Here is a 45,570-nt window from a genome sequence, read left to right as displayed (position 1 = left end):
GTCGTGGCGAAGCGGGTGGCCATGACCGAGATGCCCCAACTGGTGGCGGCGCTGCACAGCTTCGTGGGCCTGGCCGCGGTGTTCGTGGCCTGGAACGCCGACCTCGAGCGTCGCCGGGTGATGGCCGTCCAGGCCGTGCACGGGGCCACCGAGGAGTTCTCGGCCTTCGCCGCCATGGTGGCCACCAAGGCCCCCGACGAGCTCACCTTCCTGCAGCTCGAGGTGGTGTTCGCCATCTTCATCGGCGCGGTGACCTTCACCGGTTCGGTGATCGCCTTCGGCAAGCTGGCCGGCAAGGTGGATGGCAAGGCCACGCAGCTGCCCGGGGGACACAAGCTCAATGCCGGGGCCGCTGTGCTCTGCCTGGTGCTGGCCATCGCCTACCTCAACGGGGCAGGCTTCTGGACCCTGCTGGCGTTGGCGGCGCTGTCGTTCTTCATCGGTTACCACTTGATCATGGGCATCGGCGGTGCCGATATGCCGGTGGTGGTGTCGATGCTCAACAGCTACTCGGGCTGGGCGGCGGCGGCCATCGGCTTCACGCTCTCCAACGACCTGCTGATCGTCACCGGTGCCCTGGTGGGCTCCTCGGGTGCCATCCTCTCCTACATCATGTGCAAGGCGATGAACCGCAACTTCGTCAGCGTGATCCTGGGGGGCTTCGGTGGCGCCACGGGGCCGGCGGCGGAGATCGAGGGCGAGCAGGTGGCCATCGATGCCGCCGGCGTGGCCGCGACCCTCAACAACGCGGACAGCGTGATCATCGTGCCGGGCTACGGCATGGCGGTGGCCCAGGCCCAGAACGCGGTCAGCGAGCTGGTGCGCAAGCTGCGCGCCGCGGGGAAGGAGGTGCGCTTCGCCATTCACCCGGTGGCCGGGCGCCTGCCGGGTCACATGAACGTGCTGCTGGCCGAGGCGCGGGTGCCCTACGACATCGTCATGGAGATGGAGGAGATCAACGACGACTTCCCCAAGACCGACGTGGCGATCGTCATCGGCTCCAACGACATCGTGAACCCCGCGGCCCAGGACGACCCCAACAGCCCCATCGCCGGCATGCCGGTGCTCGAGGTGTGGAAGTCCCGGGTGGTGTTCGTGTGCAAGCGTGGCCAGGGCACCGGCTACTCGGGCATCGAGAACCCGCTGTTCTACAAGGAGAACACGCGCATGCTCTACGGTGATGCCCGGGAGAGCATCGACTCGCTGCTGTCGCTGCTCGACTGAGTCGAGTCGTCACGACCAGACGCCCGGACCGGTGACGGTCCGGGCGTTTTTTTTCCGCTACAATCGAGCTTTCACTCAGCTTTGCGGGAGCCACCATGGCAGAGGAACGCATGAGGGTGGCGGTGCTGGGCGGCGGCAGCTTCGGTACCGCCCTGGCCAGCATCGCCGCCGACAACGGGGCCGAGGTACGCCAGTGGCTGCGCGACCCCGAGCTCGCCGCCCAGATCAACCGCGACCATCGCAACGGCCGCTACCTGCCCGACTACGCCATCAACCCGGCGGTGGTTGCCGCAAGCGACATGGCCGAGGTGCTGCCGGGGGCCGGCCTGGTGCTGGTGGCGATTCCCTCCCAGGCCTTCCGCGAGGTGGTGCGCCAGGCGCGCCCCCACCTGAATCCGGAGCAGATTCTGGTCAGCACCACCAAGGGCATCCAGGAGGAGGGCTTCAAGCTGATGAGCCAGATCCTCGAGGAGGAGACCGGCTTTCCCCATATCGGCGTGATCTCCGGCCCCAACCTGGCCACCGAGATCGCCCAGAAGCAGCTCACCGCCACGGTGATCGCCAGCGCCGACCCCGAGACCCGCACCCGGGTGCAGGCGGCGCTGGGCTGCGACTACTTCCGGGTCTACGCCAGCAACGACCGCCACGGCGTCGAGCTGGGCGGGGCGCTGAAGAACATCTACGCCATCGCCGCCGGCATGGCCGCGGCGCTGGGCATGGGCGAGAACACCCGCAGCATGCTGATGACCCGGGCGCTGGCCGAGATGAGCCGCTTCGCCGTGGACCAGGGAGCCAACCCCCTCACCTTCCTGGGGCTGGCCGGGGTGGGCGACCTGATCGTTACCTGCTCCTCCAACCTGTCGCGCAACTATCGGGTCGGCTACGCCCTGGGCGAGGGCCAGAGCCTGGAGGAGGCGGTGGCGGCCCTGGGACAGGTGGCGGAGGGGGTCAACACCGTGCGGCTGGTGCGCGACAAGTGCCGTGAGGATGGCGTCTACATGCCGCTGGCCGAGGGGCTCTACCAGGTGCTGTTCAGGGGCGTGCCGGCCAAGGAGATGGCGCGGATGCTGATGCTCGGCGAGCAGAGCAGCGACGTGGAGTTCATCCTCTCCCGGGAAGACGTGGTGAACGCCCACCGCGAGCGCCGGGGCAGCCATGAGTGAGCGGCTGCTGATCATGCGCCACGGCGAGGCGGGCCCCGGTCGACCGGATGCCGAGCGCACCCTGACTCCCCGGGGCGAGGCGGAGGGGCGGCGCCTGGCCGCCTGGCTGGACGGGCGCGACGACCTCGACGGCCTGCGCCTGCTGGCCAGCCCCTACCGGCGGGCCCGGCAGACGGCGCAGCTGGTCGGCGAGGCCCTGGGCGTGGCGGTGGAGACGCTCGCGATCATCACCCCGGATGACCCGCCCGAGGCGGTGGCCGACTGGCTGCTGGCGCAGCCGGCGGGTCGGCCGCTGCTGCTGGTCAGCCATATGCCGCTGGTCGGCGCGCTCACCGGCCTGCTGGTGGAGGGGCGCGCCGATCGCGGCCCGGGCTTTCCCACCGCGGCGCTGGCCGAGCTCGAGGCCGAGGTGTGGGCGGCGGGCTGCGCCCGGCTGGCGCGGTTCATCGCCCCGGCCCATCTCTAGATCAGCCCCGCCACCTTCAGGGCGAAGGCCCCCAGGGTCACGGTCAGGCTGGCCATCAGGGTGGTCAGGGCGATGGAAGTTAGAGAGCGCCGAGAGGGCCATCCTCCGCTCAGATCAGCCCCGCCACCTTCAGGGCGAAGGCGCCCAGGGTCACGGTCAGGCTGGCCATCAGGGTGGTCAGGGCGATGATGTTGGCCGTCAGGGCCGCGTTGCCGCCCATGGCCTTGGCCATCACGAAGGCCGCGGCCGCCGTGGGGCTGGCGAAGAACAGGAAGAGCACCCCCAGCTCGCGTCCCTCGAAGCCGGCCAGCCAGGCCGCACCGGTGGCCAGCGCCGGCACCGTGACCATCTTCAGCAGGCTGGCGCTGGTGGCCAGGTGGCCGGATTCGCGGATGGCGCCCAGCGACAGGGTGGCGCCGATGCAGATCAGCGCCAGGGGCAGGGTGAGCGAGGCGAAATACTCGCCGGAGGTCATCAGCCAGCCGGGCAGCTCCAGCTCCAGGGTCGCCACCGGGACGGCGGCCACCACCGCGAGGATCAGCGGATTGCGCACGATATGGGTGAGGATGCTGCGCCAGTCCGCGCGCCGGCCCTCCTGATAGGCGGCCAGGGCCACCACCGAGAAGGCGTTGTAGGTGAGGATCACCACCCCCAGCAGCAGCCCACCCATCGACAGGCCATAGTCGCCGTACATGCCGGCGGCCAGCGCCAGCCCCACGATGCCGCAGTTGCCCCGGAAGGCGCCCTGGATATAGACCCCGCGCTCCCGGTAGGGCACCCGCAGCCGGGCCCAGCCCCAGCAGAACAGGAAACTGCCCAGGGTGGCCAGGGCGAAGAAGGCGAGCAGACGGGGGTTGAGGGTGGCGTCCAGATCCGCCTTGATGATGCTCAGGAAGATCAGCGCCGGCATGGTGCCCCGGAAGACCAGCTGGGAGGCGGTGGCGACGAAGACGCTGTCGATCCAGCCGGCGCGCTTGAGGCCGAGGCCGATAAAGACCATGGCGAAGACCGGCAGGGTGACCTCGAGGGTCTGCAGGAAGAGCGCGGAGAGTGCCATGCGGTCGCGGCCCTAGCCAGAGGCCGACGACCACCGCCAGCAGCACGGTAGCGAAGAAGACGCGGTTGCGGGTTCGGGTGTCTCGGGGGGGCTTGCGGGGCTCGTTCACGGCGGCTCCGGGAGTCGGGTGGGGTTGGCGAACCATGGTAATCCCGTTAGCCTGCTACCGCCAGGCGGCTCCCGCCCGCCCGACCCAACACGGATGCCTCCATGCACCCATCGCCCGACCTGCCGCGCCTGCTCTTCGCCCATGCCAACGGCTTTCCCGGCTCCAGCTATCGCAGCTTCCTCGGCCCCCTGGCCGCGCGCTTCGACCTGCATCCCCTGGACCGGCTGGGCCATCACGCCGATTTTCCGGTGGGCCACAACTGGCTGGCCTTGCGCGACGAGCTGCTTCACTACCTGGAGGGGATCGAGGCGCCGGTGATCGGCGTCGGTCACTCCATGGGCGGGGTGCTGATGGCCATGGCCGCCGAGGCTGCGCCGCACCACTTCCGCGGCGTGGTGATGCTGGACCCACCGCTGATGCTCGGGCTCGACGCCTGGGCCATGAAGGCCGCCAAGTGGCTCGGCTTCGTGGAGCGGGTGACGCCCGCCCGCCACAGCCGCGGCCGGCGCGACCGGTGGCCCGATCGAGAGGCCATGCGGCATTCGCTGCGCCGGCGCCGGCTGTTCCGGCGCTTCACCCCGGAGGCGCTGGAGGACTACGTGGAGGGCGGGACCCGGCTGCTCGACGATGGCCAGGCGGTGCTGCTCTACGACCCCCAGGTGGAGGTGGAGATCTTTCGCCATCTGCCCGATCACCTGGGCGGCCTGCCGCACCGGCTGCGGGTGCCCTTCGCCGTGCTGGCGGGGGAGGACTCCGACCTGCTCACTCCGCGTCGCCGGCGTCGGCTCCAGCGCCACGGCGTGCCGCTAAGCCTGGTCCCGGGCACCCACATGTTTCCCATGGAGTACCCCGACGAGACCCGCCAGATCCTGCTCGAGACCCTCGATGCCCTGCTGGAGAATACCCCATGAGCGAGCCCCGTGACCTGCGCCTGGCCGACGGCCGCCTGGCGGCCCTGAGCTGGGGCGAGGAGACCTCACCGACCTGGCTGGCCCTGCACGGCTGGCTCGACAACGCCGCCAGCTTCTCGCGCCTGGCGCCGCGCCTGGTCGAGCGCCTCGGCATCAGGGTGGTGGCCCTGGACTTCGCCGGTCACGGCCACTCGGAGCACTCCCCCGGCGACTATGCGCTCTGGGACTACTGCCACGACGTCCTGGACGCCGCCGAGGCGCTGGGCCTCGAGCGGCTGAGCCTGCTGGCCCACTCCATGGGCTCCGGGGTGGCCTGCCTGACCGCGGCGGCGCTGCCGGAGCGGCTCGAGCGGCTGGTGCTGATCGACGGCCTCGGGGCGGTGACCACCGAGGCCGACCAGGCCCCCGGCCAGCTGCGTCGGGGCCTGCTGGCCCATCGTCGCGCGGCCTCGCCGGCGCCGCACTATCCTGATAGCGAGACCGCCGTGGCGGCGCGAGTCGCCGGCGGTGCCACGCCCATCGATGCCGACACCGCCGCGCCCCTCGTCGCACGAAACCTGAGGATCCTGGCCGGTGGACGGGTCGGGCTGCGCACCGATGCCCGGCTGGTGAGGCCGTCGCCGGTACGCTTCTGCCCGGCGCAGGCGCTGGCCTGCCTGGGGGCGATCCGTTGCCCGGCGCTGCTGGTGGAGGGCACCACAGGCATCCTGGGGGAGAGCCGGCGGGCGCAGGCGGCGCGCTCGGCGCTACCCGGCCTGGTGCGTCGGGTGCTGCCCGGTGGCCACCACCTGCATCTGGAGGCGGCGCCGGTGGAGCGCGTGGCCGAATCGATCACCGCCTGGGTCGAGGCGGCCAGCCGCAGTGCAGGAGAGGGGAGTGCATGAACGGGTCGGACGAGGTGTCGGATCGCCAGGGCAAGCGGGTCGCGCTGGTGCTGGGCAGCGGCGGGGCCCGCGGCTACGCCCATATCGGAGTCATCGAGGAGCTCGAGGCGCGAGGCTATCGGATCGTGGCCATCGCCGGCTGTTCCATGGGGGCCCTGGTGGGGGGCATCTACGCGGCCGGGCAGCTCAAGGGGTACCGCGACTGGGTGTGCCAGCTTGCCTACTTCGATGTTCTCAGGCTGGTGGACGTCACCTGGAGCCCCATGGGGGCCATGCGCGCCAGCAAGGTGATGGAGAAGCTGGAGTCGCTGGTGGGGGACGTGCGCATCGAGGAGCTGCCGATTCCCGTCACCACCGTGGCCACCGACCTGGTGCGCCAGCGCGAGGTGTGGTTCCAGAGCGGGCCGTTGCTGGAGGCGATCCGCGCCTCCATCGCCGTGCCCGGGGTGATCACCCCGGTGCACCGCGGCGACCAGGTGCTGGTGGATGGCGGCCTGCTCAATCCGCTGCCGATCATCCCCACCGTCTCGGCCCACGCCGACTTCGTGATGGCGGTGAATGTTACCGCCCACAGCCCGCGGCCGGTGACCCTGGAGGAGCTGCTGCCCCCGGAACAGGCCGAAGAGGAGCGTGCCCGGGAACGCGCCCGCGACGCCGGCGGCATCGACTTCGGCGGCTGGGTCGAGGAGGTGCGCAGCGTCGCCAGCCGCTGGTTCGATGGCCTGGGGGCGGGCAGCGGCGGCGCCGATTGGGAAGAGGGCGACGAGGGCGAGGCCGTCACGCGTCGCCGCCAGTGGGGGCGGCTGGACATGGTGCTGGCCTCCTTCGATATCACCCAGGCGGCGCTCGCCAAGTACAAGGTGGCCGGCTACCCGCCGGACGTGCTGATCGAGGTGCCCAAGACGGTGTGCGGGGCCTACGAGTTCCACCGCGCCGAGGCGCTGATCACCCTCGGCCATCACCTGGCGGTGGAGGCCCTGGATCGCTTCGAGGGGCGTGCCCACCCCGGCTGGGGCGGGCGAGGCATCGTGGTGGAGCCGGGCCAGCCGGATGCGGTGCCGCCGAGCCGGCGCGAACCGGAGGCCTGAGCTTTACGAATGCGCTGGCTTTCCCGGTTAGCAGTCACTCACTTTGTCGCTGTTTTGAGCCTTTGTGTGTTCCCACATTGTCCGCTGCGCCAGTTGTCAGGGGCCAATAGGTTGCCTTGTCATGAACTGCCAGTTGTAATAGGGAGAATTAATTGGACGTGTGTATTCGTGAATGCTTGCAAAGTCGATAGAGAGCGGCTATCATGATCTTGCGGGCAATAAAGAAAGCCCATGACGGCATCCTGGGGAGGTCTGCCGAAACATGGGCCTTGAGATTGCTTGCACCTACCCGAGAGGGTGAGGGCGCTAAGCGAGTTCACACCGCCATGATAGCCGCCCATCACCTAATCGGCAATTGAGATTTGTAACCGATGGGTGACACATGCGATTACTAGCAGCTTCCGAGATTCACCTCGTCCTGACCAAGCCGGTCAGCACCCGCGCCACCATCGAGTGGCGCAAGCATCCCGCCTTCCCGCCGCCAGTCGCAACGTATGGCCGCACCCGGCGCCCACTGTATGACCGTCAGTCGGTCTTGCGGTGGGTCGTTGAGTATCGTCCCGAATACGTGGAGGGGCTGGTATGAGCACTTACGATATGTTCGGCGACAACATCCCCTCTAGCGACGATCCGCGCCTCTTCTGCACTGGTAGCGATGCCCCGTCCTGCGACTTCGCATTAGACCGCCATGGAGCAATGTTCGCCATGCTGGCCAGGGGGCACCGCTGGTCAAACGTGATGATGAGTGTTGCCACTGGCGGTCTGTGCCAAGAGTCCAGCGCCCGCATGCAGGTATTCAAGGGATGCGGCTGGCAAATCGCCTGTCGTGACTATCGCCTGCCGCAAAACCACCCTGATGCCGTGTTCTGTGACAAGCCGCGTCGTCAGTACTGGATTGACCGCGACTGGCTCCACCGCTGCATTCAGTTAGATCCCAGCCTAAGGCGTCGAATTGATGCCGCTGTTAGCCACCAGTTCCAGCACAACCGGCAATTACATCGGATGCTAGAGAACCTGGCTGCAAACGACGCTTAAAAAATAGCCCCGGTGAGGGCCGGGGCAAATATTCAAGGCTGGTGAGTCCTATTGTGGCGCATTTAATGCGGGCTTGCCAGCCTACGGAACAGGCTGGATTGTTCATGGCTGAATTACATTATCAAGACGGGTTAATGCCCGATTATGGCGAGGCAAAACGATTTCTTGAATGTCTCGACCCTACGACTAATGAGTTTACCTTTCAGACTTTCGATGACGACGAACACCGCAAGAGTTCCCAGCTAGTAAGGGTGCTTCATGGCACGCTGGATAAGAACTGGGACGCCCTGTGTCGGTTAAACAGTCGGGGGGCTGGGGTATTCGTCACTTTCAACGCAACGGACGCTAGAGGGCGCGATAGTTCCAATATCACGCACGTTCGAGGCGTTGTCTCCGACTTCGATACTCAAGAAGCCGCCAGCATCCGCCTGGCGGGTATCTATGGCGCGATGGGCATCGAGCCGACGATGTTTGTTGAGTCATCGGAAGACAAGCACCATGCGTATTGGCTGGCCGATGGGTTGACCCTGGAAGAGTTCAAGCCGCTGCAAAAGGCGATCATTACTCTACTGGACAGCGACCCAAAGGTTCACGACCTGCCCCGTGTCATGCGCCTGGCTGGCTTCGTCCACCAGAAGGGCGAGCCGTTCGTTTCTCGCATGATCCATGAGGGCGCCCGCACGACTGCCGATGCTATCCGTAGCGCCCTGGCTGGCGTGCCCCTGCAAGCGCCCGCAGCGACGCCACAAGCGCCGCAGGCATCGACCTTGGGCAATCTATCACGCTATGCACAAAAGGCGCTGGAGGGCGCTTGTTCGGCCATCCTGACGGCACCTGACGGCACCCGGAACGATACCTTGAACAAGGAGGCGTTCGGCCTGTTCGGGCTGGTGAAAGGTGGCCACCTTCCCGAGCACGATGCGCGTCTTGCCCTGGAGCGAGCAGCCCGAGGGGCCGGACTGGCAGATGGCGAGGTAGAGGCCACGCTGCGCAGCGCATGGGATAGCGCCCAGGCTCGGGATATTCCCGCGCGGGCGGCGGCTGACGACTTCGCCTCAATGTCATACGCAACGAGTGCAATCCTGCCAGAGTGTGACCCGGCGAATGATGCGCTAGATGCTCTCGACCAGTTCAAGGCCAAGCACCTTTTAGCTGTAGAGCCGCCGCCTCAATATTATGTTGTTGATGGGCTGATTCCTGAGCCTGTCGCCGCTGCTATTGTTGCCCCAGGCTCTACGGGTAAATCATTCTGGCTGATGCAACTAGCCGCTTGTGTGGCCACTGGGGCGCCGTTCTTCGGGCATGAAGTTGCAAAGCCTGGTGGTGTGCTCATGTTGGGTGCAGAAGATTCCCGAGATGAAATGTCCCGCCGGCTGCATGCCATCGTCAAAGAATATGAGTGGGATGGGCAGCGGATTGACCTAGAAACACTGGGGGAGAACTATTACCCCATTTCACGGCTTGGCAGTGATAACCGCCTGACGCTGAAAAGCGAAGGGAACACGGTTTTCAATCATGAGATGATCCGTCAGATTGTCGAGGGTGCCAAACTCATTCCCGACCTTCGCCTTATCATTCTCGATCCGGTAAGCCGTTTCCGTAGTGGTGACGAGAACGCCAGTGAAGACGCGACGCGGTTTGTCGAGGCGCTGGAGACGATCCGCCGTGAAACTGGCGTCACCGTGCTCTGCGCCCACCACAGCCGCAAGGGTAGCCGGGGCGATAGTGCTGACGACATTCGCGGGGCAAGTGCCTTTGTCGATGCGCTGCGCTTCGCTGCCACCCTGGCGGTGCCTGATCCTGATACCGCCAAGGGGCTCGGGATTGATGAAGACGACCGCCGCTCGCATGTGCGTTTCAATGTCGTGAAGAGCAACTATCGCACCGATATCGATACCTATTGGATGCGTCGTGGTATCGGCGGCGTGCTCAAGTGGATGCCTACCCCCGACAAGATGGCAGGCAAGGCCGAGCAGAAAGGGGAGGAGCGATATGCCGAGACACTGCCGAAACTGCGCGACCTCGTGCGGCGCAAGGCGGAAGAGGGTAGCCCCCTGACCCGCCGAGAGCTGCGCAGCTATGCCGGGACGAGCGGCATGTTCGGCATGGGCGACCAGAGTTTGCGCGGCATCATGCAACGTGCCTTGGACGAGGGGGAGATCGTGCTGCGTGATGGCGAGCTGCACCTATGGTAGTTGCTGCCAGTCTCATGAGCCGGCCCATCGTGGCCGGTTTTTTGTGTGTGGGGTGGTGGGGTGGTCCTAAGTTTGCTTGGGGTGGTGGGGTGGTGGGGTAACCACCCCACTTTAGCCACCCCACCCCGCCTAAACCCGCATGGTTGAGCCGTTCGCTGGGATTGGTGGGGTAAATTCAAAATCACCCCACCACCCCGCTGAAACCCGCATGAATACTGGCGGGGTGCGGGGTGGTTTTTTCCTATATAGGGATTGGGGTTTTCACCCCACCCCACTGCCAGGCGGGGGCGCCCTTAGGCGCGGCCCCATCCCTGGAAGCGATAGCGAGACTTCCCGCTCCAAACGGAACCCCCTGAACCGGGGGAGTACCCCCATCACCCCCACCTGGTGGCCAGCGTGCCGGCTGGCAAGGTTTATCCGCTATCAGTGGGGCCGAGAAACCCCCAGGAAAGGCCCCAGAAGCGGCGCAGAAGCCGAGGGGTAGGGGATAGGTGCGGGTGCCCGCTGGCGCGGCGCCTGCTGGCTCAGAATGCGCCCCCTACAAAAAATGCCCCCTGGTGCCGGGATTACACCATTACGTAAAACGTAATTACGGTTATCCATTACGATTCCCGCCGGCAAGCGGCCGTATTTTGCTGCTGCTGGCGCTGAAACCCGCGTCACGGCTGGGATTGAGTGCCGAGCGGCTGGCCAATGTGGCACCGAATACCTGACTAAATCACTCGGGTATTCTTTACACATTTAGGAGTTGGCCTGCGCTGCGATGCAGCAAAAGCAAGATAATCACTACTTATCAACCCTTTTCCGCCGCGTCCACTTATCACTAGGGAATTGCCGTGTCCAATAAATTCTGATAAACTTGATTCAATTCGCGATTAATTGAGGCTATCGACATGGCCGACATGACAACCAACCGCAAGGCAGGCCGCCCCCAGGGCGCCAAGCAGCTGATGCCCACCGCCGCCGACCGGCGCCGGTATATCCAGCTCCTGCGCAAGCGTGCCGACGCTGGTGATGCCCAGGCAATCACCGCGCTGCTGAACCTGGAGAAGTCCGATGGCTGACGACCTGCTGACCCTGCCGGCCACCGCGCCCGCTGGCGATGCCTTCAGGCTGCTGTGGTCGCTTGGCATCGACGTTCCCTTTCCTACTGACAGCACCCAACCCGCAGGCGACTGGCTCCGATCCCTGGAGCTGACGCCGGCCCAATGGAAATTGATCCACCACCGCGCCCAGGAGGCGACCCACCATGAGTAAGACTTTCATCACCGGCCAGCGCATGGCCACCAATAACGACGCCGACCGCGTAGAGCAGGCTTTCGAGAAGCTGACCGAGCGTGTTGTAGAGGCAGTGCTGCCCGCCATCACCGAGGCAGTGGCCGAACAACTGAAGTCCGCCGGTATGGGTAATAAGCCCCAGGGCGATGACTTTTCCGCAAATCACCTGGATATGTACCTCCTGCCCAGCGATGACGACGAGCCCGTGCGTCGCGGCTCCAACGGTCGCCGGATGCCTGCCCCGTCCGATGACTATCAACTGCCCTGCGACTGAGCCATGGCCATGACACCCATCACGCTTGAACAGCGTCAGGAGGCCGAACAGGAGCAGATGGTGGCGATGCTCGCCGGCTACCGTCGCGACCTGCAAGACGAGTTCGCCGCCGCCCTGACGACTGCTGTGGAGGAGCTGCGACAGCGCATCGAGGCCATGGACGCATCCGCCACCGCCGAGAGGGCCGCCAGCATGTGGCCCTATCCCATCAAGATTCATTGAGGTTCACATGACCGATTCACAAGCCGTTGTCACCGCTAACGCACTGCTCGGCGAAGCCGATGCCACCGTGGAGGCACTGCGCGATGCCTTGCAGGCCATCGACGCCGAGATGCGCGAGATGGATAAGCTTCCCCGCATCGACCTGTCTACCGCTCTTTCCGTCACTCAGCACAAGCAGATGGAGGAGGAAAAGCGGGGCCGCGAACTCCAATATGAAATCCTCCGGCGGCTGTCATTCGGCCTGAATGATGGCATCCGTAAGCGTCGAGCAGCAGATGCCATTGCCGGGGCGGATGAAGACCGCGACCAACTCGACCGGCTCATTGAGATGGCCCGCCACGCCCGTCAGGTGGCCAACGAAGCAGTGGCCGAGGCAGTGGCCCATGCACGCACCATCGTGGAGTCACGGCAGGCAGCGGGGCGCCCTGGTAGTCGTCTTGTCGGCGCCACCCCTGAGCAAGCGGATGCCCTGGTTTCGCTGATGCCGAACGAATCACAGCATGACGACGTGGAGCGGGTCCGGATGCATCGCCTGGTGCAGGTGGAGGGCGGACAATGACCAAGCGGATTATGTCCGCCCTGGTAGGTGTGGTGCTGGGCCTTTGGTTTGGCACCTACCTGGTTTTCCCCCTGATTCAATGTATGGAGTTCACCGCATGACCATTTCCGACGCCCACAACCTGCTGACCAGCGAGAACGCCACCGCCGATTCCCTGATGGAAGCCCGCGCCCTGGTGAAGTCGGAACTCCGCGCCCTGGAGGCCGAGCCCAAGGTGGCACCGGGTAGCGGCACCACTCGGGAACAGGTGCTCGCCATCCGTCAGGCCCAGGCCGAGCGGGAGGAGGCTATCGGGACGCTCACCGACCTTCACGACCGCCTGCACAGAGCCGTACAGCAGCGTCTAGCGGCCGATGCGCTGGAAGAGGGCGAACGGCTCCAAGGCGAGATTGCCGAGGCCCTGGTGGTCGCCGAGCAGGCCCGTGCCGAGTACCGGCAGAAGGTAGGCGCCGTCACTGAGCTGGCACACCGCCTGGCCGAGTGTCGCCAGAAGGCCCCGGAGTTGTCGCTGTCACACGATGCACTGCGCCGGCTGGTGGCGATGGAGCCAGTACCGGAACAGCAGAGCATGACGTTCGTTCGCAGCCTGAGGGGCTGAGCATGAGTGCCTGCCTGCCGATATCCGAGGGGTGGGACGACCGCGCCCACCCTGTTAACGATGACGGCCACCAAGGGCGGGCTGAGCTTGCGCGTGCCTGTGGTGAGCTATGGCAGGCGGCAATACGCACCTACCACGCTGACGCCAGCGCATCCTGGCGCGGCAAGCACGTCGCCGATGCGGATGAGGCATTCGAGGATCTACTGGGCGACCGCCGGTTGCTGGCCCGGCTTCTGGAGCCGTTCGGGCTCGACCCGGATGTGGTGGGGGATGCCATGCTCGACATGCTTGAGGCTGGCGACAGGTGGAACGGCAACAGCAGCCGGCCCGAGCCGCCCTACGCGCTATAAATCGGCCAGTCCAACCGCTCCACCAGTTCAGCCAGCAAAGGGAGTCGCTGGCGCTTGTCACCGTCCGCGCCGTATTGGTCTGTCATATTCTGCGCAGAATGCCCCAGAAGCCACGATATGACATGACCCTGCCCGCCCATTAGGCGCAACTCTTCTGCGACCGTATGGCGCAAGCCGTGGAAGTCTGGCCCGATGCCTAGCTTCTGGCGGTGATAGGTAAACCACTTTGATGGGCGAAAGCCGAACCGTCCTTTCCATGCGGTCACGTCGAATAGCCGTTCCTGCCCCGCTCGCGCCACCATGTAGTCCAGCAAGCCGAGTTCTACCAGCCGGCTGTGAATCGGCACCAGTCGCCACGAACCGGCATTCTTGATATGACGCCCGTCGCGCCCGTGAATGTCGATGTAGTCGATGCCCTGGTGGTGGCGTATGTCGTCAGGCGCCAGCGCCGCCATTTCTTCCAGCCGGGCGCCGGTATAGATGCCGAGCAGGGGAAGCCAGTATTGCCAGCCGCCCGCATGCCTGTGCGTCTCCGAGCCGAACCACTGTGCCAGTTCGTCCCGCGTCCACGTCTTGCGTTTGCCGCTGCCGCTGGTGCGTTTGGGCTTTAGTCCCGTTAACGGGTTTGCCGGCAGGTAGCCGAAGTTGACCAGCCAAGCGGCGTACCCGGACAGCAGGCTAATATTCTTTGTCTGAGTCACCACGCTGATACGTGGGTAGTCGCCCGCCTGTATCTCTTCCAGCGTCATAGAGGCGAACCTCCCCAGGCTGCGCCGGGTGGGGTAGTCGGCCAGCCGCTCCACGAAGTCACGCGCCGCCGCCTTGTCGAAGGTGTCCGCTGGTAGATCGCCTACCAGTTCCACGAACACGGATAAGGCATGGCGCGATTCGTGCCGCGACTTCTCCCTGGCCCCGGCGAGCTGGTGGCCGGCGTACTTGTCCCATAGGGCGGTTAGGGTAGGGGTGGCCGGCTGGTGCTGCTGTGGGCGCCGTTGTGGGCGTGCTGGCGCTATCCGATGGCGTAGTTCGTCAAGACTGGCAACCTCATGTATCAGCCGCTCGACTTCCAGCCGTAGGGCTGCCGCCTTGGCTCGTGCCTGGTGCTTGTCTGTGGTGCGTAGGGATAGCCGGAGTTCGTTTCCGAGGTGTCGATAGTCGGAAGGTAGGCGCCATCGGAAGTGATAGGTGCCGGACGGCTTGCGGACAGTGTAGGGAATCGCCATGGTGCCCTCATATGTACCAGTAGGGCTCACAGCGACGATAAGTTGTTGATGCTAGCCGGGCCAGCCGGATGCGGTGCCGCCGAGCCGGCGCGAACCGGAGGCCTGAGTGCGGCTCAGGCCTCGCCGCGGCGACGCAGCAGCACGTAAAGGGCGCCGGTGCCGCCGTCGACCTCCGTGGCCGAACAGAACGCCAGCACCCCGGGCCACTCGCGCAGCCAGGCGTTCACGTGGCTCTTGATCACCGGGTAGTCGCCGGTGCGGCCCCAGGCCTTGCCGTGGACCACCAGCACGCAGCGTTTTCGCTCGGCCCCTGCTTCGCGCAGGAAGGCCTCCAGCTCGGCCCGGGCCTCCTCCAGGGTGTAGCCGTGCAGGTCCAGCCCCGCTTCCCAGGCCAGCTGGCCCCGCCGGAGCCGCTGAAGGGTCCGCCAGGGCAGGTCGGGAAGGGCGAACTCCAGGTGCTCCGAGGGGCGCACGGGCTCCACGCGGCCGTCGGAGGTGCGACCCGCGCCGCTGCCGTCACGTGCCGCCTGGGCCGCCGCACGGCGCTCGACAGCCGCGGGATCCGCGCGGCGCGGGCGGCCGGGGTCGGCGCGGTTGCGCTTGATCGGCCGCACGCCGGCCTCGCGCAGCGCCTGGCGGAAGGCGCTGATCTCGTCGTCGTCCGGGCGGTGGCGGTCTCGGCTCATGGCGGTGGGGCCCATTGGGGTAAGGGCGCCCAGTATAACCAGCGTGGCGTGGCTGTGAACCGCCCCGGCGGTTACAATCGGCCACTCCTCGCCCGATTCGCCCGACAACGACAGGATGCCCCGTGGCCGCCCGCAACGATTCCCTCTCGACCCTGACGCTTACCGATGCCGAGCTGCGCGATGGCCTGATCACCCTGCGCGACTGCCTGCGCTGGGCGGCCAGCGAGTTCCAGCTGGCCGGGCTCTTCTACGGCCACGGCACCGAGTCCGCCTGGGACGAGGCGGTGGCCCTGACCCTCGGGGCCCTGCACCTGCCCTGGAACGTCGACCCGGCGGTGCTCGACGCCCGCCTGCTGCCCGTGGAGCGGGCGCGCATCGTGGCCCTGGTGCGCGAACGCATCACCACCCGCCGCCCGCTGCCCTACCTGCTGGGCGAGGCCTTCTTCGCCGGCTACCCCTTCGACGTGGACGAGCGGGTGCTGATCCCGCGCTCGCCCATCGCCGAGCTGATCGAGCACGGCTTCGCCGCCTGGTTCCCCGAGGAGCCGCCGGCCCGGGTGCTCGACCTCTGCACCGGCTCCGGCTGCATCGGCATCGCCACGGCCCTGCATTTGCCCACCTGCGAGGTGGACCTCGGCGACATCAGCCAGGCCGCCCTGGCGGTGGCCCGCCAGAACATCAACCGCCACGACCTGGGCGCGCGGGTGCGCGCGGTGCACTCCGACCTCTTCGCGGCGCTGCCCGGCAGCTACGACCTGGTCGTCTCCAACCCACCCTACGTGGATGCCCGGGACCTGGCCACCATGCCCGCCGAGTTCCGTCACGAACCGGCGCTGGCCCTGGGGGCCGGCGCCGACGGCCTGGATATCGTACGGCGCATCCTGCGCGAGGCCCGGGGGCATCTCACCGAGCGCGGTGTGCTGATCGTCGAGGTCGGCAACTCCGACCGCCACCTGGAGGCTACCTTCCCAGAGGTACCCTTCCTGTGGCTCGAATTCGAGCGCGGCGGCCAGGGGGTCTTCGCCCTCACCGCCGAGGAACTCGACGCCCATGCGGCGTCCTTCGCCTGATTCCCGACCCCTTCGAGGAGGAGCGCCCATGTCCGGCAACACCTTCGGCAAGCTGTTCACCGTCACCACCTTCGGCGAGAGCCACGGCCCGGCCCTGGGCGCCATCGTCGACGGCTGCCCGCCGGGGCTGCCGCTCTCCGAGGCCGACCTGCAGCGCGACCTGGACCGCCGCCGCCCCGGCACCTCGCGCCATACCACCCAGCGCCGCGAGCCCGACCGGGTGAAGATCCTCTCCGGGGTCTTCGAGGGGGTCACCACCGGCACCGCCATCGGCCTTGTGATCGAGAACACCGACCAGCGCTCCAAGGACTACGGCAACATCAAGGATCAGTTCCGGCCGGCCCATGCCGACTACAGCTACCACCACAAGTACGGCATCCGCGACTACCGCGGCGGCGGTCGCTCCAGCGCCCGGGAGACCGCCATGCGCGTGGCCGCCGGCGCTATCGCCAAGAAATACCTGGCGACTCAGGGGGTGACCATTCGCGGCTATATGAGCCAGCTGGGCCCCCTTGCCATCCAGTTCAAGCAGTGGGAGGCGGTGGACGACAACCCCTTCTTCTGCCCCGACCCGTCGCGGGTGGCGGAGCTGGAGGCCTACATGGACCAGCTACGCCGGGACCAGGACTCGGTGGGGGCGAAGATCACGGTGGTGGCCGAGGGGGTGCCCCCCGGGCTCGGCGAGCCGGTGTTCGATCGCCTGGATGCCGAGCTGGCCCACGGCCTGATGAGCATCAACGCGGTGAAGGGGGTGGAGATCGGTGACGGCTTCGCCTCGGTGGCGCAACGTGGCAGCGAACATCGCGACGAGATGACCCCGGAGGGCTTTCTCTCCAACCACGCCGGCGGGGTACTCGGCGGCATCTCCAGCGGCCAGGCCATCGTCGCCCACCTGGCCCTCAAGCCCACCTCCAGCATTACCACCCCGGGGCGCTCCATCGACGTGCACGGCAACCCGGTGGAGGTGGTCACCAAGGGGCGCCACGACCCCTGCGTGGGCATCCGCGCGACGCCCATCGCCGAGGCGATGATGGCGCTGACCCTGATGGACCACCTGCTTCGCCACCGCGCCCAGAACGCCGAGGTGCGCGTGGCGACCCCGGTGCTGCGCTGAGCGGCAGCGGCGTATTGGCTGCTACACTGCCTCACATCCCCCACGCACAGGGCAATGCCATGAAGATCAACGTCGAGTTCGACCTGACCCCCGAGGAGTTCCGTCAGGCGCTGGGTCTGCCTGATGTGGCAGTCTTCCAGCAGCAGCTGCTGGAGCAGATCCAGAAGCAGATGGAGTCGGGGGTGGAGGGCTATGATCCCATGAGCCTGATGCAGCCCTTCCTGCAGCAGTCCGGCATGGGCCAGGGGCTCACCCAGGGCATCTCCCAGGGGCTGTCCCAGGGGCTGTCCAGCTTCGGCACCTATCAGCAGATGATGCTCGACATGCTGCGCCAGGCCGGCCAGTCGGCGGCCCAGGCCAGGTCGGCCGAGGAGCCCGCGCCCGACGCCGCCGATTCCGGTAGCGCCAAGCGCGCCGGCAGCAGCGCGGCGAAGAAGGGCACCGCCAGCGTGCGCTCCCGGGCGAAGAGCAAGAGTGAATGACCGCGTTTGCGTTTCGCCCCCTTGCATCCTGGGGCGGAGCAGACTAGGCTTTGATGCAGTGCAACATGGTGGGCATCGGGCCCGCCGTGGCAACCCCATTAAGGAGGACGCCCCATGCAAGACAAGATGATCGAATCCTTCAACGAGCAGACTCGCCAGTTCTTCGAGCCGATGCGCAAGCTCAACTCCCTGATGCTGGACAACATGGAGAAGCTGACCCAGTACCAGATGGAGTCCATGAAGCGCTACAGCCAGCTGGGCACCGAGCGTCTGCGTGAGGCCAGCGAGGTCAGCGACGCCGAGGCCATGCAGCAGTTCAGCGCCCGTCAGGCCGATGTGATGAACCAGCTCTCCGAGCAGATGCTCGAGGACGCCAAGGCGCTCTCCGAGATGAGCCTGGAGTTCAAGGCGGAGCTGGAGAAGCTGTTCGCCGAGCAGGCCAAGCTCGTGGAGCAGGTCCAGAAGGGCGAGCCGGCCCCGAAGGGGGAATCGGCCGACAAGGCCGCGCCGGCCAAGGCCCAGTCGTCGAAGGGTGGTAGCGCCAAGAGCTGAGCGCTTGCGTTCCATCGTCCGGCCCCTCGAGGGCCACTGAATCAGGCCGCCGTCCTCCATTGCTGGAGGGCGGCGGGTAGTGCTATTTTGACGTCGGCTCAACGTCGCCGACCGGGAGGGTTCAATGCAGCCAGGGGTTCAAGCACCGTCACAGGCCGAGTTGGAGGAGTGGAACGCCCAGCTCCAGGAGATCGGCGAGGAGTACCGCGCCCTGATGGGCGATCTGCTGGAGCGCCTCGTGCCCAACGTCGCGGCCGACTCCGTGTGTGACGACATGCGCGCGAGTTTCCGCGCCGGCGCCGAATCGCTGATGCGCAATCCTCTCCAGCTGTGGCAGGCCCAGGCTCGACTGATGCAGGATCAGTTCCAGCTCTGGCAGCACGGCCTGCGGGCCCTGGCCGGCGAAGCGGTGGAGCCGCTGGTGACCCCGGCGCGCAGCGATCGCCGCTTCAACGACGAGGCCTGGACCTCCGATCCCTACTACCTGGCGATCATGCAGCAGTACCTGCTGTTCTCGCGCATGGTGGAGGAGCTGATCGAGGACCTCGAGCTCGGCCCCGACCAGAAGCGCAACCTGGCCTTCTATTCCCGCCAGATGGTCAACGCCATGTCGCCCACCAACTTCGTCACCACCAATCCGGAGGTGATGCGCCGGACGCTGGAGACCCGCGGCCAGAACCTGGTCGACGGCCTGGCGCGGCTGCGTCAGGATCTGGCCAACTCCGCCGATGGCCTCAACGTCACCATGACCGACCGCAGCGCCTTCGAGGTCGGCAAGAACATCGCCGTGACCCCCGGTTCGGTGGTCTACGAGAACGAGCTGATCCAGCTGATCCAGTACACGCCGAGCACCGAGGAGGTCTTCAAGACCCCGCTGCTGATCATCCCGCCCTGGATCAACAAGTACTACATCCTCGACCTGCGCCAGGACAACTCCATGGTCAAGTGGCTGGTGGACCAGGGCCACACCGTGTTCCTGATCTCCTGGCGCAACCCGGGGCCGGAGCAGCCCGACCTCACCTGGGCCGACTACATGCAGCTTGGCCCGATCGACGCCATGGGGGCCATCGAGCAGGCCACCGGCGAGAAGTCGGTCAACCTGATCAGCTACTGCGTGGGCGGCACCCTGGCGGCCTCCACGGTGGCCTACCTGACCAGTACCCGCCGCGGTCGCAAGGTGAAGTCGGCCACCTACATGACCACCCTGCAGGACTTCCGCGATCCGGGCGAGATCGGCGTCTTCCTCAGCGAGCCGGTGCTTCAGGGCATCGAGGCCAAGATGGAGCGCGACGGCTACCTGGACGGCCGGGTGATGGCCTTCAGCTTCAACCTGCTGCGCGAGAACGACCTCTTCTGGTCCTTCTATATCAACAACTACCTGAAGGGCGATATGCCGGCGCCCTTCGACCTGCTCTACTGGAACACCGACGGCACCAACCTGTCGGCGGGCACCCACGGCTGGTACCTGCGCCACCTCTACCTGGAGAACCGCCTGGTGGAGCCGGGCGGCATCGAGCTGGACGGCGTCAAGATCGACCTGCGCAAGGTTTCCACCCCGAGCTACTTCCTCTCCACCCGGGAGGATCACATCGCCAAGTGGAACAGCACCTACTACGGCGCGCTGCTGCCCAAGGGCCCGGTCAAGTTCGTGCTGGGGGGCTCCGGCCATATCGCCGGGGTGGTCAATCCGCCGTCCCGCAACAAGTACGGCTACTGGACCAACGACGAGCTGCCCGAGACCCACGAGGCGTGGCTCGAGGGTGCCGAGCAGCACGAGGGCTCCTGGTGGCCCCACTGGCAGGCGTGGATGACCGACAACGGCTATGCCGACGCCGAGAAGAAGGTGCCCGCGCGCCAGCCGGGCGACGGCGAGCTGGAGATCCTCGAGCCGGCCCCGGGTCGCTACGTCAAGATGACCATTCCCGAGGTGCTCGGGGAGCAGGAAGCGCCGAGTCAGTAAGCGCCGAGTCAGTAAGCGCCGAGCGCCCGGCGCCAAGCCGCTTGTTAACGGGCGGCTGGTGTTGAGGTAGAAACGAGAACCCCCGCGGATCGCATCCGGCGGGGGTTCTTCGTTGACGTCACACTCGGCAGTGGCATCATCCTGCGGCGCTAGGCGCTAGGCGCTAGGCGCTAGGCGCTAGGCGCTAGGCGCTAGGCGCTAGGCGCTAGGCGCTAGGCGCTAGGCGCTGAACCCCCGGTAGCACCATCAGCCCGGCCAGCAGCCAGGCCGGCCAGCTGCCGGTGCGGGTGAAGGGGGTGAGGCCTTGCATGGGCTGTACCTCGCCGGTGATGCTGGCCACCTCGAACTGGGGCGCGCGGGCGGTGATGCGCCCCTGCGGGTCGACGATCACGGTCACCCCGTTGCTGGTGGCGCGCACCAGGTAGCGGCCGTTCTCCAGCGCTCGCAGCCGGGCCATCTGCAGGTGCTGCAGGGGGCCGATGGACTCGCCGAACCAGGTGTCGTTGGAGACCGTCATCAGCAGCTCGCTGTCCCGGGCGCGCTCGGCCACCAGGTCGGCGTAGATAATCTCGTAGCAGATGGCGTTGCCAATGGTGGTGCCGGCGACGCGCATCGGCGCCTGTCCCGAGGGGCCCGGGGTCATGGCCGGCATCGGCAGATCGAAGAAGGCGATGGTGCCGCGCAGCAGGCGCTCCAGGGGCAGGTATTCGCCGAAGGGCACCAGGTGCTCCTTGCGGTACTCCCCCTCGGCGTTGCCCAGGCCGATCACGCTGTTGAAGTAGCGCCCGGGCCCTTCGCGCTGCAGGATCCCGGTGAGCAGGGCGGTCTTCGGCGAGAGGTTGGATTGCACCCGCTCGAGGATCGGCCGCGCCTCGTCCTCGAACATCGGCAGGGCCGCCTCGGGCCAGACGATCAGGTCCAGGTCGTCGGGCTGGGCGCGGGTCAGCTCGCTGTAGGTGTTGGCGGCCGCGCGCCGCCCCTCGGGCGTCCACTTGATCAGCTGGTCCAGGTTGCCCTGCAGCAGGGCCACGCGCAGCGGCTCGCCGGCGGGCTGGGTCCACTGGGTCGGCAGCGCCAGGGGGGCGAGCCACAGGGCGGCCACCGGGGCGGCGGCCCACCAGCGGCGTGCCAGGAACTCCACCAGCAGGGTGCCGCTCAGGGCGGTGATCAGCGACAGCAGATAGACGCCGCCGATGGGCGCCCAGGGGGCCAGCGGCGAATCCACGTGGGCGCTTCCCAGCAGCAGCCAGGGGAAGCCGGTGAACAGCCAGGTGCGCAGCCACTCGCCCAGCACCCAGGCCCCGGCGAAGGTGAGGAAGGCCAGGCGCGGACCGGTCAGGCGGCGATAGAGCCACAGGGTGACGGCCAGGAAGAGCGCCATGCTGGCCACGAACAGGGCGGTCAGGAAGACCGCCAGGGGGACGCCCGTGTAGCCGTAGTCGTGGATCGAGACGTAGACCCAGGAGGCGCCGGAGCCGAACAGGCCGAGCCCATAGCACCAGCCGCGCAGGGCCGCCTGGCCGGGCGTCAGCGCCTGGATGCCCAGGTAGACCAGGGCCACGGCCACGGGGCCGAGCCACCAGAGTTCGAAGGGGGAGGCGGTCAGGGTGGTCAGCACCCCGGCGGCCAGCGCCAGCAGATAGCCCAGCACCGGGGGGAATCGCAGCTCGGACATGGTGACCTTCCGTGTCAGGGATGAATGCAAGGACTGAGGTTCAAGGGCCGGGGTTCACGGGCTCAGGGGGCGTCGACCGGCCCCTCGCAGGGCGCGGCTTCCAGCAGACGAATGCGACGGTTGTCGGCGTTGAGGACGGTGAAGCGCCAGCCGCCGATCTCGGTGTGTTCGCCACGGCCGGGCAGGTGGCCGAAGCGCTGCATCACCAGTCCCCCGAGGGTGTCGAACTCCTCGTCGGAGAAGCGGGTGGCGAAGCGCTCGTTGAAGTCCTCGATGGGGGTCAGGGCGCGGATGGCATAGCGGCCCTCGCCCAGTTCGCGGATATCCTCCTCGTCGTCGGCGTCGTGCTCGTCCTCGATCTCGCCGACGATCTCCTCGAGGATATCCTCGATGGTCACGATGCCGGCGGTGCCGCCGTACTCGTCCACCACGATGGCCATGTGGTTGTGGGTGTCCTGGAACTCCTTGAGCAGGCTGTTGAGCCGCTTGGACTCCGGCACGAAGAGCGCCGGGCGCACTACCTCCTCGAGGCGGAAGTCCCTGCCGTTGCAGGCCTCGGCCTGCAGCAGCGGCAGCAGATCCTTGGCCAGCAGGATACCCCTGACCTCGTCGAGGTTCTCGCCGACTACCGGATAGCGCGAGTGGCCGGTCTCGAGGATGATCGGGAGGTACTCCTTCAGCGGCTGGTCGAGACCGATGGCGGTGACCTGAGAGCGCGGGATCAGCACCTCGCGCACCTGCTGGTCACTGATCTGCAGGGCGCCTTCGATGATCATCATGGCGTCCTGCTCGAGCTTAAGGCGGCTGGCCGCCTGGCGCAGGAAGGCGAGCAGCTCGTCCCGGGAGCTGGGCTCATCGCTGTCGCTGGACAGGGCGCCCAACAGCTTCTCGAGCCAGGAGCGATTGCCCTGGCTGCTCGATCGATCGTCGCTCATGGCTCGGGTCTCTCGTCCTCGATAGCGGGGTCGGCGCCGCGGGGGGCGTCCGGATCACGGTAGGGGTCGGCGATGCCGAGCCCGGCGAGGATCTCGCGCTCGAGCGCTTCCATGGCCTCGGCCTCGTCCTCCTCGATATGGTCATGGCCCAGCAGATGCAGGGTACCGTGCACCACCATATGAGCGTAGTGATCGCGCAGGGGCTTGTCCTGCTCGGCCGCCTCGCGGGCCACCACCGGGTGGCAGACCACCAGGTCGCCCAGCAGCGGCAGCGTGATCCCGGGCGGGCTCTCGAAGGGGAAGGAGAGCACGTTGGTGGGCCTGTCGCTCCCGCGGTAGTCGCGGTTCAGAGCCCGGCTCTCCTCGGCATCCACCAGGCGCACGGTGAGTTCGCTCTCCTCGGCGACCGCATGGCGGGCGAGCACGGCGGCCACCCAGGCCTCGAGCTCAGCCTGATCGGGCAGGCCTTCGGCCGCGACGGCCTGCTGGCGATCGACCCGCGGGTGGCTCATGACTCGTCACGCTCGCGGTCGAGGCGTTCCTGGCGCTCCAGGCGAAGCGCCTCGCGCTTCTCCTCCTTGGCCTCCTTGCGGGCGCGCTCGGCGGCCTCCTGCCCCGCCTCGAAGTGGTCGTAGGCCTCGATGATGCGCTGTACCAGCGGGTGGCGGACCACGTCCTTGGCGGCGAAGTGGGTGATGCCGATGCCGGGTGTCTCCCGGAGCACCTCCAGCACCTGGATCAGGCCGGAGGTCTGGCCGCGGGGGAGGTCCACCTGGGTCACGTCGCCGGTGATCACCGCGGTGGAGCCGAAGCCGATGCGGGTCAGGAACATCTTCATCTGCTCGCGGGTGGTGTTCTGGCTCTCGTCGAGAATGATGAAGGCGTTGTTGAGGGTGCGCCCCCGCATATAGGCCAGGGGGGCGATCTCGATCACCTGGCGCTCGATCAGCTTGGCGACCTGCTCGAAGCCGATCATCTCGTAGAGGGCGTCGTAGAGGGGGCGCAGGTAGGGGTCGATCTTCTGGGCCAGGTCACCGGGCAGGAAGCCGAGCTTCTCGCCGGCCTCCACGGCGGGGCGCACCAGCAGGATGCGACGCACCTCCTGCTGGTTGAGGGCCTCCACGGCGGCGGCGACGGCGAGGTAGGTCTTGCCGGTGCCGGCCGGGCCGATGCCGAAGTTGATGTCGTGGGCGCGGATGCTCTGCACATAGGCCTGCTGGTTGAGGCCGCGGGGCTTGATCAGGGTGCGCGGCGTGCGCAACAGCACCTCGCCGGGGTCCTCGAGGCCCTCGTCCTCCTCCAGGGCCTCCAGCCCCGACTCCTGGAGGAAAAGGTGCACGGTATCCGGCTCCAGGTCGCTGGCCTCGGTCTCGCGGTAGAGGTGTTCGAGCACGTTGGCGGCGGCCTTGACCCGGGCGATGGGGCCGGCCAGCTGGAAGATGTTGCCGCGGTTGCGCAGGGTGATGCCGAGGCGCGCCTCCACCAGCTTGAGGTGCTCGTCGCGCTGGCCGCACAGGTTGGCCAGGCGGCGGGGGTCGTTGGGCTCGAGATTAAGGGTGATGATGCGGTTGGCCGGGGAGGCTGGCTGGCTCAAGACTGGCGGATCCCGTGAAGAGTGGATTTATGGCAGCTTACTGCCCCGGCGGGCGCCGGGGCAATAATGACACTGGGGTAAGGGGCGCCGGGGCGTCAGTAACACTCGGGCGAGGCGAGCTCGCCGCGCAGCGAGTTGGGCAGCGCCTCGGTGATCTGGACGTCGACGAAGTAGCCGATCAGCTCGGTGGGGTTGGCGGCGCGGAAGTTGACCACCCGGTTGTTCTCGGTGCGCCCGGAGAGCTGGCCCGGATCGCGGGGGGCGAAGCCGGTGACCAGGATGCGCTGGGTGCTGCCCACCATGCGCCGGCTGATCCGCATCGCCTGTTGGTTGATGCGCTCCTGCAGGATCGCCAGGCGCTGCTTCTTGGTGGCTTCCGGGGTGTCATCCTCGAGCGAGGACGCCGGGGTGCCGGGGCGCGCCGAGTAGACGAAGCTGAACGAGTGGTCGAAGCCGATGCGGTGGATCAGGTCCAGGGTCGCTTCGAAGTCGGCCGCGGTCTCGCCGGGGAAGCCGACGATGAAGTCCGACGAGAAGCTGATGTCGGGGCGCAGCGCGCGGATGCGCTCCAGCTTGTCCACGTACTCCGCGACGCCGTGGCCGCGCTTCATGGCGGCGAGGATGCGGTCGGAGCCGGCCTGCACCGGCAGGTGCAGGTGGCTGACCAGCTCGGGGATCTCGCCGTAGGCCTCGATCAGGCTGTCGGAGAACTCCACCGGGTGGGAGGTGGTGAAGCGGATGCGGTCGATCCCCTCGACGGCCGCCACGCAGGCGATCAGCTCGGCCAGGTCGATCTCGTCGCCCAGCTGGTTCAGGCCCCGATAGGCGTTGACGTTCTGGCCCAGCAGGTTGATCTCGCGCACGCCCTGGTCGGCGAGGTGGACCACCTCGTCCATCACCGCCTCGAAGGGGCGCGAGACCTCCTCGCCGCGGGTGTAGGGCACCACGCAGAAGGTGCAGTACTTGGAGCAGCCCTCCATCACCGAGACGAAGGCGGTGGCGCCGTCGGCGCTCGGCTTGGGCAGGTGGTCGAACTTCTCGATCTCCGGGAAGGTGACGTCCACCACCGAGATCTGCTCCTGCCGGCGGGCGTCGAGCATCGAGGGCACCCGGTGCAGGGTCTGGGGGCCGAACACCATGTCCACGTAGGGGGCCCGCTTGCGCAGTGCCTCGCCCTCCTGGCTGGCCACGCAGCCGCCGACGCCGATCACCAGGTCAGGGTTGGCCTCCTTGAGCTTCTTCCAGCGGCCGAGCTGGTGGAAGACCTTTTCCTGGGCCTTCTCGCGGATCGAGCAGGTGTTGAGCAGGATGACGTCGGCCTCGCGCTCGTCGTCGGTGAGCTCGAGCCGGTGGGATTCGCCGAGCAGATCCGCCATGCGCGCGGAGTCGTACTCGTTCATCTGGCAGCCATGCGTCTTGATGAAGAGTTTCTTCGCCATAAGAATAGGGTCGTGGCGCCGGGCGCCCGACGTCTGTCACCGGTGGATGGGGTTGGCAGGCGTGGCACGCGCAGGACTCGGTGCCCGGCGGCGGTGCCATGAACGTTCGGCCGCTGCGGGCCTGGAAAGAAAGTAGTGGGCCATTATACGCACGGCCCGGCGACGGGGCCAGCATGGGCCGTCCGGCGCGGGAGTATGCTACGCTTGCGCCTCCTGTGGACAGTGGTCGAGGAACAGTCAGCACCATGGCGGCGAAGCCGATCTATCGGGTGGTTTTCCACCAGCAGGGGGAGGTCTGGGAGCTCTACGCGCGCGAGATCTTCCAGAGCGACCTGTGGGGGTTCATCGAGGTGGAGGAGTTCGTCTTCGAGGACGCCTCCAAGCTGGTGGTGGATCCCACCGCGGACAAGCTGCGGCGGACCTTCGACGGCGTCAGCCGCAGCTACCTGCCGCTCAACGCCATCGTGCGCATCGATGAGGTGGAGCGGGAGGGCCCGCCCCGGGCGGTGAAGAGCGACGGGCGGGTGGCCGAGTTTCCACGGCCCTTCGCGCCGCCCTCGGCCCCGGACCGCTGAGGGGGGCACTGGTCACTCCTTGATCAGGTTGGGCGCAGGGCAGTCGCCACGCCGCTGGACGACGGCTTTCCAGCGGTTTTCCTGATACTTGTCCACAGGAGCTGTGGAAAATTGCCTTGTGGCAACACGGCACCGCGGGTGCCGGCCGTCTCATCGCTGCGTCATCGGCAGGAGGCCGCTGACGGGCACAGGTCGCGACAGAGTGGAAATTCGCCAGCTTTAGCCAGGACGATGGCATGACACGATACGACATCACACGACTCTCCCTGGGCATGGCCCTGGGGCTCCTGGCCCTGCCCCTGCAGGCCCAGGAGAGCAACGCGACCCACTGGGTCAGCGACTCCCTCACCACCTATGTGCGCAGCGGGCCCACCGACGGCTATCGTATTGTCGGCACCCTCACCGCCGGAGAACCGGTGACGCTGCTCGAGACCAGCGGCAGCTACAGCCGCGTGCAGAACGTCGACGGCAACAGCGTCTGGGTGCTGAGCAACGAGCTGCAGGACACCCCGAGCGCCCAGGTACGCCTGCCCGAACTGGAGCAGCAGGTGGCCGAACTGAGCGCCGAGCTGGAGGGTATCAACGAGGAGTGGGAGAGCCGCACCGCCTCCATGCGCGAGGCCCTGGAGTCTCGAGAGGCGCGCATTGCCGAGCTCGAGGCGCACAACGGCGAACTGGACGCCGAGAGTGAGCAGTCGCGCCAAACGATTCGTCAGCTGCAGGCACGCCTGGATACCCAGGAGGAGGACCTGCTGATGCGCTACTTCATGTATGGCGGCGGCGTGGCCGGGGCCGGCCTGCTGGTGGGGCTGATCGTCCCCCATCTGCCGCGCAGGCGGCGCAAGCGCGACCGCTGGTTCTGAGCGCGGACAGGGACGGGCACATGGCCAACGAATGGCTCGACCGCTGGCGCGAAGGGCGCATCGGTTTCCACCGCGACCTGCCCCACCCCATGCTGACGGCGCACTGGCCGCGGCTAGCGGTGAGGCCCGGCACCAAGGTGCTGGTGCCGCTGTGCGGCAAGAGCCTGGACATGCGCTGGCTGGCCGACCGGGACCATCCGGTGCTGGGGATCGAGCTGGTGCCAGAGGCCATCGAGCAGTTCATGGCCGAGGGCAAGGGCGTCACCACCCGCTACCACCAGGCGGGGTTCGCGGTGTGCCGTCAGGGCAGCGTGGAGCTGTGGTGCGGCGACTTCTTCCACTTCCATATCGAGCAGGCGGCGGAGATCGGCGCCTTCTACGATCGTGCCTCGCTGATCGCCCTGCCGGCGGCCACCCGCCAGCGCTACGCCTTCCACCTGGCGCAGCTGATCCCGCCGGGCAGCCGCGGCCTGCTGATCAGCCTCGAACGCGCCCCCGGGGACGGGGGCGGTCCGCCGTTCGACGTGTCGGCCGAGGAGATCCGCGAGCTGTTCGACCCCAACTTCCGGGTGAGCCTGCTGGAACGGGGCGAGCCCGAGGCGGGCAGCGGCTTTCGCGAGAGCGCCTGGGCGCTGGTGCGCCGCGGCCCCGTGGAGTAGCCCTCAGCGGGCCAGCAGGCGACCCAGCTCCGGATCCCGGAAGGCGCGGTTCAGGCCGTCGGCGAGCAGGTCATTGACCATGCGGGTGTTGGTGTCGCGGTCGGGGCGAATGGCGTAGCTCTGGGTGCGGCGTGAGGTATAGGTGCCGGTGTAGGTGTTGCCGCCGTTGACCGCCTCGGCGATGAACACCGCCTCGATGCGCGCCTCGTCGATCACCGGGCGACTCTGGCCGCGTTCGTAGCCCAGGTGGTCCAGGGTCAGGGTCAGGCTGGGACGACCCGGGGCGCTCTCGGTGGTGGGGCGAAAGCCCATGTCGCGCACCGCACGCTCGGCCTCGCGCTGCAGGTGCGGGACCAGCTCATGGGCGTTGACGGTGATGGTGGCGGTGGACATGGCGCTGCCGGTGCGGGTGCCGATCACCTCGCTGTCGCGCCCGTCCACGGCGATCACCGTGATCGCCTGGCCGCTGCCGGTCACCGGCACCTCGGCGCTGCGCTGGGGGTTGAGCTGCAGGTAGTGGGGGCTGGCGCAGGCGGCCAGCAACGTGCCGGCGAGCAGCGCGGCACAGAGGCGAAGCAGGGCAGGGCGAGGGGAGCGACGACGCAGCATGGCAGACTCCGGATCAGGCATCGGGCGTGGAAAGGAGGGAGTATAGCCTCGCCCAGGGGGCGGTCGGAATTGCCCGGGCAGGACGATGCCCTCAACGCGTACACTGAAAGTCTAGACCCTGTCGGATGAGTGCCATGATACGTCCCGCCACCCCCGAGGAGATCCCCCTTCTGGTCGACATCTGGCTGCGCGCCGCGCGCCAGGCCCACGACTTCATCCCCGTGGCGTTCTGGGAGGCGCACAGCGATGCCATGGCCCGCGACCACCTGGCCGGCGTCGAGGAGCTGCTGGTGCTGGAGGAGGAGGGGCGGGTCATCGGCTTCAGCGCGCGCAATGGCGAACATCTCGAGGCGCTGTTCATCGACCCCGAGGCGCAGAGCTACGGCCACGGTTCCCGGCTGATGGCTCACGCCATGGCCAGGCACCCGCACCTGACGTTGTGCGTCTACTCACACAACGTGCGCGCGGTCTCCTTCTATCGCCGCCTGGGCTTCCAGGCCGTCGAGGAGCGTATCGAGCCGCTGACCGGCGAGCCGGAGACCCTGATGGCCTGGCCGCCCTGACGGGATCAGGCCGCGTCGGCGGCCGCCGTCAGCGAGCGCTCGGGGCGCTCGGCGGGAAATCGGTGCCAGCGGCGCGGCTCGACGAAGAGCCGCTGGCCGCGGGTCAGCCCCAGGCGCTCGTAATCGGCGTGGCGCACCGTGGCAAGCCAAGGCTCGCCGAGCCAGTCCGCGGCCAGCTCCACCCTGACCTCGGCGCCCACCGGGGAGGTGGCGGTGACCGTCACCGGCAGGTGGGCGTTATCGCTCGGGGCCGCGGTCAGCCGCACCTCGTGGGGGCGCAGCAGCAGCTCCTCGGGGCCGTCGGGCAGCTCCACCGAGAGGCGCGCCTCGCCGCAGGTGAGGGTGCCGTCGCGCACCTCGCCCTCCAGGTGGTTCACGTCGCCCAGGAACTCGAAGACGAAGCGGTTGGCCGGTGTCTTGTAGACCGCGTCCGGGCTGTCGATCTGCTCGATGCGCCCGTTGCTCATCACCGCCACTCGGTCGGAGAGCTCCAGGGCCTCCTCCTGATCGTGGGTCACGAAGAGGCTGGTGAAGCCCAGCTCATCGTGCAGGTGACGCAGCCAGCGGCGCAGGTCCTGGCGCACCTTGGCGTCCAGGGCGCCGAAGGGCTCGTCGAGCAACAGCACGTCGGGACGCAGGGCCAGTGCACGGGCCAGGGACACGCGCTGCTGCTGGCCGCCGGAGAGCTGGGCCGGGTAGCGACCCGCCAGCTGTTCGAGCTGCACCATCTCCAGCAGGCGGTGGACCCGGGCGCGGATCTCGCCGCTGGTGGGCCTGTGCTTGCGCGGCATCACGGTGAGGCCGAAGGCGACGTTGTCGAACACCGTCATGTGGCGGAACAGCGCGTAGTGCTGGAAGACGAAGCCGATGCGCCGGTCGCGCACGTGCACGTCGGTGACGTCGCGGTCGCCGAAGAGGATGCGCGCGCCGCTGTCCGGGTCGGCGTGCTCGAGACCGGCGATGATGCGCAGCAGGGTGGTCTTGCCCGACCCGGAGGGGCCGAGCAGGCCGACCAGCTCGCCGTCATGGATGTCGAGACTCACCGGCTCCAGCGCCCGGGTGCGCTGGCGTCCGGCCCCGAAGTGCTTGCCGATGTTGTGCAGACGAATGCTCATGAGTGGGCCTCCTGGCGCGCAGCGCGCCATTCCAGCGTGGCCTTGGCGGCCAGGGTGAGCAGGGCGATCAGCGCCAGCAGCGAGGCGCTGGCGAAGGCGCCGACCGTGTTGTAGTCCTGGTAGAGCTGTTCCAGGTGCAGCGGCAGGGTCATGGTCTGGCCGCGGATGGCCCCGGAGACCACCGAGACGGCGCCAAACTCGCCCACCGCCCGGGCGTTGGTCAGGATCACCCCGTAGAGCAGCGCCCAGCGGATGTTGGGCAGGGTCACCCGACGGAAGATGGTCCAGCCCGGCGCGCCGAGGGTCACGGCGGCCTCCTCCTCGCGGGAGCCCTGGGCCTGCATCAGCGGGATCAGCTCCCGGGCCACGAAGGGGCAGGTGACGAAGATGGTCACCATCAGGATGCCGGGCCAGGCGAACATCAGCTGGATGTCGTAGCCGTCGAGCCAGCCGCCCAGCCAGCCGTTGCGCCCGTAGAGCAGCAGGTAGACCAGCCCCGCCACCACCGGCGAGACCGCGAAGGGGATGTCGATCAGGGTCTGCAGGAGGCGCCGCCCCGGGAACTGGAAGCGGGTCACCAGCCAGGCCAGGGCCACGCCGAACACCAGGCAGACCGGAATGGTCAGCACCGTGATGAAGAGCGTCAGGCCAATGGCGCGCAGGGTGTAGTGGTTGGTCACGTTGGCCCAGAACACCGCCACGCCCTGGGCGAAGGCCTGGGCGAAGATCGCCACCAGCGGCAGCAGCAGGAAGAGCGCCGCGAGGGCCACGGCGGCGAGGATCAGGGCCCGGCGCACCGCCGGGGCATCACCGATACGTTGCATCAGCCGCGCCCTCCATGCAGGCGCTTGATGAAGCGCCCCTGCCAGATGTTGATGGCCAGCAGCAGCGCCAGCGAGACGAAGAGCACCACCGAGGCGATGGCCGAGGCGCCGGCGTAGTCGTACTCCTGCAGGCGCACGAAGATCATCAGCGCGGTGATCTCGGTCTCGTAGGGCATATTGCCGGCGATGAAGATGATGGCGCCGAACTCGCCCAGCGAGCGCACGAAGGCCAGGCCGGTGCCGGTGACCAGCGCCGGCCAGAGGTGGGGCAGGATCACCCGCCGGAAGGCCGTGGCGTCACTGGCACCCAGGGTCAGGGCGGCCTCGTCCACCTCCACGGGCAGATCCTCCAGCACCGGCTGCACGGTGCGCACCACGAAGGGGATGCTGGTGAAGGCCATGGCCAGGGCGATGCCGATCCAGGTGTAGGCGACCTGCAGGCCCAGCGGCTCGAGCAGCCGGCCCATCCAGCCGTTGCTCGCATAGAGGGTGGCCAGGGTGATGCCGGCCACCGCCGTGGGCAGGGCGAAGGGCAGGTCCATCAGCGCATCGAGCAGGCGCTTGCCGGGAAACTCGTAGCGCACCAGCACCCAGGCCAGCAGCAGCCCGAAGGCGGCGTTGACCAGCGCCGCCACCGCGGCGGCGCCGATGGTGACGGTGTAGCTGGCCACCACGCGGCCGTCGCTGATGATCGCCCAGTACTCGGCCAGGCTGAGTCCGGCCAGCTGGCCGAACAGGCCGGTCATCGGCAGCAGCAGCACCAGCGAGACGAACAGCAGGCTCACGCCCAGCGACAGGCCGAACCCCGGCAGCACCCGCTTGGGGGTGCGGCCGGTGGCGAAGGGAAGGGCGCGGGTGCTCATGGGCGTGAGGCGTCTCCGATGGATGCCTGAACTCAGCGGCGCTGCAGCTGGTCGAGCAGGGCGCCGCCGGCGAAGTGGTCCTCCATGGCCTGCTCCCAGCTGCCGAAGATCTCCTCGACGCGCAGCAGCTCGGTCTCCGGGAACTGGTCGGCAAACTCCTCGACGACCGCCTCGTGATGGACGCGATAGTTGAAGCCGGCCAGGGTGCGCTGGGCCTCCTCGCTGTAGAGGTACTCCACGTAGGCCTGGGCCAGGTCCAGGTTACCGTTGCGCTCGGCGTTGGGCTCGACCACGGCGACCGGGAACTCGGCCAGGATGCTCACCGGCGGCACGATCACCTCGTAGTCGTCGCTGCCGTACTCGCTGCGGATGTTGTTGACCTCGGACTCGAAGCTGATCAGCACATCGCCCAGGCCGCGCTCGATGAAGCTGGTGGTGGCACCGCGGCCGCCGGTGTCGAAGACCGCCACGTTGCGCAGGAAGGTGCGCATAAAGTCCTGAATTTTCTCTTCATCCCCTTCGAACTCCGCATCGGCGAAGCCCCAGGCGGCCAGGTAGGTGTAGCGGCCGTTGCCGGAGGTCTTGGGGTTGGGGAAGACCATGCGCACGTCCTCGCGCACCAGATCGTCCCAGCTCTCGATGCCCTTGGGGTTGTCCTTGCGCACCAGGAAGGCGGTAGTGGAGTAGTAGGGCGAGGCGTTGTTGGGCAGTGCCTCCTGCCAGGCCGCATCCACCAGGCCGCCGTCGGCCAGGGCCTGGACGTCGGTGATCTGGTTGTAGGTCACCACGTCGGCGCGCAGGCCCTGGAGGATGGCCCGGGCCTGGGCGGAGGAGCCGCCGTGGGACTGGCTGACGCTGACCGTCTCACCCTGTTCGCTCTGCCAGTGGGCGATGAACTCGGGGTTGATGGCCGAAAACAGCTCCCGGGCGATGTCGTAGGAGGAGTTGAGCAGCTCGCGCTCGGCGGCGCTGGCCAGGCCGACGAAGCCCGCGCCCAGGGCAATGGCGAGCAGGGAGCGCTGGAAGAGGGGGCGCAGGATCATGGCATACACTCCGGGATTCGTTGACGGTTCCCGGAAGGGTAATGTCGCACAATGGTAATTACAAATATTTTTTTTATTCTTTTTTTGACTATGTTGCTGCGGGACGCACCGCCTCTCTCGCGCTGCCGAGCCCGGCGTGCTCTGGTAGAATGCGCGCACTTGCCAGTGATCCCAGGACCCTGCCATGACCGATGCGCCCCGTGACTTCCTGATCGCCCCCTCGATCCTCTCCGCTGACTTTGCACGCCTGGGCGAAGAGGTGGACGACGTGCTGGCCTCCGGTGCCGATATCGTCCACTTCGACGTGATGGACAACCACTATGTGCCCAATCTGACCATCGGGCCCATGGTCTGCGAGGCGTTGCGGAAGCACGGGGTCACCGCACCCATCGACGTGCACCTGATGGTGCGCCCGGTGGACCGGCTGATCGGCGACTTCATCGACGCCGGCGCCAGCATCATCACCTTCCACCCGGAGGCCTCGGACCATATCGACCGCTCCCTGCAGCTGATTCGCGACGGCGGCTGCCAGGCGGGCCTGGTGTTCAACCCGGCCACGCCCCTCGCCTATCTCGACCATGTGCTGGACAAGGTGGACATGGTGCTGCTGATGAGCGTCAACCCCGGCTTCGGCGGCCAGTCCTTCCTGCCCGGCACCCTGGACAAGCTGCGCGAGGCGCGGAGCCGCATCGACGCCTCCGGCCGCGCTATCCGCCTGGAGATCGACGGCGGGGTCAAGGTGGAGAACATCGCCGAGATCGCCCGGGCCGGCGCCGATACCTTCGTGGCCGGCTCGGCGATCTTCAAGGCGCGCAGCGAGGCCGACCCGCACCGCTACGACAGCGTGATCGGCGACTTCCGCGCGCAGCTGGACGGCGTGCGCTGAGGTCGTGAGCGAGCGGTCCCCCGCCGTTGAGCCGCCGGTCTGGCACCTCTACCTGCTGGAGACTGCGGCCGGCGCCCTCTATACCGGCATCACCACCGACGTCGACCGGCGCCTGGCCGAGCACGCCGCCGGCCGCGGTGCCAAGGCGCTGCGGCTGGAAGCCGAGATCAAGCGGCTCTCGCCGAGGGCGAAGCGGGCCTGGCTGGCCCGCCGGGCGCTCAGTGCAGCTTCATCCGCGGGCGGATAAAGCGGTTGAGGCGATCCACCACGATGGTCACCCCGGTCTTGAGGCTGCCGTGGATGGCGCGCTGGTGCATGCGGTAGAGCGAGGCGTAGAAGAACTTCGCCAGGCGTCCCTCGATGAACAGGCTGCGCGCCGAGGCGCCGCGCATCAGGCTGCCGATCGCCTCGAAGTGGGCCAGCGAGATCAAGGAGCCGCGGTCGCGGAAGGTGAAGGTCTTGAGCGGCCGGTCGTCGAGCTGAGCGCGCAGGTTGCGGTAGAGCAGGTTGGCCTGCTGGTGGGCCGCCTGGGCGCGCGGCGGCACCGGCTTGCCGTTCTCCTGAGGGCAGCTGGCGCAGTCGCCGAAGGCGAAGATGGCCGGATCATCGAGGCTCTGCAGGGTCGGGTGCACCTTGATCTGGTGGTTGTGCTCGGTGGTCAGCCCCAGCCCGGAGAGGAAGGGGGGCGCCTTGATGCCGGCCGCCCACACATTGAGATCGGTGGCGATGCGCTCGCCCTCCGAGGTGGTCATGCCCCTCGGGTCCACCTCGGTGATCCGGGTGCTCACATGCAGGGTCACACCGAGCTTCTCCAGCTCCTTGTGCACCGCGCCGGAGATGCGTTCCGGCAGGGCCGGCAGGATCTTCGGCGCCGCCTCGATCAGGTGCACCGAGAGCTGGCCGGCGTTGAGCCGGGTGAAGCCGTAGCTGTGCAGCATGCGCGAGGCGTCGTAGAGCTCGGCGGCGAGTTCCACCCCGGTGGCGCCGGCGCCGACGATGCCCACGGTGAGCTTCGCGTGGTTGCGCCGCTCGGGGTCGCTGTAGCGCAGGAAGGTGTTGAGCATGTCGCGGCGAAAGGCCTCGGCCTGGGCCGGGCTGTCCAGGAAGTGGCAATGGGTGGCCACGCCGGGAGTGCCGAAGTCGTTGCTCACGCTGCCGAGTGCCAGCACCAGCAGGTCGTAGTCGAGGGTGCGCGTTGGCAGTACCTCCTGGCCCTCGTCGTCATGCACGGCCTCCAGCTTCAGCTGCTTGTGCTCCCGGTCCAGGCCGCACAGGGTGCCGCGCTGGAAGCGGTAGCCGTTGACCCGGGCATGGCCCTGGTAGGAGACCTCGTCGAGGCCGGAGTCCAGGGCGCCGGTGGCGACCTCGTGAAGAAGCGGTTTCCAGATGTGGGTGGGGTTACGGTCGACGAGCACGACCTCGGCACGCTGGCGCTTGCCGAGTCGACGGCCGAGCCGGGCTACCAGCTCGAGTCCGCCCGCGCCTCCGCCGACCACCACGATGCGTGGTAGCGTCATGAGAGACTCCTGACATTAAAGGTGAGAAGGGAAGGTGATAAAAGGTTGCCTGGGTCAGGAGGCAGGCCTCATTCGGCGAGCGGGCGTCGCGGCAGGTTGTCGTCGGCGTCCGACCGAAGAGGGGGTGCACCCTGGAATCGGCAACAGCTGCCCCTAGCATAACGGCGCCTTGGACCGCTGCCTATGGGCAAGGGGCGACTGGGATGAATTTTTTTCGTAATATTACATGCATGATCGGCATGAGGGGGCATCTCCCTCCCCGATGGCGAGCGAGGAATCACGATGCATCGACTACTCGAGGGGGCCGCCCTGGTGGCCTTCGACCTGGACGGCACCCTGATCGACTCGGTGCCTGACCTGGCGCTGGCCGTGGACGCGGCCCTGGCCGAGCTGGGCCTGCCCACTGCCGGCGAGGCGCGGGTGCGCGACTGGGTTGGCAACGGCTCGCTCAAGCTGATGGAGCGCGCCTTGTGCCATGTGGCATACGCCGGCACAGGCGAGGCTGATCCGGCGACAGCACTGCGAGGGGGCTCACCAGCTATCGACAGCGATCTGCTTGAGCGCGCCCACCAGGCCTTCCTGGCGCACTACGGTCGTGATCCCGGCGCCCATACCCGGCTCTATCCCGGCGTGCGCAAGGCCCTGGACGGCCTGCGCGCCCGGGGCCTGCCGCTGGCGCTGGTGACCAACAAGCCCCACGCCTTTATCGCCCCGCTGCTGGAGGGGCTGGGCCTGGCCGAGGATTTCGCGCTCTGCCTGGGCGGCGACAGCCTGCCCGAGAAGAAACCCCACCCGGCGCCGCTACTGCATGTGGCGGCCCACTTCGGCCTGGCCCCGGAGCGCTGCCTGATGGTGGGGGACTCCCGCCATGATATCGCCGCCGGCCGGGCCGCCGGCTTTCGCACCCTGGCCGTGCCCTATGGCTACAACCACGGCGAACCGGTGCGCGAGAGCGGGCCAGACGCCGTGGTTGAATCGCTGGCGGAACTCGTTTAACGTGACTTTGGCTAATGCTATAAGCGCGGCCCAATCAATACGTTATTGCTATAAGAAGCGGAAACCACGCGATGATCAGCCGCACCCTGCCGGACACCTGCTTCTCCCGTGGCGGCGCCCCCGCCGCCACCTGCCGCCCGCCCTGCACGCCCGCCCGCGGCGGCTGGCGATGGTGATGCTCGCCCACCGCTGAGCCCCGGCGCCCCCTGCGCCCACCATCTCCCATCCGTGACATCGAGGACCCCGGGCATGATGACCCCCGAACGCTTCCGCGCGCTGGCCGACGCCGGCTACAACCGCATCCCGGTCACCCGCGAGGTGCTGGCCGATCTCGACACCCCGCTCTCCACCTACCTCAAGCTGGCCAACCGCCCCTGGAGCTTTCTCTTCGAGTCGGTGCAGGGCGGCGAGAAGTGGGGGCGCTACTCCATCATCGGCCTGCCGTGCCGCGAGCGCATCGAGGTGCGCGGCTTCACGGTGAGCCACTTCTTGGACGGTGAACTGCAGGGCGCCGCCGAGGTGGAGGACCCGCTTTCGTGGATCGAGCAGTTCCAGGCCCGCTTCAGGGTGCCGAGCCTGGACGATCAGCCGCGCTTCGACGGCGGCCTGGTGGGCTACTTCGGCTACGACACCATCCGCTACATCGAGCCCCGGCTGCGCAGCGCGGCCGCGGCCGCCAAGCCCGACCCCCTGGGGGTGCCGGACATCCTGCTGATGGTGGCCGACGAGCTGGTGGTGTTCGACAACCTCTCCGGGCGCCTGGCGCTCTGGACCCACGCCGACCCGGCCGAGCCCGAGGCCTACGGACGCGCCGTGCAGCGCCTGGAGGAGCTGGAGATCCGCCTGCGCAGCGCCACCCTCAACACCATCAGCCCCGGCACCGGAGGGGCCGCGGTAGAGGAGGGGGACTTCACCTCCGGCTTCACCGAGGCGGGCTTCAAGGCCGCGGTGGAGACCATCAAGGAGTACGTGCTGGCCGGCGACGTCATGCAGTGCGTGCCCTCCCAGCGCATGTCGATTCCCTACCGCGCCGCGCCGCTCGACCTCTACCGGGCGCTGCGCAGCCTCAACCCCTCCCCCTACATGTTCTTCCTGGACCTGGGCGATCATCAGGTGGCGGGCTCCTCACCGGAGATCCTCACCCGCCTGGAGGAGGGCGAGGTAACGGTGCGGCCCATCGCCGGCACCCGCAAGCGCGGGCGCAGCGAGGAGGAGGACCGGGCCCTGGAGGCGGAGCTGCTGGCCGACCCCAAGGAGCGCGCCGAGCACCTGATGCTGATCGATCTGGGCCGCAACGACGTGGGGCGCATCAGCGAGACCGGCTCGGTGAAGGTCACCGAGGAGATGGTGGTGGAGCGCTACTCCCACGTCATGCATATCGTCTCCAACGTCACCGGCCGCCTGGCGTCGGGGCTCACCGCCATGGATGCCCTGCGTGCCACCTTCCCGGCGGGCACCGTCTCCGGCGCCCCCAAGATCCGGGCGCTGGAGATCATCGACGAACTGGAGCCGGTCAAGCGCGGCATCTACTCCGGGGCGGTGGGCTATCTCTCCTGGCACGGCAACATGGACACCGCCATCGCCATCCGCACCGCGGTGATCAAGGATGGCCAGCTGCACGTCCAGGCCGGGGCCGGTATCGTCGCCGACTCGGTGCCCGAGATGGAGTGGCAGGAGACCCTCAACAAGGGGCGCGCCCTGTTCCGCGCCGTGGCCATGGCCGAGCGCGGCCTGGACAACCTCGAATAAGGCGCCGGAGAGACCCATGAAAGTCTGCATGATCGACAACTACGACAGCTTCACCTTCAATGTGGTGCAGTACCTGGGGGAGCTGGGCGCCGAGGTGGAGACCCACCGCAACGACGCCATCACCCTCGAGGCGATCGAGGCGATGGCGCCCACCCACCTGGTGATCTCGCCGGGGCCCTGCACCCCCAACGAGGCGGGCATCTCCCTGGCGGCCATTCGCCACTTCGCCGGCAGGCTGCCGATACTGGGTATCTGCCTGGGGCACCAGGCCATCGGCCAGGTCTACGGCGGCGAGGTGGTCCGCGCCCCCCAGGTGATGCACGGCAAGACCTCGCGGATCCGCCACGCCGGGGTGGGCGTCTTCGAGGGCCTCGAGGACCCGCTGGAGGTGACCCGCTATCATTCCCTGGTGGTGGAGCGGACGACCCTGCCCGATTGCCTGGAGATCACCGCCTGGACCGCTGACGACGACGTGACCCCGGGCTTGATCATGGGCCTGCGCCATCGCGAGCTCGACGTCGAAGGGGTGCAGTTCCACCCCGAGTCGATCCTGACCCGCCAGGGGCACGCGCTGCTGGCAAATTTTCTCAAGCGTCGAGCCGACGTGCCGCTGGGCTGTGCCTGACTCAAGGAGAACGAGTATGCAGATGCGAGACGCCATCGCCGCGGTGATGCGCCGCGAGGACCTGGACTTCGGCGCCACCCACGAGGTGATGCGCCAGATCATGACCGGCGAGGCCAGCGACGCCCAGATCGCCGGCTTCCTGGTGGGCATGGCCATGAAGGGCGAGACCGCCGAGGAGATCAGCGCCGCCGCCCAGGTGATGCGCGAGCTGATGAAGCCGGTGACGCTCCACACCGACAACTTGGTGGATATCGTCGGCACCGGCGGCGATGGCGCCAACCTGTTCAATGTCTCCACCGCGGCGAGCTTCGTGGTGGCGGCGGCCGGCGGCCACGTGGCCAAGCACGGTAACCGCGGCGTGTCGTCATCCTCGGGCAGCGCCGACCTCTTCGCCGTGGCCGGCATCCACCTCGACCTCACCCCCGAGCAGGTGGCGCGCTGCATCGAGCAGGTGGGCGTGGGCTTCATGTTCGCTCCCAACCACCACCCGGCCATGCGCTATGCCGTGGGGCCGCGCCGCGAGATGGGCGTGCGCACCCTGTTCAATATCCTGGGTCCCCTGACCAACCCTGCCGGCGCCCCCAGCCAGGTGCTCGGCGTCTATGCGGCCGAACTGGTGCCGCTGATGGCCGAGGTGCTGCGCCGCCTGGGCAGCCGCCACGTGCTGGTGGTGCACGCCGAAGACGGCCTCGACGAGATCTCCCTGGCCGCGCCGACCCGGGTGGCCGAGTTCCATGAGGGCGAGATCACCGAGTATGTGATCACTCCCGAGGAATTCGGCATCGAACGCCAGTCGCTGGATCCGCTGCGGGTGCAGTCCGCTGAGGACAGCCTGCGCCTGGTGGAGCAGGCGCTGGTGGGCGCGGGGCCGGCGGCCGATATCGTCGCCCTCAACGCCGGCGCGGCCCTCTACGCCGCCGGGGTGGCCGATAGCCTGAAGGAGGGCGTGGCCCTGGCCCAGGACGCCCAGGCCTCGAAGCTGCCCCTGGAGAAGCTCAGGGAGCTGGCCAACTTCACCCGCGTTTTCCTGCAGTAAGCGCCCCGCATTAGGAGTCTTGCCATGAGCACAACCCTGGGGGCGACCCCCACCATCCTGACCCGAATTCTCCGGCGCAAGGACGAGGAGGTGGCCGAGCGTTCACGCGCCCTCCCCGAGGCCGAGCTGCTGCGCCTGGCCGCGGAGCAGGGCGCGCCGCGGGGCTTCGTGGCCGCCATGCAGCGCCTGATCGCCGATGGCGACCCGGCGGTGATCGCCGAGATCAAGAAGGCCTCGCCCTCCAAGGGGGTGATCCGCGAAGACTTCCGCCCCGGGGAGATCGCCGCGAGCTATGCCAAGGGCGGCGCCGCCTGCCTCTCGGTACTTACCGATGCCGACTTCTTCCAGGGCCACGAGGATTTCCTGATCGAGGCCCGCGACGCCTGCGACCTGCCGGTGATCCGCAAGGACTTCATCACCCACGGCTATCAGGTGAGCGAGGCGCGGGCCATCGGCGCCGACTGCATCCTGCTGATCGTCGCTGCCCTGGATGACGCCCGGATGGCGGACCTCAATCGCCAGGCCATCGAGCTTGGCATGGACGTGCTGGTGGAGGTCCACGACGCCCGGGAGCTGGAGCGGGCCCTCGCGCTCGACCTGACCCTGGTGGGCATCAACAACCGCGACCTGCACACCTTCGACACCACCCTGGACACCACCCTGAACCTGCTGTCGCGCATCCCGCGGGAGGTCACCGTGGTCACCGAGTCGGGCATTCACACCCGCGACGACGTGCTGCGCATGCGCGAACATGACGTCAACGCCTTCCTGGTGGGCGAGGCCTTCATGCGTGAGGCCGACCCCGGCGAGGCGCTAAGGCGGCTGTTCTTCTAGGCGAGCCGGCTGCACCTGGTGATAAGGACTCGATGAACAGAAAGAACGCCGACGCTTCCCTGGGCGGTCTCCGGTGTGGGCCGCAGATCTGTTCACCGAACAGGGCGATCCACGACAGGACGAGCGGTCGCCGCCATGGGCTATGCTGAAAGGGAATCCTTGAGCAGCTTGGGGAGATGGAGATGCTGAACAAGCTAGGAGTAGCCTTGTACTTTCTCTTCCTGGCAGGGGCCATCGTGGTGATCTTTGCACTGGTGGCAGGCCTTGCCTATCTGATCCTTGTCGATCAACAGCCCATCAGCTGGAACCTGATCTCGGGCAGCCTGTTCTTTGTCATCCTGGCTGGCATCTTCTGGGTCTGTGCCCAGGCAGCCCGGTACTGGCTGCTGGATGGCAGCTCCTCGCCATCGGACAGGAATGCCTCCTCCTGACGAGATTGCCGGGCCCAGGCCGCAAGGTAAGAAGGCCGAGTGACGCGTCACTCGGCCTTCCTGATTCTGGCGAAAGCAAGCTGGCAGTGCTGACAGGAAAGTGGCAGTGCTCACCGGTTGATTAGCCACAGCAGCCCCGTCAGCGCAAGGCTTGCCAGGATCATGGTGGTGATGGGGAAGAAGAACGAGACGTTCTCCCGGCGCACGGCGATATCGCCGGGGAGCTGGCCGAGGGGCAGCCGGGAGAACCAGGGCCAGAGCAGGCCCACGGCGATGAGGATCAGGCCGATCAGGATCAGGGTGCGGTTCATGGGGTCGCCTCCTGGAGATGAAGCCCCCATCATCGATGGGGGGCCGGTTCAGCCTTGCCGCTTGAGCACCCTGAGCAGCCCCTGCAGGGGATGGGGCAGGGCGGTATCGGAGAGCCGCTGGGCCTGGCTGCGGCAGGAGTAGCCGGTGGCCAGCAGCTTGCCCCGGTTGGCCTCGTCCTCCACCACCGGTTGCCAGGACTGGGCGTAGATGGTCGTCGAGGTCTCGAGGTTGCGCGCCTCGTGGCCATAGGTGCCGGACATCCCGCAGCAGCCGGTGCTGACCAGCTCGAGCTCGAGGCCGAAGGCGGCGAAGAGCTGCTGCCAGGCCTTCGGGCTGCCCGGGGCATTGGTGGTCTCGGTGCAGTGGGAGAGCAGCCGGTAGCCGGGGTCCTCCAGGGGCAGGCCGCGGGGGGCCAGGCTGCCCGCTCGGGTTACCAGCCACTCCTGCAGTATCAGCACCTGGGGCACGGCGTCCGGCCCCAGCGCCTTCACGTACTCCTGGCGGTAGGCGAGGGTCATGGCCGGATCGATGCCCACCAGGGGCACCCCGAACTCGGCCAGGGCCCGCAGCCGCCTGGCCTGCTTCTCGGCGGTGCGCGCAAAGGCGCCCAGGAAGCCCTGCACGTGCAGCGGCTTGCCGTTGGGGGAGTAGGGCGCGACGAAGACTCGCACATCCAGCCGGCCGAGCAGCTCGACGATATCCAGCACCAGCCGGGCCTCGAAGTGGCTGGTGAAGGCATCCTGGACGATCACCACGCTGCTGGCCTTCTGGGCCTCGGTGAGCCGGCCCAGGGAGGTGGGGGTGGCCTCCGCCACGCCCCAGGCGGCCAGGGTCTTCTTCAGGCTGGCCCGGGAGAGCCGCGGGCTGTCCACCAGGCCCAGGGGGCCGGCGAGCAGGCGATCCACCAGGCGATGGCCGATCAGCGCATTGTAGGCAGGCGCGATACGCGAGAGAGTTGGCAGAAGGAACTCGGTGGTGCCGATCAGGTAGTCGCGCAGCGGGCGCAGGTAGCGGCCGTGGTAGACCTCCAGGAACTGCGCGCGGGAGTCGGGCACGTTGACCTTCACCGGGCACTGGCCGGCGCAGGACTTGCAGGCCAGACACCCGGCCATGGCGTCGTACACTTCATGGGAGAAGTCCGCCTCGCGGCGGCGACGCAGGGTGTTGAGGGTGCGTCGGGGGAAGTCCCTCACGAAGCCCCAGACGCCCTCGGTCTGTTTCTTTCGCGACTCCTCGATCAGGTCGACCCCCGCCTCCCCCTGCAGGCGCAGCCACTCGCGCACCAGGCTGGCGCGCCCCTTGGGGGAGTGGATGCGGTCGCGGGTGGCCTTCCAGGAGGGGCACATGGCGTCGTTGGGGTCGTAGTTGTAGCAGGCGCCGTTGCCGTTACAGTAGACGGTGGCGGCGTGGGCCTGCCATACCCGCTCGTCGATGGTGCGGTCGAGCTGGCCGCGGGTGGTCACCCCATCCACGGTCAGCAGGCCCGGGTCGACGAGTTTCACGGCCTCGTCCCCCGCGGCGTCGGGCGGGATAGAGAGCGGTGTCGCTATCTTGCCGGGGTTGAGCTGGTTGTGGGGGTCGAAGGCCGCCTTGACCCGCTGCAGGCTGGGATAGAGCTCGCCGAAGAAGCGGGGCGCGTACTCCGAGCGCACCCCCTTGCCGTGCTCCCCCCACAGCAGGCCGCCGTATTTCGTGGTCAGCTCGACCACCGCGTCGGAGACCTCGCGGATCAGCCGCGCCTGCTCGGGGTCCTTCATGTCGATGGCGGGGCGCACGTGCAGCACCCCGGCGTCCACGTGGCCGAACATGCCGTAGGCAAGGCCGCGGGCATCGAGGGCGGCGCGGAACTCACTGATGAAGTCGGCCAGGTGCTCCGGCGGCACCGCGGTATCCTCCACGAAGGGGATGGGGCGCTTCTCGCCCTTTTCATCGACCCGGGCGTTCCCCAGCAGGCCCACCGCGCGCTTGCGCATGGCGTAGACGCGCTGGATGGCGGCGCGGCCGGAGGCCAACGTGAAGCCCAGGCGCTGAACGCTCTCGTCCGCCTCCAGGTGGCGGCAGAAGGCGGCGACGCGCTCGGCGAGGCGCTCGGGGTCATCGTCGTTGAACTCCACCAGGTTGATGCCGCGCACCGGCGTCTCACCCGAAGGGAAGAACTCCGCTACGCTCTCCCAGACGAAGTCCTCCATGGCCAGCAGCAGCACCTTGTCGTCCACCGTCTCGATGGAGGTGGGGCGCGCCTGCGGCTGGGTTGATGAAGAGCCGAGCACCTGCGGCTGATCTTGTGAAGAGCCCATGAGCGCCTTGGCGTCGCGCAGGGCGTCCATGAAGCCGGCGTAGCGCACGTTGACCAGGGTGGAGTGCCTGGGGATCGGCAGCACGTTCAGCACCGCCTCGTCGAGAAAGCCCAGCGAGCCCTCCGCGCCGCACAGCAGGCTGTTCATGTCAAGGCGGCCTTCCGCGTCTCTCAAGTGCGCCAGGTCGTAGCCGGTCAGGCAGCGGTTGAGGGGCGGGAACTTCTCGGCGATCAGCGCGCCCTGGGTGTCGATGATCTCCCGGGCGGTGCGATAGGCGCGGCCCACGGCGTCGTCGCGGGCGCACAGGGTTTCCAGCTCGGCGTCATCCACCGGGCGGCTGCTGTGCCGCTCGCCGCCAAGCAGCAGCACCTCCAGCTCGAGCACGTGGTCGCGGGTCTTGCCGTACTCGCAGCTGCCCTGGCCGCTGGCGTCGGTGGCGATCATGCCGCCGATGGTGGCGCGGTTGGAGGTGGAGAGCTCCGGCGCGAAGAAGAGCCCATGGGGCTTGAGGGCGGCATTGAGCTGGTCCTTGACCACCCCGGCCTGGACCCGCACCCGGCGGGCCTCAACGTCGATCTCGAGGATCCGGTTCATGTGCCGGGAGACGTCCACCACCAGGCCGTCGGTGAGCGACTGGCCGTTGGTGCCGGTGCCGCCGCCCCGGGGCGTGAGCACCACCTGGCGGTACTCGACCTGGCCGCCCAGGTGGGCGATGCGCGCGAGATCCTCCCCATGCCGGGGGTAGAGCACCGCCTGGGGCAGGCGCTGGTAGATGGAGTTGTCGGTGGCCAGCACCGTGCGGGCGGCGTAGTTCGGGGCGATCTCGCCCTCGAAACCGGCCGCCTTGAGGGCCTCGAGGAAACGCAGGTAGGGTGCTGCCAGCCCGGGGGCGGTGCCGGCGTCGGTGGTGTCCAGTCGTGCGATCATGGAAGTCAGCAGTCGGGGGATAGGGGAATGCCCCTACTTTACCGCGAGAGGGCGGTGGGGCGCATCTCGCCGCGGCCGAGGGCCGCGGCGGGAGGCCGGTGCGCCTGGGTTCAGGCGTGGCCGGAGGTGGCCAGGGGGGCGGCCGAGGCGCGCCCCGCCCGGGCGCTCCAGGCCAGGGTGGCGAGGAACAGCGCCAGGCCCAGGAAGTCCAGCGCCAGCTGGCCGTGGGGCCAGAGCATCAGGGCGCCCATGGGGAACATCGCCAGGCGCAGCCACCAGGGCAGCTCCAGCCCGGCGATGATGGCGTAGATGCCGAACAGGGCGAAGGCGAACACCGTGACCATCTCCAGGGGCGTCCCGCCGATCAGCGGCGACCAGACGAACAGCAGTGGGATGATGTAGAGCCCCTTGGCGATCTTCCAGGCGGTGAAGCCGGTGCGCATCGGCGGCGTCCTGGCGATGGCTGCGGCGGCAAACGCCGTGAGACACACCGGCGGGGTGACGTTGGAGTCCTGGGAGAGCCAGAAGATCACCATATGGGCCGCCACCAGCAGCATGGTCAGGGTGTGGGGCGAGAGCGCCTGCTCGTAGAGCTGGCGGCGGAAGTCGTCGGGCACCAGGGTGAGCAGTTCGCGGGCACTGGCGGCGTCCATGGGTGCATTGAGGGCCTCCAGGCTCTCCGGTGCGGCGAGCATGAAGATCG

48 protein-coding genes and 1 pseudogene are annotated in these 45,570 nt (G+C 67.8%); 32 read left to right on the top strand and 17 right to left on the bottom strand.

Features of this window, described 5'->3' with window-relative positions:
* The 3 genes from J5F18_RS15270 to sixA form a co-directional block, all read left to right on the top strand.
* On the top strand, nucleotides 1-1,224 hold a 1,224-nt coding region (locus J5F18_RS15270), incomplete at its 5' end, for an NAD(P)(+) transhydrogenase (Re/Si-specific) subunit beta (RefSeq protein WP_346299420.1).
* Nucleotides 1,225-1,319: 95 nt separating this feature from the next.
* Nucleotides 1,320-2,387, top strand: a complete 1,068-nt coding sequence (locus J5F18_RS15265) for an NAD(P)H-dependent glycerol-3-phosphate dehydrogenase (RefSeq protein WP_346299419.1) — start codon at nucleotides 1,320-1,322, stop codon at nucleotides 2,385-2,387.
* The gene (gene sixA, locus J5F18_RS15260) at nucleotides 2,380-2,853 is read left to right on the top strand and encodes a phosphohistidine phosphatase SixA (protein ID WP_346299418.1); all 474 of its coding nucleotides are present in this window, start codon (nucleotides 2,380-2,382) and stop codon (nucleotides 2,851-2,853) included. Before J5F18_RS15265 ends, sixA begins: the two co-directional genes overlap by 8 nt.
* Nucleotides 2,854-2,962: 109 nt before the next feature.
* Here the strand turns inward: sixA and J5F18_RS15255 are convergent, their stop codons facing one another.
* Nucleotides 2,963-3,910, bottom strand: coding sequence for an AEC family transporter (locus J5F18_RS15255; RefSeq protein WP_346299417.1), 948 nt, complete (start codon nucleotides 3,908-3,910; stop codon nucleotides 2,963-2,965).
* A gap of 210 nt (nucleotides 3,911-4,120) precedes the next feature.
* Here J5F18_RS15255 and J5F18_RS15250 point away from each other — a divergent pair, with 210 nt between their 5' ends.
* From J5F18_RS15250 to J5F18_RS15195, 12 genes are all read left to right on the top strand, one after another.
* A complete protein-coding gene (locus tag J5F18_RS15250) occupies nucleotides 4,121-4,930 on the top strand; it encodes an alpha/beta hydrolase (RefSeq protein ID WP_346299416.1) in 810 nt (269 codons plus the stop codon).
* Complete coding sequence (locus J5F18_RS15245; protein WP_346299415.1) at nucleotides 4,927-5,814, top strand: alpha/beta fold hydrolase; 888 nt, start codon at nucleotides 4,927-4,929, stop codon at nucleotides 5,812-5,814. The genes J5F18_RS15250 and J5F18_RS15245 overlap by 4 nt, the downstream gene beginning before the upstream one ends.
* Nucleotides 5,811-6,902 (top strand): patatin-like phospholipase family protein, encoded by a 1,092-nt coding sequence (locus J5F18_RS15240; protein WP_346299414.1) that lies wholly within the window; start codon nucleotides 5,811-5,813, stop codon nucleotides 6,900-6,902. The genes J5F18_RS15245 and J5F18_RS15240 overlap by 4 nt, the downstream gene beginning before the upstream one ends.
* 582 nt (nucleotides 6,903-7,484) lie before the next feature.
* Nucleotides 7,485-7,937, top strand: a complete 453-nt coding sequence (locus J5F18_RS15235; RefSeq protein ID WP_346299413.1) for a hypothetical protein — start codon at nucleotides 7,485-7,487, stop codon at nucleotides 7,935-7,937.
* 104 nt (nucleotides 7,938-8,041) lie between these two features.
* A complete protein-coding gene (locus tag J5F18_RS15230) occupies nucleotides 8,042-10,132 on the top strand; it encodes an AAA family ATPase (RefSeq protein ID WP_346299412.1) in 2,091 nt (696 codons plus the stop codon).
* A gap of 893 nt (nucleotides 10,133-11,025) precedes the next feature.
* On the top strand, nucleotides 11,026-11,196 hold the full coding sequence (locus J5F18_RS15225; RefSeq protein WP_346299411.1) for a hypothetical protein: 171 nt from the start codon (nucleotides 11,026-11,028) through the stop codon (nucleotides 11,194-11,196).
* Nucleotides 11,189-11,389, top strand: coding sequence for a hypothetical protein (locus tag J5F18_RS15220; RefSeq protein ID WP_346299410.1), 201 nt, complete (start codon nucleotides 11,189-11,191; stop codon nucleotides 11,387-11,389). The genes J5F18_RS15225 and J5F18_RS15220 overlap by 8 nt, the downstream gene beginning before the upstream one ends.
* The gene (locus J5F18_RS15215) at nucleotides 11,382-11,684 is read left to right on the top strand and encodes a hypothetical protein (RefSeq protein WP_346299409.1); all 303 of its coding nucleotides are present in this window, start codon (nucleotides 11,382-11,384) and stop codon (nucleotides 11,682-11,684) included. The genes J5F18_RS15220 and J5F18_RS15215 overlap by 8 nt, the downstream gene beginning before the upstream one ends.
* Nucleotides 11,685-11,693: 9 nt before the next feature.
* Complete coding sequence (locus J5F18_RS15210; protein ID WP_346299408.1) at nucleotides 11,694-11,906, top strand: hypothetical protein; 213 nt, start codon at nucleotides 11,694-11,696, stop codon at nucleotides 11,904-11,906.
* Nucleotides 11,907-11,913: 7 nt separating this feature from the next.
* A complete protein-coding gene (locus tag J5F18_RS15205; protein ID WP_346299407.1) occupies nucleotides 11,914-12,465 on the top strand; it encodes a hypothetical protein in 552 nt (183 codons plus the stop codon).
* A gap of 97 nt (nucleotides 12,466-12,562) precedes the next feature.
* Complete coding sequence (locus tag J5F18_RS15200; RefSeq protein ID WP_346299406.1) at nucleotides 12,563-13,063, top strand: hypothetical protein; 501 nt, start codon at nucleotides 12,563-12,565, stop codon at nucleotides 13,061-13,063.
* A 2-nt stretch (nucleotides 13,064-13,065) separates the two neighbouring features.
* On the top strand, nucleotides 13,066-13,413 hold the full coding sequence (locus J5F18_RS15195; protein ID WP_346299405.1) for a hypothetical protein: 348 nt from the start codon (nucleotides 13,066-13,068) through the stop codon (nucleotides 13,411-13,413).
* Here the strand turns inward: J5F18_RS15195 and J5F18_RS15190 are convergent.
* Both J5F18_RS15190 and J5F18_RS15185 read right to left on the bottom strand, forming a co-directional pair.
* Nucleotides 13,401-14,636 carry a site-specific integrase gene (locus tag J5F18_RS15190; protein ID WP_346299404.1) on the bottom strand — a complete coding sequence of 412 codons (1,236 nt, stop codon included), beginning with the start codon at nucleotides 14,634-14,636 and terminating at the stop codon, nucleotides 13,401-13,403. The genes J5F18_RS15195 and J5F18_RS15190 overlap by 13 nt on opposite strands.
* Nucleotides 14,637-14,749: 113 nt before the next feature.
* Complete coding sequence (locus J5F18_RS15185; RefSeq protein ID WP_346299403.1) at nucleotides 14,750-15,322, bottom strand: Smr/MutS family protein; 573 nt, start codon at nucleotides 15,320-15,322, stop codon at nucleotides 14,750-14,752.
* A 122-nt stretch (nucleotides 15,323-15,444) separates the two neighbouring features.
* Here J5F18_RS15185 and prmB point away from each other — a divergent pair, with 122 nt between their 5' ends.
* The 5 genes from prmB to phaC all read left to right on the top strand — a co-directional run bounded on the left by prmB (nucleotide 15,445) and on the right by phaC (nucleotide 20,500).
* On the top strand, nucleotides 15,445-16,392 hold the full coding sequence (prmB, locus tag J5F18_RS15180) for a 50S ribosomal protein L3 N(5)-glutamine methyltransferase (RefSeq protein ID WP_346299402.1): 948 nt from the start codon (nucleotides 15,445-15,447) through the stop codon (nucleotides 16,390-16,392).
* 28 nt (nucleotides 16,393-16,420) lie between these two features.
* A complete protein-coding gene (gene aroC / locus J5F18_RS15175; RefSeq protein ID WP_346299401.1) occupies nucleotides 16,421-17,506 on the top strand; it encodes a chorismate synthase in 1,086 nt (361 codons plus the stop codon).
* Between the two features lie 59 nt (nucleotides 17,507-17,565).
* Nucleotides 17,566-17,988, top strand: a complete 423-nt coding sequence (locus J5F18_RS15170; protein ID WP_346299400.1) for a DUF6489 family protein — start codon at nucleotides 17,566-17,568, stop codon at nucleotides 17,986-17,988.
* A gap of 114 nt (nucleotides 17,989-18,102) precedes the next feature.
* Nucleotides 18,103-18,540 (top strand): phasin family protein, encoded by a 438-nt coding sequence (locus J5F18_RS15165; protein ID WP_346299399.1) that lies wholly within the window; start codon nucleotides 18,103-18,105, stop codon nucleotides 18,538-18,540.
* Between the two features lie 124 nt (nucleotides 18,541-18,664).
* Nucleotides 18,665-20,500: a class I poly(R)-hydroxyalkanoic acid synthase gene (gene phaC, locus J5F18_RS15160; protein WP_346299398.1), complete on the top strand. Its 1,836-nt coding sequence runs from the start codon at nucleotides 18,665-18,667 to the stop codon at nucleotides 20,498-20,500.
* Nucleotides 20,501-20,705: 205 nt separating this feature from the next.
* Here the strand turns inward: phaC and lnt are convergent, their stop codons facing one another.
* The 5 genes from lnt to miaB all read right to left on the bottom strand — a co-directional run bounded on the left by lnt (nucleotide 20,706) and on the right by miaB (nucleotide 26,143).
* Nucleotides 20,706-22,175 (bottom strand): apolipoprotein N-acyltransferase, encoded by a 1,470-nt coding sequence (lnt, locus tag J5F18_RS15155; protein ID WP_346299397.1) that lies wholly within the window; start codon nucleotides 22,173-22,175, stop codon nucleotides 20,706-20,708.
* Between the two features lie 62 nt (nucleotides 22,176-22,237).
* The gene (locus tag J5F18_RS15150) at nucleotides 22,238-23,110 is read right to left on the bottom strand and encodes a transporter associated domain-containing protein (RefSeq protein WP_346299396.1); all 873 of its coding nucleotides are present in this window, start codon (nucleotides 23,108-23,110) and stop codon (nucleotides 22,238-22,240) included.
* Nucleotides 23,107-23,622 (bottom strand): rRNA maturation RNase YbeY, encoded by a 516-nt coding sequence (gene ybeY, locus J5F18_RS15145; protein WP_346299395.1) that lies wholly within the window; start codon nucleotides 23,620-23,622, stop codon nucleotides 23,107-23,109. The genes J5F18_RS15150 and ybeY overlap by 4 nt, the downstream gene beginning before the upstream one ends.
* Nucleotides 23,619-24,704 (bottom strand): PhoH family protein, encoded by a 1,086-nt coding sequence (locus J5F18_RS15140; protein WP_346299394.1) that lies wholly within the window; start codon nucleotides 24,702-24,704, stop codon nucleotides 23,619-23,621. The genes ybeY and J5F18_RS15140 overlap by 4 nt, the downstream gene beginning before the upstream one ends.
* Nucleotides 24,705-24,799: 95 nt before the next feature.
* Nucleotides 24,800-26,143 (bottom strand): tRNA (N6-isopentenyl adenosine(37)-C2)-methylthiotransferase MiaB, encoded by a 1,344-nt coding sequence (gene miaB, locus J5F18_RS15135; RefSeq protein WP_346299393.1) that lies wholly within the window; start codon nucleotides 26,141-26,143, stop codon nucleotides 24,800-24,802.
* 245 nt (nucleotides 26,144-26,388) lie between these two features.
* Here miaB and J5F18_RS15130 point away from each other — a divergent pair, with 245 nt between their 5' ends.
* From J5F18_RS15130 to J5F18_RS15120, 3 genes are all read left to right on the top strand, one after another.
* Nucleotides 26,389-26,718, top strand: coding sequence for a DUF1820 family protein (locus J5F18_RS15130; protein ID WP_346299392.1), 330 nt, complete (start codon nucleotides 26,389-26,391; stop codon nucleotides 26,716-26,718).
* Between the two features lie 272 nt (nucleotides 26,719-26,990).
* Nucleotides 26,991-27,581, top strand: a complete 591-nt coding sequence (locus J5F18_RS15125) for a TIGR04211 family SH3 domain-containing protein (protein WP_346302252.1) — start codon at nucleotides 26,991-26,993, stop codon at nucleotides 27,579-27,581.
* A gap of 20 nt (nucleotides 27,582-27,601) precedes the next feature.
* Nucleotides 27,602-28,240, top strand: coding sequence for a thiopurine S-methyltransferase (locus tag J5F18_RS15120; protein ID WP_346299391.1), 639 nt, complete (start codon nucleotides 27,602-27,604; stop codon nucleotides 28,238-28,240).
* 3 nt (nucleotides 28,241-28,243) lie between these two features.
* Here J5F18_RS15120 and J5F18_RS15115 read toward each other — a convergent pair whose 3' ends face one another.
* Complete coding sequence (locus J5F18_RS15115) at nucleotides 28,244-28,849, bottom strand: YajG family lipoprotein (protein ID WP_346299390.1); 606 nt, start codon at nucleotides 28,847-28,849, stop codon at nucleotides 28,244-28,246.
* 134 nt (nucleotides 28,850-28,983) lie between these two features.
* Between J5F18_RS15115 and J5F18_RS15110 the strand changes: the two genes are divergently transcribed.
* A complete protein-coding gene (locus J5F18_RS15110; protein ID WP_346299389.1) occupies nucleotides 28,984-29,412 on the top strand; it encodes a GNAT family N-acetyltransferase in 429 nt (142 codons plus the stop codon).
* Between the two features lie 5 nt (nucleotides 29,413-29,417).
* On the opposite strand, the gene J5F18_RS15105 is transcribed toward J5F18_RS15110, so the two are convergent.
* From J5F18_RS15105 to cysP, 4 genes are read right to left on the bottom strand one after another with little or no spacing between them, the layout of a single operon-like run.
* Complete coding sequence (locus tag J5F18_RS15105; RefSeq protein WP_346299388.1) at nucleotides 29,418-30,527, bottom strand: TOBE-like domain-containing protein; 1,110 nt, start codon at nucleotides 30,525-30,527, stop codon at nucleotides 29,418-29,420.
* Nucleotides 30,524-31,351 carry a sulfate ABC transporter permease subunit CysW gene (gene cysW / locus J5F18_RS15100; RefSeq protein WP_346299387.1) on the bottom strand — a complete coding sequence of 276 codons (828 nt, stop codon included), beginning with the start codon at nucleotides 31,349-31,351 and terminating at the stop codon, nucleotides 30,524-30,526. Before cysW ends, J5F18_RS15105 begins: the two co-directional genes overlap by 4 nt.
* Nucleotides 31,351-32,214 (bottom strand): sulfate ABC transporter permease subunit CysT, encoded by an 864-nt coding sequence (cysT, locus tag J5F18_RS15095; RefSeq protein ID WP_346299386.1) that lies wholly within the window; start codon nucleotides 32,212-32,214, stop codon nucleotides 31,351-31,353. Before cysT ends, cysW begins: the two co-directional genes overlap by 1 nt.
* A 32-nt stretch (nucleotides 32,215-32,246) precedes the next feature.
* Nucleotides 32,247-33,257 carry a thiosulfate ABC transporter substrate-binding protein CysP gene (gene cysP / locus J5F18_RS15090; RefSeq protein ID WP_346299385.1) on the bottom strand — a complete coding sequence of 337 codons (1,011 nt, stop codon included), beginning with the start codon at nucleotides 33,255-33,257 and terminating at the stop codon, nucleotides 32,247-32,249.
* 184 nt (nucleotides 33,258-33,441) lie between these two features.
* Here cysP and rpe point away from each other — a divergent pair, with 184 nt between their 5' ends.
* Nucleotides 33,442-34,143 carry a ribulose-phosphate 3-epimerase gene (gene rpe, locus J5F18_RS15085; RefSeq protein WP_346299384.1) on the top strand — a complete coding sequence of 234 codons (702 nt, stop codon included), beginning with the start codon at nucleotides 33,442-33,444 and terminating at the stop codon, nucleotides 34,141-34,143.
* A 4-nt stretch (nucleotides 34,144-34,147) separates the two neighbouring features.
* Complete coding sequence (locus J5F18_RS15080) at nucleotides 34,148-34,390, top strand: GIY-YIG nuclease family protein (RefSeq protein WP_346299383.1); 243 nt, start codon at nucleotides 34,148-34,150, stop codon at nucleotides 34,388-34,390.
* Here J5F18_RS15080 and J5F18_RS15075 read toward each other — a convergent pair.
* On the bottom strand, nucleotides 34,362-35,660 hold the full coding sequence (locus tag J5F18_RS15075; RefSeq protein ID WP_346299382.1) for an NAD(P)/FAD-dependent oxidoreductase: 1,299 nt from the start codon (nucleotides 35,658-35,660) through the stop codon (nucleotides 34,362-34,364). The genes J5F18_RS15080 and J5F18_RS15075 overlap by 29 nt on opposite strands.
* A 282-nt stretch (nucleotides 35,661-35,942) precedes the next feature.
* On the opposite strand from J5F18_RS15075, the gene J5F18_RS15070 reads away from it, so the two are divergent.
* The 6 genes from J5F18_RS15070 to J5F18_RS15045 all read left to right on the top strand — a co-directional run bounded on the left by J5F18_RS15070 (nucleotide 35,943) and on the right by J5F18_RS15045 (nucleotide 41,331).
* A complete protein-coding gene (locus J5F18_RS15070) occupies nucleotides 35,943-36,656 on the top strand; it encodes a phosphoglycolate phosphatase (protein WP_346299381.1) in 714 nt (237 codons plus the stop codon).
* A 252-nt stretch (nucleotides 36,657-36,908) separates the two neighbouring features.
* Entirely contained in the window at nucleotides 36,909-38,405 is a 1,497-nt protein-coding gene (gene trpE, locus J5F18_RS15065; protein ID WP_346302251.1) for an anthranilate synthase component I, read from the top strand.
* A gap of 16 nt (nucleotides 38,406-38,421) precedes the next feature.
* Nucleotides 38,422-39,030, top strand: a complete 609-nt coding sequence (locus tag J5F18_RS15060; protein ID WP_346299380.1) for an aminodeoxychorismate/anthranilate synthase component II — start codon at nucleotides 38,422-38,424, stop codon at nucleotides 39,028-39,030.
* 16 nt (nucleotides 39,031-39,046) lie between these two features.
* On the top strand, nucleotides 39,047-40,066 hold the full coding sequence (gene trpD, locus J5F18_RS15055; RefSeq protein ID WP_346299379.1) for an anthranilate phosphoribosyltransferase: 1,020 nt from the start codon (nucleotides 39,047-39,049) through the stop codon (nucleotides 40,064-40,066).
* Nucleotides 40,067-40,090: 24 nt separating this feature from the next.
* Nucleotides 40,091-40,900, top strand: coding sequence for an indole-3-glycerol phosphate synthase TrpC (trpC, locus tag J5F18_RS15050; protein ID WP_346299378.1), 810 nt, complete (start codon nucleotides 40,091-40,093; stop codon nucleotides 40,898-40,900).
* Between the two features lie 182 nt (nucleotides 40,901-41,082).
* A complete protein-coding gene (locus tag J5F18_RS15045; RefSeq protein WP_346299377.1) occupies nucleotides 41,083-41,331 on the top strand; it encodes a hypothetical protein in 249 nt (82 codons plus the stop codon).
* A 110-nt stretch (nucleotides 41,332-41,441) separates the two neighbouring features.
* Here J5F18_RS15045 and J5F18_RS15040 read toward each other — a convergent pair whose 3' ends face one another.
* From J5F18_RS15040 to J5F18_RS15030, 3 genes and pseudogenes are all read right to left on the bottom strand, one after another.
* On the bottom strand, nucleotides 41,442-41,642 hold the full coding sequence (locus J5F18_RS15040; RefSeq protein ID WP_346299376.1) for a DUF2905 domain-containing protein: 201 nt from the start codon (nucleotides 41,640-41,642) through the stop codon (nucleotides 41,442-41,444).
* Nucleotides 41,643-41,690: 48 nt separating this feature from the next.
* Nucleotides 41,691-44,867, bottom strand: a complete 3,177-nt coding sequence (locus J5F18_RS15035; RefSeq protein WP_346299375.1) for an FAD-binding and (Fe-S)-binding domain-containing protein — start codon at nucleotides 44,865-44,867, stop codon at nucleotides 41,691-41,693.
* Between the two features lie 110 nt (nucleotides 44,868-44,977).
* Nucleotides 44,978-45,570 (bottom strand): annotated as a pseudogene (locus tag J5F18_RS15030) (TRAP transporter permease); the annotation flags it as partial.

The organism is Halomonas sp. BM-2019 (assembly GCF_017584085.1).
Note: the sequence above shows the minus strand (reverse complement) of the source record. Positions and strands in the feature narration are given on the sequence as shown.

What these genes read in the sequence shown, in the direction of transcription:
- J5F18_RS15265 (WP_346299419.1), top strand. Translation starts at nt 1,320, where the DNA reads ATGGCAGAGGAACGCATGAGGGTGGCGGTGCTGGGCGGCGGCAGCTTC.
- sixA (WP_346299418.1), top strand. Translation starts at nt 2,380, where the DNA reads ATGAGTGAGCGGCTGCTGATCATGCGCCACGGCGAGGCGGGCCCCGGT.
- J5F18_RS15255 (WP_346299417.1), bottom strand. Translation starts at nt 3,910, where the DNA reads ATGGCACTCTCCGCGCTCTTCCTGCAGACCCTCGAGGTCACCCTGCCG.
- J5F18_RS15250 (WP_346299416.1), top strand. Translation starts at nt 4,121, where the DNA reads ATGCACCCATCGCCCGACCTGCCGCGCCTGCTCTTCGCCCATGCCAAC.
- J5F18_RS15245 (WP_346299415.1), top strand. Translation starts at nt 4,927, where the DNA reads ATGAGCGAGCCCCGTGACCTGCGCCTGGCCGACGGCCGCCTGGCGGCC.
- J5F18_RS15240 (WP_346299414.1), top strand. Translation starts at nt 5,811, where the DNA reads ATGAACGGGTCGGACGAGGTGTCGGATCGCCAGGGCAAGCGGGTCGCG.
- J5F18_RS15235 (WP_346299413.1), top strand. Translation starts at nt 7,485, where the DNA reads ATGAGCACTTACGATATGTTCGGCGACAACATCCCCTCTAGCGACGAT.
- J5F18_RS15230 (WP_346299412.1), top strand. Translation starts at nt 8,042, where the DNA reads ATGGCTGAATTACATTATCAAGACGGGTTAATGCCCGATTATGGCGAG.
- J5F18_RS15225 (WP_346299411.1), top strand. Translation starts at nt 11,026, where the DNA reads ATGGCCGACATGACAACCAACCGCAAGGCAGGCCGCCCCCAGGGCGCC.
- J5F18_RS15220 (WP_346299410.1), top strand. Translation starts at nt 11,189, where the DNA reads ATGGCTGACGACCTGCTGACCCTGCCGGCCACCGCGCCCGCTGGCGAT.
- J5F18_RS15215 (WP_346299409.1), top strand. Translation starts at nt 11,382, where the DNA reads ATGAGTAAGACTTTCATCACCGGCCAGCGCATGGCCACCAATAACGAC.
- J5F18_RS15210 (WP_346299408.1), top strand. Translation starts at nt 11,694, where the DNA reads ATGACACCCATCACGCTTGAACAGCGTCAGGAGGCCGAACAGGAGCAG.
- J5F18_RS15205 (WP_346299407.1), top strand. Translation starts at nt 11,914, where the DNA reads ATGACCGATTCACAAGCCGTTGTCACCGCTAACGCACTGCTCGGCGAA.
- J5F18_RS15200 (WP_346299406.1), top strand. Translation starts at nt 12,563, where the DNA reads ATGACCATTTCCGACGCCCACAACCTGCTGACCAGCGAGAACGCCACC.
- J5F18_RS15195 (WP_346299405.1), top strand. Translation starts at nt 13,066, where the DNA reads ATGAGTGCCTGCCTGCCGATATCCGAGGGGTGGGACGACCGCGCCCAC.
- J5F18_RS15190 (WP_346299404.1), bottom strand. Translation starts at nt 14,636, where the DNA reads ATGGCGATTCCCTACACTGTCCGCAAGCCGTCCGGCACCTATCACTTC.
- J5F18_RS15185 (WP_346299403.1), bottom strand. Translation starts at nt 15,322, where the DNA reads ATGAGCCGAGACCGCCACCGCCCGGACGACGACGAGATCAGCGCCTTC.
- aroC (WP_346299401.1), top strand. Translation starts at nt 16,421, where the DNA reads ATGTCCGGCAACACCTTCGGCAAGCTGTTCACCGTCACCACCTTCGGC.
- J5F18_RS15170 (WP_346299400.1), top strand. Translation starts at nt 17,566, where the DNA reads ATGAAGATCAACGTCGAGTTCGACCTGACCCCCGAGGAGTTCCGTCAG.
- J5F18_RS15165 (WP_346299399.1), top strand. Translation starts at nt 18,103, where the DNA reads ATGCAAGACAAGATGATCGAATCCTTCAACGAGCAGACTCGCCAGTTC.
- phaC (WP_346299398.1), top strand. Translation starts at nt 18,665, where the DNA reads ATGCAGCCAGGGGTTCAAGCACCGTCACAGGCCGAGTTGGAGGAGTGG.
- lnt (WP_346299397.1), bottom strand. Translation starts at nt 22,175, where the DNA reads ATGTCCGAGCTGCGATTCCCCCCGGTGCTGGGCTATCTGCTGGCGCTG.
- J5F18_RS15150 (WP_346299396.1), bottom strand. Translation starts at nt 23,110, where the DNA reads ATGAGCGACGATCGATCGAGCAGCCAGGGCAATCGCTCCTGGCTCGAG.
- ybeY (WP_346299395.1), bottom strand. Translation starts at nt 23,622, where the DNA reads ATGAGCCACCCGCGGGTCGATCGCCAGCAGGCCGTCGCGGCCGAAGGC.
- miaB (WP_346299393.1), bottom strand. Translation starts at nt 26,143, where the DNA reads ATGGCGAAGAAACTCTTCATCAAGACGCATGGCTGCCAGATGAACGAG.
- J5F18_RS15130 (WP_346299392.1), top strand. Translation starts at nt 26,389, where the DNA reads ATGGCGGCGAAGCCGATCTATCGGGTGGTTTTCCACCAGCAGGGGGAG.
- J5F18_RS15125 (WP_346302252.1), top strand. Translation starts at nt 26,991, where the DNA reads ATGGCCCTGGGGCTCCTGGCCCTGCCCCTGCAGGCCCAGGAGAGCAAC.
- J5F18_RS15120 (WP_346299391.1), top strand. Translation starts at nt 27,602, where the DNA reads ATGGCCAACGAATGGCTCGACCGCTGGCGCGAAGGGCGCATCGGTTTC.
- J5F18_RS15115 (WP_346299390.1), bottom strand. Translation starts at nt 28,849, where the DNA reads ATGCTGCGTCGTCGCTCCCCTCGCCCTGCCCTGCTTCGCCTCTGTGCC.
- J5F18_RS15110 (WP_346299389.1), top strand. Translation starts at nt 28,984, where the DNA reads ATGATACGTCCCGCCACCCCCGAGGAGATCCCCCTTCTGGTCGACATC.
- J5F18_RS15105 (WP_346299388.1), bottom strand. Translation starts at nt 30,527, where the DNA reads ATGAGCATTCGTCTGCACAACATCGGCAAGCACTTCGGGGCCGGACGC.
- cysW (WP_346299387.1), bottom strand. Translation starts at nt 31,351, where the DNA reads ATGCAACGTATCGGTGATGCCCCGGCGGTGCGCCGGGCCCTGATCCTC.
- cysT (WP_346299386.1), bottom strand. Translation starts at nt 32,214, where the DNA reads ATGAGCACCCGCGCCCTTCCCTTCGCCACCGGCCGCACCCCCAAGCGG.
- cysP (WP_346299385.1), bottom strand. Translation starts at nt 33,257, where the DNA reads ATGATCCTGCGCCCCCTCTTCCAGCGCTCCCTGCTCGCCATTGCCCTG.
- rpe (WP_346299384.1), top strand. Translation starts at nt 33,442, where the DNA reads ATGACCGATGCGCCCCGTGACTTCCTGATCGCCCCCTCGATCCTCTCC.
- J5F18_RS15075 (WP_346299382.1), bottom strand. Translation starts at nt 35,660, where the DNA reads ATGACGCTACCACGCATCGTGGTGGTCGGCGGAGGCGCGGGCGGACTC.
- J5F18_RS15070 (WP_346299381.1), top strand. Translation starts at nt 35,943, where the DNA reads ATGCATCGACTACTCGAGGGGGCCGCCCTGGTGGCCTTCGACCTGGAC.
- trpE (WP_346302251.1), top strand. Translation starts at nt 36,909, where the DNA reads ATGACCCCCGAACGCTTCCGCGCGCTGGCCGACGCCGGCTACAACCGC.
- J5F18_RS15060 (WP_346299380.1), top strand. Translation starts at nt 38,422, where the DNA reads ATGAAAGTCTGCATGATCGACAACTACGACAGCTTCACCTTCAATGTG.
- trpD (WP_346299379.1), top strand. Translation starts at nt 39,047, where the DNA reads ATGCAGATGCGAGACGCCATCGCCGCGGTGATGCGCCGCGAGGACCTG.
- trpC (WP_346299378.1), top strand. Translation starts at nt 40,091, where the DNA reads ATGAGCACAACCCTGGGGGCGACCCCCACCATCCTGACCCGAATTCTC.
- J5F18_RS15045 (WP_346299377.1), top strand. Translation starts at nt 41,083, where the DNA reads ATGCTGAACAAGCTAGGAGTAGCCTTGTACTTTCTCTTCCTGGCAGGG.
- J5F18_RS15040 (WP_346299376.1), bottom strand. Translation starts at nt 41,642, where the DNA reads ATGAACCGCACCCTGATCCTGATCGGCCTGATCCTCATCGCCGTGGGC.
- J5F18_RS15035 (WP_346299375.1), bottom strand. Translation starts at nt 44,867, where the DNA reads ATGATCGCACGACTGGACACCACCGACGCCGGCACCGCCCCCGGGCTG.